This window comes from Mesoplasma grammopterae ATCC 49580, from assembly GCF_000701525.1.
Lineage (GTDB): Bacteria > Bacillota_I > Bacilli_A > Mycoplasmatales > Mycoplasmataceae > Mesoplasma > Mesoplasma grammopterae.
The window spans coordinates 1-57,671 of sequence record NZ_JNJC01000004.1 but is presented as its reverse complement, the minus strand read 5'-3'; the positions used below and the strand labels follow the sequence as shown (position 1 = coordinate 57,671).

The window sequence follows — 57,671 nt, the reverse complement described above, 5'->3', positions numbered from 1 at the left end:
AAAAATACTTTAAATGTTACTGGAAAAGATGCAGAAAAAATTCTTGAAAGTATTGGTATAGTTTCAAATAAAAACATGATTCCTTTTGACACAGAAAAACCTTTTGTGACAAGTGGGATTAGAGTTGGAACTGCAGCAATGACAACTAGAGGATTTAAAGAAGAGCAATTTGTTGAAGTTGCTAAAATAATTGCAAGTGCATTAAAAGATCAATCAGAAACAAATTTAAATACTCTTTCAAAAGAAGTTGCTAAATTATGTAAGCAATTCCCAATATATGAACATTTATCATATTAATACTTTATAATATTAATAATTTGGACAAATAGGGGGAAATAAGTTATGGCATTTACAGAATTGAAACATCCATTGATAATTGATAAATTATCAAGAATGCGTAAAAAAGAAACATCATCAAAAGATTTTAGAGAAAACCTTAATGAAATAGCACAATTAATGGTTTATGAAATTTTTAGAGATTTAGAACTTGAGGCAATTGAAATAGAAACACCAATGACAAAAACAGTTGGGTATACAATTGATAAACCAATTGTTTTAGTTCCTATTTTAAGAGCAGGTATAGGAATGCTGGATGGAATACAAAAATTAATTCCAACAGCAAGAATAGCTCATATTGGACTTTATCGTGATGAAGAAACTTTAGAAATTCATCAATACTTTGCAAAGAAGACTGAATCAATTGATGAAAGCTATGTAATAATAGTAGATCCTATGTTAGCAACAGGTGGTAGTGCTAACAAAGCAATTGATATAGTCAAAAGTTGAGGAGTTAAAAACATTAAATTCGTATGTTTAGTAGCTGTTGAACCAGGAATAAGCAATGTTCTTGAAAAACACCCTGATGTTGAGATATATGCTGCATCAAAAGATGAAAAGCTTTCTGATAAAGGATATATCATACCAGGTCTAGGGGACGCTGGAGATAGAATATTCGGTACAAAATAAAATAGAAATTTTCTTTTTTAAAAACTCCTATAATTGGAGTTTTTTTACTTTTACCACTTTTGTTATATTTTTTGTTTATAAGAGTAGAATATTAAAGAACGTAGTAGGCGAGGTGCTACTGAATGGAATTAAAAAGTATATATAAAAACTGGTTCAAAAATCTTACATGATCAATTATATTAATAATTAGCTTTTTAACAGGAATAACATTAATTTTGTTATTTGTGTTAAAAATTATTAATTATAGTTGATTAATAGGTTGGGTTTTAGGTTTAACTTCGTTTTTAGTTGGTATTTTTATTAGTAAAAAGTCTGTAGAACTTCTTTTGAAAAATGAAAATCATTTTTTATTTTACTTTTTCTTTTTATTAAGAATAGGTGCCTATGCCACTCCGTTATTTATTGCTTTTTTTAATGACAATATTATTTTTGATTATAGAGGTGTATTAATTGGTCTTAGTCCAATTCTGCTACTACCGTTTACAAATCATAAAGTCTTAAATATAAAAAGTTATTAAAAATTTAAGGAGGGTTCAAATTGGACAATATGTTTGAAGGTTTATGATTACTGACAACACAGTTTAGCGCAATCATTATAACCACAATTCTTATTTGTGCTATTTGTATTACTTATAACATTAAAGTGAGAGGACAAGATGAAGATAAGGAATTATCTGGATTAATTGTTATTATAGATATGTTTGTATCTTCAGTTGAAAACTTAGTTATTTCAATTATGGGTAGAAAATATCGTAAATTAACTCCATACTTTTTATACATTTGTTTGTATATTATAGTAGGATCAATGGTTTCGTTACTTGGTTTTGAATCACCATCTTCATCATACACTGTTACTTTATCAATGGCTTTCGTTACTTTTGTGATGATTTATTACTTTGCATTTAGATATCAAAAATGAGCTTATTTAAAAAGATATATAAATCCAATTGAAATATTCACACAATTCACGCCATTGCTTTCTATGTCATTCCGTCTTTTCGGTAACCTTTTAGGGGGTTCAATTATTTTAGGATTAGTGTACGCAATGTTCATTGGTTTCCAAAGTAGTTGAGCACATGGAACAATTAGCTTTGGAGATGAAGGTATGCATTGACCATCATTTGGAATTTGAAATGCTGGTGCACTAGGAGATGAAACTTGAAAAATGCAGTATACATACTGATGATCAGGGGTTAATATTTTCACTAGTGTGATGACACCATTCTTACATATGTATTTTGATATGTTTGATGCTGTTATCCAAGCTGTTGTATTTACAATGTTATCACTTTCATATTGAGCAGAAGGTATGGGAGAAGAACAAGAGTTAACTCATAAAGTTGAGGATAAAAATAGTTCAAAAAAAACTCAGAAATTAAAAAGAATAGAATTACAAAAATAAAAGGAGAATTATATTTATGTTATTTACAGATTACATGGCAAATTTTTTAGTAGGATACTTTAGTGTATTATCAAGTATTATGCCTTTATTAGCAGATGCAACATCAACTGGTGATGGTCTTAAATTATTAGGTGCCGGAGTTGCTATTGTCGGAGTTGCTGGAGCAGGAATCGGACAAGGTGCAGTTGGACAAGGTGCATGTATGGCAATCGGAAGAAACCCAGAAATGGCACCAAAAATTACTTCAACTATGATTATTGCAGCAGGGATTGCAGAATCAGGAGCTATTTACGCATTAGTTGTTGCTATTTTATTAATTTTCGTAGCTTAAGAAATAAAAAGAAAGAAGGGTGTGTTAGATGATATTTTTCGCAGAAACACAAACAGCTGGAGTTCCAGAAATCATAACATCTTTATTTCCTAACTTGCCAAACTTTATTGCGCACGTTATAGCTACAATTGTTTTAGTAGTTATACTATCAAAATTGATGTATAAACCATTTAGAAAAACTATTAAAGATAGAAGAAACAAAATAAATGAATTATTAAGCGAGGCTGTGCAAAAGCAAACAGAAGCAAATATTGGTGTTAGAAAAGCTGAAGCATTATTGCAAGACGCTAAAACAGAATCTTCATTAATCATTCAAACTTCAAAAGTTGATGCTGATATTCAAAAAACTCACATCATCTCTGAAGCTCATAAATACGCTGATATTATTAAGAATCAAGCAGAAAAAGACATTGCTCAAGAAAGATCAAAAATAGAAGCAGAAATTAAAGCAACAATAGTAAATGTTGCATTCGATGCTGCTGAACAAATCTTACAAACAGAAATCAATAAAACAAAAAACAAAAAAATTGTTGATGAATTTATTGAAAACCTAGATAAATAAAATTATGGTTTTAAAAGATAACGTTATTGATAATTGAGCAAATGCTTTAACAAAAATTGCTGTAAAAGAAAACAAAGTTAAAAAAATGTTAGAACAAGCACACGTGCTAATTGAAGTTCTAAAAAATAAAAATGAGTTTGTTGACATTCTTACTTTTAAATCAGCACATGATGAAGAAAAAAGAATAAAAATAATTGATGATACTTTTAGTCAATTTAATATTGATGAAGATATCATGAATGCTTTTAAAATATTAGTTCATATGCAAGCATTTGTAAATGCAAGAGATATTTTAAAAAAATTAAGAGGAAAACTTGTTGAATTAGACAACATGACTTATGGTGTTGTTTGATCTACTGAAGAAATATCAGCAGCTCAAATAAAAGAAATCGAAGAAAAAATGTCTAAAAAAATTAATAAAGAAGTTAAATTAGTTAATAAAATTGACACTAAGTTAATTGCAGGTATTCAAGTAGTTGTTCATAACAAAGTTTATGATGGCTCATTAAGAAGTAAACTTGATGAAATGAAATATCAAGTATTGAAAGAAAAATAGGAGGTTTAATATATGGCATTAAATATTAAAGAAATCTCTGAAGTAATTGAAAAACAAATAAAAAACTATGGTAAAGATATTATCGAAGCTGAGCAAGGTAGTGTTGTTACTATTGGGGATGGTGTTTCTTTAATTTACGGATTAGATAAAGCTTTAATGGGTGAATTGTTAATTTTCCCTAATGATGTTTATGGTATGGTTTTAAGTCTTGAAGAAGGAGCTGTTGGAGCTGTTATTCTTGGAGATTATAAACTTATCAAAGAAGGTGACATTGTTAAACGTACAGGTAAAGTTGTTGAAACACCTGTTGGTGATGCAATGATTGGTAGAGTTGTTAATGCATTGGGACAACCAATTGACAATAATGGACCAATCAAAACTAAAAAATCTAAATCAGTTGAAAGAATAGCAACAGGAGTTATGGCCCGTAAATCAGTTAGTCAGCCTCTAGAAACAGGTATTCTTGGAATTGATGCTTCTATTCCAATTGGAAAAGGGCAACGTGAGTTAATTATTGGAGATCGTCAAACTGGTAAAACAGCTGTAGCAATTGATACAATCATTAACCAAAAAGGTAAAAAAGTTAAATGTATCTATGTATCAATTGGACAAAAAGATTCAACAATTGCACAAGTTGTTGAAAAACTTAAAAAATTTGGTGCAATGGAATATACTACTGTTGTTAATGCAGGAGCTAGTGATTCAGCACCATTACAATATTTAGCACCATATACTGGTGTAACTATTGGTGAAGAATGAATGGAAAATGGAGAAGACGTTTTAATTGTTTATGATGACTTATCAAAACATGCGGTTGCTTATCGTGAAATGTCTCTTCTATTAAGAAGACCACCAGGTCGTGAAGCTTATCCTGGGGATGTATTCTACTTACACTCACGTCTTTTAGAAAGAGCAGCTAGAGTTAATGAAAAATTTGGTGGTGGTTCAATTACTGCTTTACCAATTATTGAAACTCAAGCAAGTGATATTTCAGCATATATTCCAACAAACGTAATTTCAATTACTGATGGTCAAATTTTCTTATCAAGTGATTTATTCATGGCAGGTATTAGACCAGCTATTAATATTGGTCCTTCAGTATCTAGAGTTGGTTCATCAGCACAAATTAAAGCTGTTAAACAAGTTTCAGGAACATTGAAATTGGAATTAGCTCAATACTATGAACTAGAAGCTTTCTCAAAATTTGGTTCAGATTTAGATGAATCAACAAAAGCAACTTTAGATCATGGGGCAAGAATTATCCAAATGTTAGTTCAACGTCAGTATTCACCTTTAAATCAAATTGATGAAGCAATTATTTTATTTGCTATTAAATCTCACTTAATTAAATGAATTCCTTTAGAAAACATTAGAGATTTCAAAACTGAAATAATTACATTCTTTAATAATGAAAAAGATGCAAAAGCTTTAAAAGCTGAATTAACTAAAAAACTTGAATGAAATGCTGATCTTGAAAATGGAATTCAAAAAGAAATTGAAAAATTAGTTGTTAAATTCACTTCTACTTTAAAAAACTACAACCCAACTATTTTTGGGGATGAAAAAGAATTTAAAAAATTAGGTAAGTAATGGCAAATTTAAGTAATTTAAAAACACAAATTTCTAATACACAAGATATCGGTAAAATTACTAACGCTATGCAATTAGTTGCTAGTGCAAAATTACGTCGTATTGGTAAAAAAGTTACAGAGACTCAAGAATATGTATCAGAAGTTTATGCTATTTTTAATGAAATAATTAAACATTCAAGTGAATCAATTTATTTAAAAAATTCTGCTAATGATATTAAAAAAACTTTATGAGTTGTTGTTAACTCAAATTTAGGTTTATGTGGTGGTTATAATGCCAACGTTAATAAATTAGTTATTAGTAATTTCAAAAAAGAAGATCAAATATATGCTATTGGTTCAAAAGCTGTTTCAGCTTACAATAGTAAAAAAATAAAAATTAAAAATGAATGTACTGATGTTGATATTGATTTTTCACCAGCACAAGCAAAACAAATAGGTAATGAATTGTTAAGTTATTACTCAAGTGGAGAATTTAATGAAATTCAAATTGTTTATACTAAGTTTATTAATAACGTAACATTTGAACCTACAAAATTAAGAGTTTTTCCAATTATCAAAGAAGAAACTCAAGAAACATCAAGCAGCTACTATAGCTTTGAGCCAAGTGCTGAAGAAGTTTTAAATAATGCCGTTACTTTATATTTAAGTACAATAATCTTTGGAACAATTGTAGAATCACAAGTCAGTGAACAAGCAAGTAGAAGATTAGCTATGGAAAATGCGACAAATAATGGTAAAGAATTAGAATACAATTTAAGTATTCAATATAATCGTGAAAGACAAGCATCAATTACACAAGAAATATCAGAAATTGTTTCTGGTGCTAATGCTTTAATGGGATAGGAGAAAAATATGGCAGCAAAAAAAACAACAAGTAAAAATACTGTTAATTCAGCAAATGGTTTTGTATTCCAAATTTTAGGACCAGTTGTTGATGTTAAATTTAGCGAAGATAATATTCCTATGATCTATGATGCTTTAGTTGTAGATAATAACGGAGTTGAATTAGTTTTAGAAGTTGAACAACACATGGGTGATGAAGTTGTTAGAACAATTGCGATGGGACCAACTGAAGGATTAGCAAAAGGTCTTCCAGTTATTAATACAAACACTCCAATATTAGCACCAGTTGGTGATGATGTTTTAGGACGTATGTTTAATGTTACAGGGCATGCAATTGATGAAAAACCAGAATTCACAGGTAAAAGAATGCCTATCCACCGTGATGCACCAGCTTATGAAGAATTAATTACTAATGCTGAAATTTTAGAAACAGGAATTAAAGTTATAGACTTAATGATTCCATTTGCTAAAGGTGGAAAAATTGGATTATTCGGTGGAGCCGGAGTTGGTAAAACAGTTTTAATTCAAGAATTAATTAACAATATTGCTAAAGCTCACAGTGGGGTTTCAGTTTTCGCTGGAGTTGGTGAAAGAACTCGTGAAGGGAATGACCTTTATCATGAATTCATTGAAGCTGGAGTTTTAGATAAAACAAGTTTAGTATTCGGACAAATGAATGAACCACCAGGTGCACGTATGCGTGTTGCATTAACAGGTTTAACAATTGCTGAGCACTTTAGAGATGAAAAAAACATGGACGTATTATTATTCATTGATAATATTTTCAGATTTACACAAGCAGGTAGTGAAGTTAGTGCCTTATTAGGACGTATGCCTTCAGCTGTTGGATATCAACCAACTTTATCTACAGAAATGGGTTCACTACAAGAACGTATTACTTCAACGAATAAAGGATCAATTACATCAGTTCAAGCAGTTTATGTTCCAGCTGATGACTTAACTGACCCAGCACCTGCAACAACATTTACACACTTAGATGCAAAAATTGTTCTTGACCGTTCAATTGCAAGTTTAGGAATCTATCCTGCAGTTGATCCACTTTCATCTTCATCAAGAATGTTAGATCCAGAAATTATTGGAGAAGAACATTACAATGTAGCTTTAGGCGTTCAAGGAACTCTACAAAAATACCAAGATTTACAATCAATCATTGCAATTTTAGGTATGGATGAATTAAGTACAGAAGATAAACTAATTGTGCAAAGAGCACGTAAAATAAGAAACTTCTTATCTCAATCATTCTTTGTAGGAGAAAAATTTACAGGTCGTCCTGGACAATATGTAAAAGTATCTGACACAGTAAGATCATTTAAAATGATTCTTGACGGTGAAATGGATGACATTCCAGAAATCTTGTTCTTATACAAAGGAACAGCTGAAAATGTTATTCAAGCATATAACGAAACAAAAGTTAAAAATAAAAAGTAGGTGAATTTAAATGGCAATTAATTTAATAATTACTACTCCAAATGGTAAATTTATAGATAATAAAAAAGTTGATATTATTAACTTGAAAACTATTGATGGAGATATTGGGGTATTAGGAAATATGTCGCCTTTGGTTACAGCTTTAAAAATTGGTAATATGAATTTTAAAGTTAATAATCAAACTCATTGAATTCACTTACATAGAGGCCTAGCAATAATTAACGCAACAGAATGTAAGATAATTACAGAAAGATTATATTTGGTAAACGAAAATGGTACTAAAATACCAACACCAGATAAATTAGATTAATTAAAAACTTTATCTCTTTTTAAGAAATAAAGTTTTTTTGTATTTTTAGGAACATAATTAAATAAAAGGAGAACACATTATGAGTAAAATATATGAAGCAATAGTAACTAATACAGGAGGAAGAGCTGGAGAAGTTATTTCATCTGATGGAAAATTTAATTTAAAGATTTCATCACCTACATTAAATTTAGAAGGTACAACAAACCCAGAGCAATTATTTGCAGCAGGATATAGTTCATGCTTTAATGGAGCATTACAAGCTGTAATGGCTAAAAATAAAGTTTCATTTAAAACAAATGTAACTGCTAAAGTAGCATTACACAATAATGGAGAATTAAACTTTAATATATCAGTTGAGTTACAAGTTGAAATTTTAGAAGCAGATAAAGAAGTTGCTGAAAAATTGATGCATGAGGCTGATTTGGTATGTCCTTATTCAAAAGCGTTAAAAAACAATGTAGAAGTTACATTAAGTTTAAAATAACAATAAAAATGAACACCCCACAAGGTGTTCATTTTTTATCTAATAATCTTTATAATGTTTTGTTGTTTTTCATTTTCAGTTGAAATAATAAAACTTTTTTTAGCTCTTTCAATTCAATCATTGTTAATGTCAAAGTTTGTGTAGAAAGTTAAAACAACATCACCAGTTTTTACAACATCACCAGTTTTTTTATTTAAATATATTCCAGCAGAGAAATCTATTAAGTCCTCTTTTGTTTTTCTACCAGCTCCAAGATCCATTGAAAGTAAACCTATAGTTTCAGCATCTTGTGAAATGATGTAACCATCTTTTTCAGCAATCACTTCAATTTTATTCTTAGTTGTAAAATTTTGATCATAGTTTTTTATTAATTCAAAATTTCCACCTTGAGCTTTAACAAACTCTTTCAAGAAATGTGCACATTCACCAGTTTCTAGTTTTTTATAACAATCAGTTATAGCATCTTCTAATTTATCAAAAATTCCTAAGTCAGTTAAAGTTAACGCAGCAGCTGTACAAACAACTTCTTTTAAATCTTCTGGACCATTGTTATTTAAAGTATCTCAAGCTTCCTTAACTTCAATCGCATTTCCTATAGCTTTTCCTAAAGGTTTTTGCATATCAGTAAGAAGAATTGAAACTTTTCTATTATACCCGTGCCCAATAGTAATCATTTCGTTTGCTAGTTTTTCAGCAATATCTACATTTTTCATAAATGCGCCAGCTCCAACTTTAACATCTAGAATTAAACTGTCACTATCGATCACTAATTTTTTACTCATAATAGAAGCAGCAATTAAAGGAATAGAATCAACAGTTCCAGTAACATCTCTTAGCGCATACATTTTTTTATCAGCAGGAACAATATCATCTGACTGACCTGTGATGCTCATTCCAACTTCATTAATTGTTTTAATGAATTTTTCTTTAGATAATTCACTTGTTCAGCCTTTACATGACTCTAATTTATCAATAGTTCCACCAGTTACTCCAAGTCCTCTACCAGAAAGTTTACAAACCTTTACTCCATAACTTGCAACTAATGGACTATATACTAAACTTGTTTTATCTCCAACTCCACCAGTTGAATGCTTATCAGCTTTTAAACCTGTAACCTCACTGACATCATAAACATATCCTGATTCAACATAAGATTGGGTTAATGCTAAAGTTTCTGCTTTGGTCATTCCATTAAAATAAACTGCCATAGCAAAAGCAGCCATTTGATAATCTGTTACATTATTTTTAACATAACTGTTTATCAATCATTTAATTTCTTCAGCTGATAATTCTATTGAATGTTTCTTTTTTTCTATAATTTCACTAAAACTGTAGTTCATAAGTCTCCTTTTGTAAGAGTGTACAATATTTACACCATTACTCTTTCTACTATATTATAATAGAATAGACATATAAAAAACATAAGGAGTACAAATGGTTTTTGATAAAAATAACAAAGTTTATGGTGAATGAATAAATAACCAAAAATTGGATGATGAGTTGAAAAGCCTTTTAGTAAATGCTACTGATGATGAATTGCATGCAGCATTTGAAGGAATAGAGTTAGAATTTGGAACAGCAGGGATAAGAGGTATTCTTGGAGCAGGACCTGGACGTTTTAATGTTTACACTGTTAAAAAAGTTACTATTGCATTTGCAGAATTATTAAAACAAAATTACCCAAACAGATTGAATGACGGAATAGTTGTTGGTCATGATAACCGTCATAATTCTAAACAGTTTGCAAAAGTTGTAGCCGAAGTTTTATCAAGCTTTGGGATTAAAGCATATTTATTTAAAGAAAATGAAATGATGCCTACACCTGTTGTTTCATATGCAACTAAATTTTTAAACTGTATTGGAGGTATTGTAATAACAGCATCACATAATCCTTCAGAATATAACGGTTATAAAATATATGATCCATACGGATGTCAATTGCAAGATGAACAAACAGCAATTATTGCAAAAAGAATGGATGAAATTACAGACATTTTAAATTGAGAATATAAAATAAATGATTCGCTAATAGAAACAGTTAACGAAAATGTTATTAAAGCATATGTAGATATGATTAAAAATCTTGAATTCTACAAAAAAGAGCAAGAAGCTAAAAAAGATTTAAAAATTATTTTTAGCGCAGTTAATGGAACAGGAACTAAATTTACCCCAAAAATATTACGTGAATCAGGATACAACGTTATTGAGGTTGAAGAGCATGCATTTGAAGATGAAACATTTAAAAATGTTGTAAATCCAAATCCAGAATTTGATCCTGCATGAAAAATACCTCTTGAATATGGTATTAAACATGATGCAGATATTATTATTATGAATGACCCAGATGCTGACAGATTTGGAATGGCAATAAGACATGATGGTCATTTTATAAGATTAGATGGAAACCAAACAGGACCAATTTTAATCGATTGAAAATTATCAAATTTAAAACGCTTAAATAGCATTCCAAAAAATCCGGCTTTATATTCAAGTTTTGTAACAAGTGATTTAGGTGATAGAATCGCTCATGAAAAATATGGAGTTAATATTGTAAAAACTTTAACTGGATTTAAATGAATGGGTAGAGAAATTGCTAAAGAAGTAGATAACGGATTAAATTTTGTTTTTGCTTATGAAGAAAGTTATGGATATGTAATTGATGACTCAGCTAGAGATAAAGATGGAATACAAGCTTCTATATTAATAGCAGAGGCTGCCTGATTTTATAAAAAACAAAATAAAACATTAGTAGACTATCTAGAAGATTTATTTAAAGAAATGGGTGCATATTACACTTTTACTTTAAACTTGAATTTCAAACCAGAAGAAAAGAAATTAAAAATTGAACCATTAATGAAATCATTGAGAGCAACACCCTTAACTCAAATTGCTGGACTTAAAGTTGTTAATGTTGAAGACTACATCGATGGAATGTATAATATGCCAGGACAAGATTTACTAAAATTTTATTTAGATGATAAGTCATGATTTGCTGTTCGCCCAAGTGGAACTGAACCTAAACTAAAAATTTATTTTATAGGTGTTGGTGAATCTGTTGAAAATGCTAAAGTTAAAGTAGACGAAATTATTAAAGAATTAAAATTAAAAATGAATATATAGGAGAATAAAATGAAACTAAATAAATATATAGATCACACATTATTAAAACAAGATGCTACAAAAGCTGAAATTAAACAATTATGTGATGAAGCAATTGAATTTGATTTTGCAACAGTTTGTGTAAATTCATATTGAACAAGTTATTGTAAAGAATTATTAAAAGGTACAAATGTAGGAATCACAAATGTTGTAGGTTTTCCTCTAGGTGCATGTACAACAGCTACAAAAGCATTCGAAGTTTCTGAAGCAATTAAAGATGGTGCAACAGAAATTGATATGGTATTAAATATTGGTGCATTAAAAGACAAAAATTATGAATTAGTTTTAGAAGACATGAAAGCTGTAAAAAAAGCTGCTGGATCACATGTTGTTAAATGTATTATGGAAAATTGTTTATTAACAAAAGAAGAAATCATTAAAGCTTGTGAAATAGCTGTTGAAGCTGGATTAGAATTTGTTAAAACATCAACAGGATTTTCAAAATCAGGTGCAACATTTGAAGATGTTAAACTAATGAAGTCAGTTGTTAAAGATAATGCTTTAGTTAAAGCCGCTGGTGGAGTTAGAACATTTGAAGATGCTCAAAAAATGATTGAAGCAGGAGCTGACCGCTTAGGAACAAGTGGTGGAGTAGCTATTATTAAAGGTGAAGAAAACAACGCGAGTTACTAAAACTAGCGTTTTTTTATTTTGTTCATTCTTATTAAAAGTTTGCAAAAAAGAACATAAAAATACTTATTATCGATACTAAAGTTATTAAAAAGAGGATTTTGGTTGATTTTATAAAGGTCATAGAATATAATATTTTAGCATGTGTATTTTGTGTGCTCATTTACAACACACCGGTAAGGGTTGTTGATGAATGAAAAAATTATTAAAAATGGAGGTTACAATGGCAGAACAAAAAATGAGAATAAAACTAAAAGGCTATGATCACGCAATTATCGATCAAAGTATTTTAAAAATTATTGAAGCTGCTGAAGGAACTGGGGCAAAGGTTAGAGGACCTATCCCATTACCAACAGATAAACAAGTGATTACCATCTTAAGAGCTGTTCACAAGTATAAAGACTCACGTGAACAATTCGAAATGAGAACACACAAAAGATTATTAGAGATTTTAAATCCAACACCAACTACAATGGACGTATTAAAAAGAGTTCAATTACCAAGTGGTGTAGATATCGAAATCAAGTTATAAAAAAATACAAATACAAAATTAAGTAACGAAATATACATGATTATCAATTAGGAGGATAAAAAGATGAAAGGAATCTTAGGACGTAAAGTTGAAATGACTCAAGTTTTTACAGCTAACGGGAAATTAGTACCAGTTACTGTAGTTGAAGTTCAACCAAACACTATCTTACAAGTTAAAACTCTTGACACAAATGGTTACGTTGCTACTCAATTAGGAGTATTCGACAAAAGAGAAAACTTAGTAAACAAACCTGAATTAGGACAATTCAAAAAAGCTAACTCAGTTCCTAAGCGCTTCGTAAAAGAGATCAGAAACATGGAAGGGTTTGAAGTTGGATCAGTAATTTCAGCATCAGACATTTTCGAAACTGGTCAATACGTTGACGTTACAGGAATTTCAAAAGGAAAAGGATTTGCGGGAGCAATCAAAAGACATAACTACTCAAGAGGACCAATGGCTCACGGGTCAGGTTACCACCGTGGTATAGGTTCAATGGGAGCTATTATCAACCGTATTTTCAAATCTAAAAAAATGGCAGGTCACATGGGACATGTTAAACGTACAGTTCAAAACTTAGAAGTAATTGCAATCGATAACAACATAATGTTAGTTAAAGGTTCAATTCCAGGACCAAACAAAGGATTTGTTACAATCAAAGCCAATGTTAAAGGTTTATCAAACACACAAGCAGCAGAATTATTAGTAAGAAACGCACCAGTAGCTACTGAAGCTCCAATCGAAGCACCAGTAGTTGAAGAAGTTGTTTCAACAGAAGAGTAATAGGAGACAAGTATGGAATTAAAAGTATTAAACGTCCAAGGACAAGAAGTTAAAACAATTTCATTAAACGATAGCGTTTGAAATGTGGCACCACATAAACAAGCTATTTATGACACTGTTATTTCACAACAAGCTGCTTTAAGACAAGGAACTAAAAAAACTAAAACTCGTGCTGAAGTACGTGGTGGTGGTAAAAAACCTTGAAGACAAAAAGGAACTGGACGTGCACGTCAAGGATCAATTAGAGCACCACACTGAAGAGGTGGAGGGGTTACTTTTGGTCCAACACCTGATATTAACTACAAGAAATCAGTAAACAAAAAAGTAAGAGCATTAGCATTTAAATCAGCATTATCAATTAAAGCTAGTGAACAAAATCTTGTAATCGTTGATAAATTTGATTTCGCTAAACCATCAACAAAAGAAATGATTAGCGTAATGAAAAATTTACAAATTGATGATCAAAAAACATTAATCATTACTAAAGAAAATGAAGAATTAGTAATTAAATCTTCAAGTAACATTAAAGGGGTAAAAACTTTACCATCAATCAAATTAAACGTATTTGATATCTTAAATGCAGCTAAATTAGTTATGACAGAAGAAGCTGCAATGGCTGTTGAGGGGGTATACGCATAATGCATTTAACAGAAGTAATTAAAAAACCTGTGTTAACTGAAAAATCATTTTTAGGTCACGCAAACGGTGTATATACTTTCTTAGTAGACAGAAGAGCTAATAAAGTTCAAATTAAAAAAACATTCGAAGAAATCTTTGAAGTAAAAGTTGAATCAGTAAGAACAATGAATTACGATGGAAAAGAAAAAAGAATGGGTAGATTTGTTGGAAAAACAAATAACTACAAAAAAGCAATCATCACTTTAAAAGATGGTGAAACATTAGACATTTTAAGCGATTTATAGAAAAAACCTAGCCCATAGGCGACAAATATTATAAATCAAAAATAAAAAAGCTATAGAAAGGGATATTATGGCAATTAAAAAATATAAACCTACGACAAACGGTCGTAGAAATATGACTAGTATTGATTACAAGGCAACTTTAACAACAAGTACTCCTGAAAAATCATTATTAGCTGCTAAAAACTCTAAAGCCGGACGTAACAACCGTGGTTTAATTACTACACGTCACAAAGGTGGAGGACATAAACAAAAATACAGAATTATTGACTTTAAACGTAATAAAAGAGATGTTGCTGGAACAATCGCTACAATCGAGTACGATCCAAACAGAAACGCATTTATTTGTTTAGTTAATTACTTAGATGGAGAAAAACGTTACATCTTATTTGCAAAAGGAATGACAGTTGGAATGAAAATTGTTGCTTCAGAACATGCAGATATTAAAGTTGGAAATGCAGCTCCATTAAAAAACATTCCTGAAGGGACATTAATTCACAATGTTGAATTAAAACCTGGAAAAGGTGGACAAATGGCTAGAAGTGCTGGAACATCAGTACAAATCTTAGGAAAAGATGATGACGGTAAATATGTAACTTTACGTTTAACATCTGGAGAAGTAAGAAAAGTTTTAGCTGATTGTTACGCAACAATTGGAGAAGTTGGAAACGAAGAATACAACTTAGTTAATTGAGGAAAAGCTGGACGTAACCGTTGAAGAGGTATTCGTCCAACAGTTCGTGGTTCAGTAATGAACCCTAACGATCACCCACATGGGGGAGGGGAAGGGCGTACTCCAATCGGACGTAAGAGCCCAGTTACTCCATGAGGTAAAAAAGCTCTTGGTGTTAAAACAAGAAACACTAAGAAACCATCAGAGAAACTTATTGTAAGAAAGCGTAATGCTAAGAAATAGGGAAGGAGAATAGAAGACATGGCAAGATCATTAAAAAAAGGACCATTTGTAGACGAAAACTTATTTAAAAAAGCTGAAGTTGCAAAAGATGGAGAAGTTATAAAAACTTGATCACGTAGATCAACTATTTTCCCTGAATTCATCGGTAAAACTTTCGGAGTATACAATGGTAAAGAATTTATTCCCGTGTACGTAACAGAAGATATGGTTGGGCACAAATTAGGAGAATTTGCCCCAACTCGTAAATTCGGTGGTCACGGAGACGACAAAGGTAAGAAATAGAAGAGGTAGGATGACAATATGGAAGCAAAAGCTTATTTAAATATGATTCGTATCTCTCCTAGAAAAGTTAGATTAGTAGCAGATACAATCAGAAACAAACCAGTTGCAGCCGCAATTGCAACATTATACAACTTAGATAAAAGATCAGCTGAGCCAGTATTAAAATTATTAAACTCAGCAATCGCAAACGCAGTTAACAACAATGGAATGGACGCAGATAAATTATTTGTTAAAACTATTTTTGTTAACGAAGGACCAACTTTAAAACGTTTTAGACCAAGAGCTCATGGTAGAGCATACGAAATTTTAAAAAGAACATCACACGTAACAATTATTGTTAGTGATGAAAGAATATAGGAAGGACGAGAAGAATATATGGGACAAAAAGTATCACCTAATGTTTTACGTTTAGGAATCGTTAGAGATTGAGAAGACACTTGATATGCTGAAAAAGATCAATACGTTAAATGATTAGATCAAGATATCAAAATCCGTGAAGGAGTTCTTAAATTATTAAAAGATGCAGCTGTATCAAAAATTAAAATTGAAAGAACAAACTCAAACATTACTTTAATCATTAGAACTGCTCGTCCAGCTATCGTGCTTGGTCAAGAAGGTAAAAATGTTTCAAATATCGCAACAGCAGTTCAAAAAATTGCTAAAGATAGAAACTTAAAAGTTGAAGTTAAAGTAATTGAAGTAAAAAACCCTGATGCAGATGCAACATTAGTTGCAAGATGAATCGGAGAACAAATTACAAACCGTGCTTCATTTAGAACAGTTCAAAAATTAGCTATTAGAAAAGCTTTAAAAGCAGGAGTTAAAGGAATCAAAACTTCTGTAAGTGGACGTTTAGGTGGAGTTGAAATGGCTCGTACAGAAGGGTACATCGAAGGATCAGTACCTCTATCTACATTAAGAGCAGACATTGATTATGCTTTATATGAAGCTCCAACTACATATGGACAAATTGGTGTTAAAGTTTGAATTAATCATGGTGAAGTTATCGGAGGTCAAAGCCAAAGAGTTTCTGAAAAAGCACCAATGAATAATGACAGAAGATTCAACAACAAAAACAACAACAGAGGGGGACGTAAATAATGTTATTACCAAAAAGAACCAAATATCGTAAACCTCATAAAGTTAGTTTTAAAGGAAAAGCAAAAGGAGCTAAAACAATCAACTTTGGTGAATATGGATTAATGTCTCTTGACGGAGCATGAATCGATAACCGTCAAATTGAAGCGGCTCGTATTGCTATGACACGTTATATGAGACGTGATGGAAAAGTTTGAATGAGAATTTTCCCACACATTTCAATGTCAAAAAAACCTGCTGAAGTTAGAATGGGATCTGGAAAAGGGAACCCTGAAAAATGAGTAGCAGTTGTAAAAGAAGGAACAGTTATGTTTGAAATTGCTGGAGTTAGTGAAGAAACTGCAAGAGAAGCTTTACGTCTTGCAATGCACAAATTACCAGTTCGTTGCAAATTCGTTAAAAGAGGTGAAGAATAATGGCAAATAAATTAATGGATGAAATTAGAGCGCTTTCAGTAGAACAATTATTAGAAAGAAACGAAGCTAAAAAAGCTGAGTTATTCGCATTAAAATTCCAAGCTGCTGTTGGAAGTTTAGAACAAACACACCGTATTAAAGAAATTAAAAAAGAAATTGCAAGAATTCAATTAGTAATAGCTGAAAAAGCTAAAGCTGGTGAAGAAGTAAACAAAACTGTTAAAACAAACTATAACCAAGCTGTAACTGAAGCTGAAAAAGCTGGTAAAGAAGTTAGAGCAAAACAACGTAAAATGATCGAAGAATTACAAGCACAATATGAAAACAACAGTGCAAGTAATGATGACGCTATTGCAGAAGCTATGGCTAATGCAATAGTTGAAGAACAAAATGATGTAAACGAAGGAGAAACTAAATAATGGAAAGAAATAGTAGAAGAATACTAGTTGGTAAAGTTGTATCTGACAAAATGGATAAAACAATTACTGTATTAGTTGAAACTTACAAAAACCACCCAATCTACAAAAAACGTGTTAAGTATTCTAAAAAATATAAAGCACACGACGAACAACAAGTTGCTAAAATAGGGGACAAAGTTCAAATTATGGAAACACGTCCTTTATCAAAAACAAAAAACTTCAGATTAGTAAAAGTAGTAGAAAAAGCTGTTTTATAGGAGATAAAGAGATATGATTCAAACATTATCAAAATTAAAAGTAGCAGATAACTCAGGTGCTAAAGAAGTTCGTGTTATTCGTAATTTAGGTGGATCAGTTAGAAAGTTTACAGGAATTGGAGACATCATCGTTTGTTCAGTTCAATCAGCAACTCCAGGAGGAGCTGTTAAAAAAGGTCAAGTTGTTAAAGCTGTTATTGTTAGAACTACTAGAGAATTAAAAAGAGAAGATGGTACATACATTCGTTTCTCAGAAAATGCTGTAGTAATTATTAAAGAAGATAAATCACCACGTGGAACTCGTATTTTCGGTCCAATTGCACGTGAAATTAAAGAAGCTGGATTTGCAAAAATCGCATCTCTAGCTCCAGAAGTATTATAGGAGGAACCAGAGAATGAGCAAATCAAAAATCTTAGTAGGTGACGTGGTTAAAGTTATCGCTGGTTCACACAAAGGTGAATTAGGACCAATCACTTGAATATCAAAAGACAAAAAATGAGTATCAGTACAAGGAATTAACTCTTTAAAACATGTTAAACCTTCACAAACTGACTCAGAAGGTGGAATTAAAGAAGTTCCATCAAAAATTAATTTATCAAACGTAGCATTACAAGATCCTAAAAACAAAGATGGTATTTCAAAAGTGGGATACCAAATTGAAGATGGTAAAAAAGTTAGAATTGCAAAAAAATCTAACTCACCATTAAAAAAGGCAAGTAAATAAGAAAGGGACATGAAGAAATGAAATCAAGATTAGAAACTAGATATACTGAACAAATTGCTCCTGAATTATTTAAAGAATTAGGATATAAATCAGTAATGCAAGTTCCAAAACTTACAAAAATCGTTATCAACATGGGAGTTGGAGAAGCTACAACTGATCCAAAAAAACTTGATGCAGCTGTTGTTGAATTAGAACAATTAACTGGTCAAAAACCATTAGTAACAAAAGCAAAAAAATCATTAGCTGTATTTAAATTAAGAGAAGGAATGCCAATTGGTACAAAAGTAACTTTAAGAGGGAAAAAGATGTATGACTTCTTAGACCGTCTTACAAATGTTGCTTTACCACGTGTGCGTGACTTCAGAGGGGTTCCAAAAACTTCATTTGATGGATTTGGAAACTACACAATGGGAATTAAAGAACAAATTATTTTCCCAGAAATTGATTATGATAAAGTTCAAAAACTACGCGGAATGGATATCACAATTGTAACTACTGCAAAAACAAACGAGGAAGCATACAAATTATTAGAAAAATTTGGAATGCCTTTCGCTAAATAATAAAGGGGATTAGGAATAAATGGCTAAAAAATCATTAAAAGTTAAACAAGCTAAACACCAAAAGTTTGGCGTAAGAAACTACACTAGATGTAATAACTGTGGTAGACCACATGCTGTGCTTAAAAAATTTGGAATTTGTCGTCTATGCTTTAGAAAATATGCATACGAAGGTCAAATCCCAGGGATTAGAAAAGCTTCTTGATAATAGGAAATAGAAAGAGTAAAGGAAATAAAAAATGACAACAGACGTAATCGCAGATATGTTAACTAGAATCCGTAATGCAAACCAAAGAATGTTAAAAACTGTTAACATTCCTTCATCAAAAATGAAATTGGAAATTGCAAACATCTTAAAAGAAGAAGGATTCATTTCAAGCTTCACTGTTGAAGGTGAAGTTAAAAAAACTATTACTATTGAATTAAAATATCAAGGAAAACAAAGAGTAATCTCAGGACTTAAAAAGATCTCTAAACCAGGTCTTAGAGTATATGCACCAGCAAACGAAATCCCACAAGTATTAAACGGTTTAGGAATTGCAATAGTTTCAACATCACAAGGAATCATGACAGGAAAACAAGCTCGTCTATCAAACATTGGTGGAGAAGTATTGGCTTTCGTCTGATAATAGGAGGTAGAGGTAAAATATGTCACGTATAGGAAACAGAATTTTAACTATCCCTGCAGGTGTTGAAGTTAGTGTTGCATCAGACAACACAGTTACAGTAAAAGGGTCAAAGGGAACTTTAACTCAAAAATTCGCAGAAGTTATCACAATCAAAGTTGAAGGAACAGATCTTTCAACAACAAGAGCTAATGAAATTAAACATACAAAACAATTACACGGAACAACAAACTCATTATTACAAGGTATGTTAATCGGTGTAAGTGAAGGGTTCAAAAAAACTCTTGACATTAACGGGGTTGGATATAGAGCAGCTTTAGCTGGAAGTAAATTAAATCTTTCACTAGGATACTCACATCCAATTGAATACACAATTCCTCAAGGAATTACAGTAGAATGTCCAAAACCAACTCAAATCATTATTTCAGGTATTGATAAACAAGTTGTAGGACAAGTTGCAGCAGAAATTAGATCATACAGAAGACCAGAACCTTATAAAGGTAAAGGAATTAAGTACTCAGATGAAATCATTATTAGAAAAGAAGGGAAAGCAGCTGGTAAATAATATCAGAGCTTAAGGTTATAGAATTATGAAACATACTAAACAAGAAGCAAGAAAAAGAAGACATTACCGTGTTAGAAGTAAAATTTCTGGAACTCCTGCTAAACCAAGATTAAATGTTTTCAAATCAAACACTAATTTCTACGCACAAATAATCGACGACACAACTGGAACAACTTTAGTTTCAGCATCATCATTAAACTTGGGATTAAAATCAGGAAACATTGAAGCAGCTAAAAAAGTTGCTGAAGAAATCGCTAAATTAGCAATTGCAAAAAGCATTGTTGATGTAGTATTTGACCGTGGTGGATACTTATACCATGGTAAAGTAAAAGCTTTTGCTGAAGCAGCAAGAGAAAACGGATTGAAATTCTAGAAAGGTAAAGAGTGAGAAATATGGAAAATAAAACAGAAGTAGTAGTAGCTGAAAACGCTAACAATCAAACTCAACCTGAAAGAAAAAAGTTTGATAGAAAACCAAACCGTCGTCCTCAGGGACCAAGACAATTCCAAAAAGATGATTTTGAAGAAAAAGTAGTAACAATTAGACGTGTTACTAAAGTTACAAAAGGTGGACGTCACTTTAGATTCGCAGCAGTTGTTGTTGTTGGAGATAAAAAAGGTCAAGTTGGTTTAGGAACAGGAAAAGCAAACGAAGTTCCTGAAGCAATTAAAAAAGCTGTTAAAGAAGCTAAAAAGAATTTAATTAGAGTTTCTTTAAGAGGAACAACTGTTCCTCATGAAGTGATCGGTCACTTTGGTGCAGGTCAAGTTCTAATTAAACCAGCTAAACCTGGTACTGGAGTTATTGCCGGTGGACCAGCTCGTGCTGTTATTGAATTAGCAGGTATTGCAGACGTTTATGCTAAATCATTAGGTAGAAACAATCCAATCAATATGATTAGAGCTACAATCGATGGTTTATCATCAATGCATACAGCTAAAAAAGTAAATGACTTAAGATTTGGAAAACCAGTTGTTAAAACTGAAAAACCAAAAGTAGAAGAAACTAAATAGGAAAGGAGCATACAAATTATGAAATTACATGAATTAAAATATACTGAAGGTAGCAAAAAAGACGTTACTAGAGTAGGTAGAGGTATGGCTTCTGGAAAAGGGAAAACTTCTACAAGAGGTCATAAAGGACAAAACTCACGTTCAGGTGGTGGAGTTCGTGTAGGATTCGAAGGGGGACAAACTCCTTTATACAGAAGACTACCAAAAATTGGATTCACTTCTCCAAACCAAAAAGAATACGTTATTCTTAATCTTTCAGATTTAGAAAGATTAAATTTAGCATTAATTGATCATAAAGTTTTAGTTGAACAAAAAATTATCAAAAACGAAAAACAATTAGTAAAAGTTTTAGGTAAAGGTTCAATTACTTCAGCAATTAATGTAAAATTAAACAAAGTTTCAAAATCAGCTCAAGCTGAAATTGAAAAACTTGGAGGAAAAGTAGAGGTGATTTAATATGGCAAAGAAGTTCGCTAAAAAAAGCAAACAATATTCAGCCAAAAAATCACAAAGTAATAATAGCGATTTAAAAACTGGCAACTTCTTTATTAAAAATAAAGATATTCTAGGTAGAATCGCTTTTACTTTATTATTATTAGTGATTATTAGAATTGGAGTATATATAACAGTACCTGGTATCAGATTAACTTCTGATTATCAAAATGCTATTAACAATTCACAGTTCTTTCAATTACTTTCAACTTTAGGGGGAGGTACTATTGGAAGATTCTCGATTCTAGCATTAGGGGTATCTCCTTATATTACTGCTTCCATTATTGTTCAGTTGCTTTCAACTGATGTTGTTCCTATCTTAACTAGATGAAATAAATCTGGTGAAAGAGGGAGAAAGAAATTAGATAAATTAACAAAAGTATTAATGATTCCATTTGCTTTAATGCAAGGAATTGCAACGATATTTACACTTCAACAACAAGGTGTTATTGAACCTGGTTGATCAAGTGATAATGTATTAGCATCTCCAGCATTTTACTATGTATTAGTACCACTTGTTATGTTAGCTGGTTCATACTTTATGTTATGAATTGCTGATCAAATTACAATCAAAGGTGTTGGTAATGGTATTTCAATAGTTATTTTTATTGGTATTATTGTTCAATTACCTAACCAAATAAAAGCTACATATGATTTCTGAATACCTTCAAATGAAAGTATTAACGTTTTCTTTGACGGGATAATTAAGTTTTCTATTTATATGTTAGTTTTCTTTGTTGTTATATTCTCTGTTGTACTTATGAATGAAGCGGAACGTAAAGTACCTATTCAGCAGACCGGTAGTGGTTTAATTGATTCAAAAGATCATACACCATATCTACCATTAAAACTGAATAATGCCGGGGTTATACCAGTTATCTTTGCATCTGCATTGATATCAACCCCGATTACAATTGCACAAATTATTGACCCAACAGCTAGCACGTCTACCGTTGATTCGGCAAATGCATTTGTAAGGTTTACACAACATTATCTTTCATTTAATACGTGATGAGGAATTGGAATATTTGCTGTAATGATTGTATTATTTACATTCTTATATGCCCAAGTTCAAATTAATCCTGAAAAAATAAGTGAGAACTTTCAAAAATCAGGAACTTTCATACCTGGGATTAAACCTGGAAAAGATACAACAAATTTCTTAAAAGGAACTATTAATAGATTGTCATTATTTGGTGCTATATTCTTAGCTGCAATTGCTGCATTGCCATATGTTATATCTAAATTGACTAATTTACCAAGTCAGTTAGCTATTGGGGGAACCGGTTTAATTATTTGTATATCGGTTGCCATTCAAACAACACAACAATTACAAGGAAGAATTACACAACACAAATTTATTGAAAGCAAAAAACAAAATTTTACTGAAGAAGCCTCAACAAATTCTTCAAGTCATATTTGATAAAAGACTATCAGTAGTCTTTTTTCTTTTGGTTTAAACCTATTTTTAGATATAATATAATTGTTATGAAAGAGGTAAAGATGACTGAAAAACAAAATGTATTTAAGGAATTATTAAAACTTAAAGATAATTCTTATAGCCCTTATTCAAATTTTAAAGTGGCTTGTTTAATCTATTTAAACAACAATGAAATCATTAAAGGTGTAAATGTTGAAAATGCAGCATATCCTGCAACTATATGTGCAGAAAGAACCGCATTGTCTCAAGTTTATTCTTTGGGTTATAAAAAAGAAGATATAAAATCTTTAGAGTTATATACTGATTCTGAAAGTTTGGGATCACCTTGTGGAGTTTGCCGTCAAGTTATTTCTGAATTAGTGAATTGAACTACACCAATTTCAATTTACAACAAAAATGGGTTTCAATTAGAAACAAATATAAATGAATTATTACCGCATGCTTTTGAGCCTGCACAACTTATTAAATAAAAGGAGAGAAAATATGAATATTATGTTATTAGGAGCACCTGGTTCAGGTAAAGGAACTTTGGCAGAAAAATTAATCAAGAACCAAGGATTTAATCAAATGTCAACAGGAGATTTGATGCGTAAAGAAATCAATGATAAAACACCTTTAGGAATCGAATGTGCAAGATATATGAATGAAGGTAGATTAGTACCTGATGAAGTTACAATGGGTATTGTAAAAAACTTTTTACAAGATAATCATAATCAATTAATTTTTGATGGAATTCCAAGAACATTAAACCAAGCTAAAATTTTAGAAGAAAACTTAATTGAACTAAATGCAAAAATAGATAAAGTTATATATATTGATGTTCCAAGTGAAATTTTATTAAACAGAATAAGTGGAAGATTAGTTTGTCCAAAATGTAAAGTTAGTTACCACATAATTAGCAGAAAACCAAAATTAGAAGGAATTTGTGATAATGATGGAACTGAACTAGTTCGTAGACCAGATGATGCTCCAGAAAAAGTTAAAGTTAGACTTGAAGCATATGCAAATGAAACAGCACCACTAGTAGATTACTATAAAAATAAACCTGGATTTATTCATATTGTAGATAATGCAAACACAACTGCTGAAGAAGTTTATGCAGAAGTTTTAGGAGCTTTATAGATGGCTGTTACAATAAAATCACCTCAAGAAATTGAAAAAATGCGTGTTGCTGGCCAAGTTTTGGCACAAGCTATTGACATGTTAAAATCAATGATAAAAGTAGGTGTAAATTGTTTAGATTTGGATAAAGAATTTGAAAAATTTATTACTGAAAAAGGATGTAAATCTAATTTTAAAAATTATCATGGATACCCAAAAACTATTTGTGTATCAATCAATGAGCAATTAGTCCACGGAATTCCTCAAGATAGAATTTTAGAAGAAGGAGATATAGTTTCTGTTGATACAGGGTGTATTTTCGAAGGATATCATGCTGATAGTGCATTTAGTATGATAGTTGGCATTGCAAAAGATACAAAACATGATATACTATTAAAAGTCACTGAAGAATGTCTGGATTTAGCTATTGAAGCTTTAGCCCCAGGGGTTCGTATTGGTACTATTGGAAGCATAATTCAAAACCATGCAGAAAGTTTTGGTTTTGGAGTTCCAAGAGACTATACTGGACACGGAATTGGAACAGAAATGCATGAAGATCCTTTTATACCAAATTATGGTAAAAAAGATACAGGAATGCGTTTGCAAGCGGGAATGGTAATTTGCATTGAACCTATGATTCAAATGGGTACTTTCAAAACTAAACTTGCAGCAGATAATTGAACAGTTCTTTCAGCTGACAAGAGTATGACTGCTCACTTTGAACACACTATCTTAATTACTGATAGTGGTTATGAAGTATTAACTAAATCAAAAAGATAGGAGTTGTAGTTTATGGCAAAAGAAGCAGAAATGGAATTTGAAGGTACGGTTGTAGAAGTATTGCCTAATGCAAAATTCAAAGTACAACTGGAAAACGACATTGTTATTGATGCACACGTGTCAGGTAAAATCCGAATGCATTACATTCGCATCTTACCTGGAGATAAAGTAACAGTCGTGATATCACCTTATGATATGACACGTGGAAGAATTACATATAGAAAAATTGCTAAAAAAGCAGAAGTGTAATTATAAAAAAATCGACTTAAGTCGATTTAAATTGTTTAAATACAAAAGAACAAATACGGAGGTTACAGATGAAAGTAAGATCATCAGTCAAAAAAATTTGCGACAAATGTCGTGTTATTAGACGTAAAGGCCGCGTAATGATTATTTGTGCACAACCAAAGCACAAACAAAGACAAGGTTAATTAGTCTAAATATAAAATTATTAAAAATAAATTTTATTTAAGAAAGGAATTAGAGATATGGCTCGTATTAGTGGAGTAGAAATCCCAAACGAAAAAAGAGTTGTAATTTCATTAACATACATTTATGGTATTGGATTATCAACATCTCAAAAAGTTTTATCTAAATTAAACATCAGTGAAGATGTTCGTACAAGAGATTTAACTGAAGAACAAATTAAAGCAATTTCTACAGAAATTTCAAACTTCAAAGTTGAAGGGGAATTACGTAGAGAAGTATCATTAAACATCAAACGTTTAATGGAAATAGGATGTTACAGAGGATTAAGACACCGTAAAGGATTACCTGTAAGAGGGCAATCTTCAAAAACAAACGCAAGAACTGTTAAAGGTCCAAGAAAAACTGTAGCTAACAAGAAAAAATAGAAGGTAGAAGGAGATTACAAAAATGGCAAAACCAAAAACAAATAATACAAAAAAACGTATTAAGAAAAATATCCCAAAAGGTATCGCTCATATTCACTCTACTTTTAACAATACAATTGTTACTATTAGTGATGAAAAAGGAAACGTACTTTCTTGATCAAGTGCTGGAGCAATCGGGTTCAAAGGTTCTAAAAAATCTACACCTTATGCTGCACAAATGATTTCAGAAGCAGCTGCTAAGGGTGCAATGGATCAAGGTGTTAAATCAGTTCAAGTTGAAGTAAAAGGTCCAGGTCCAGGTCGTGATGCTGCTGTTAGAGCATTAACAATCGTTGGAATGGAAGTAACTTCAATTAAGGATTGTACACCAATCCCTCATAATGGAGTTCGTCCTAAAAAACGTCCAAGAAAATAATTATAGAACAAAGGAGTTTTAGCGAATGAAACAATTTAATAAACCAGAATTCGGAATTGTAAAAGAATCACCAAATAAATTTTACGGTAAGTTTGAAGCAGCTCCTCTTGAAAGAGGATTTGCTGTAACTTTAGGTAATGCATTAAGAAGAACATTATTATCATCAACACCTGGAGCAAGTGTTTTCGCAATTAAAATTGCAGGAGCACAACACGAATTTACTTCAATCTCAGGTATTGAAGAAAATGTAACTCGTATAGTTCTTAACATTAAAAAATTAATTTTAAGAATTGATAGCGCGATTTACAATGACGATGAAACTGTTGAACTAAAAGTAGGTACATCTACAATTGGTCCAGTTACTGCAGGAAGCTTAGTTTTACCAGCAGGAGTAGAGGTTTTAAATAAAGACCTAGTTATTGCAAACGTTGCTGAAGGTGGTAATTTAGATTTAGTATTATATGCTAAAAACTCAAGAGGTTACAAAACTTTCAAAGAAAACAAAGAATTAAAAGATGTAGTACCAGGAATGATTACAATCGATTCAAACTACTCACCAATTATCAAAGTTGCTTATGGATCAACTCCAATCAACTTAGGTAAAGCGCAAGATTTTGAAAAATTAATCTTAGAAGTAGAAACAGATGGATCAATCTTAGCATCAGATGCTGTTTCATTAGCATCAAAAATTCTAATTTCACACTTTGATGTATTCACTACTTTAGCTGAAGAAGCAGAAGAAGTTGCAATTATGGGTGTTGAAACTGTTGAAGAAAAAGAGTTAGACAAACCTGTTGAAGAATTAGAGTTTACTCAAAGAAGTTTAAACTGCTTAAAACGTGCTGGAATCAGTACATTAAGAGAATTAGTTTCTAAAACTGAAGATGAAATTCAAGATATTAGAAATTTAGGACGTAAGTCATTAAAAGAAATTAAAGATAAAGTTGCGGCTTTAGAATTAACATTCAAACAAAATTAAGATTATAAGGAGGTAAATATATGTCATATATTCAAAAACAAGGTAAGAATACTGCATGAAGAGTAGCTTTAATGCGTAACTTAACTAGTGAATTAATTGTTTCAGAACGTTTAGAAATTACTGAAACAAGAGCTAAAGAATTAAGAAAACATTTAGATAAAATGGTTACTTTAGCAAAGCGTGGCGATTTACACGCTAGACGTCAAGCTGCTTCATGATTAAGAAACATTGAAGTAAGTTCAAAAGAAGATGTTTTACAAAAATTATTTACAACTATCGCTAAAAAATATAAAGATAGAGACGGTGGTTACACACGTATCTTAAAATTAGATAACCGTAAAGGTGATAATGCACCAATGGTAATTATTGAATTAGTTTAGTAATAAAAAAATTAAGGTTAATATGCCTTATTTTTTTTATCTATTTCATCTATTTTAATTTATAATTATTATAAACAAATTTTAAACAGGGGGATATCACCATGGATTCATTGAAAAAATTCAAAACTACAAAATTGACTAGTCAAGATCTTAATGACTTTAAGATTAAATTGCATGCCAAATATATTGAAATGTTAGAAGCTAATAATAATTTCTTTAAATTTAAAGATGCTGAAAAGCAAGGCAAAATTTCAAAGGCAGAATTAGTTGAGTACAAAAACAAATCAATAGAAGCAAAAAAAGCTTTTAAAACAATTTGCCAAGATAAGTCTTTTTCAGAAAATTTAAAGAATATTACAAAAATTTATAATTCAACAACAAGAAAAAATAGTTCTGTTATTTTAGAACAAGCTAAAGAAGAATTAATTGAAGCTAAAAACTTAAAAAGAGAAGCCAGAGATTCTGTTAAAGATCATGGTAGAGGTGCTCAATTAACTAAACTTGATAAGGTTGCAATTAAAGTAGAAAACTTAAAATTTAAATATGCTCCTGATTTTCCTTATGCTTTAAATGACGTTAGTTTTGAAATTAATGATGGCGAATATGTTGCTGTTATTGGGCACAATGGAAGTGGTAAGTCAACTCTTTCAAAAATGCTTATTGGTGTGTTGTCTGCTCAAGAAGGACACGTAAGTATATATGGTAATGTAGTTACTCAAGATAATTTAGATCAAGCACGTAAATTTTTAGGTATTGTTTTCCAAAACCCTGATAATCAATTTATAGGTTCTAGTGTAGAAGCTGATATTGCTTTTGGACTAGAGAATAAACGTGTTAATCCAAAAGAAATGCAAAAAATAATTTATGATTCAGCTAAAAAAGTTGGAATGGAAAATTTCTTAGATAAAGAACCATTAAACTTATCTGGTGGTCAAAAACAACGTGTAGCTATTGCCAGTGCACTTGCTCTAAATCCAGATATCTTAATTTTTGACGAAGCAACAAGTATGCTTGACCCAAAAGGAAATAGAGAAATTAAAGAAATAATGGTTGAACTTAGAGATAAAATGAAAAAAACAATTATTTCTATTACTCACGACATGGATGAAATTCTTAACGCAGATAAAGTTATAGTTATGAATGGTGGTCGTATGGTTAAGATTGGTAAGCCAGAAGAAGTTCTTAAAGAAAAAGAATTTTTAAGATCAATTAAATTAGAAATACCATTTTTATCTTTAGTTGAAGAAGCCTTAGGCAATGAAGGAATTAAAGTAAAACATAGTCAAAATATGGATGAGTTGGTGAAACAGTTATGCAAATAAATAAAAAAGAAATCAAACAAAATCTAAAAAAATGAAATGAAGAAAAAAAATCTATTAAATCATTTTCATTTACTGGTGATATTGTTTTAGATAATGTAAGCTATACATACTCAAAAAAGACTCCTTTTGAATTTAGAGCACTTGATAACGCAGATTTATCAATCTCTGATAAAAAGATAACTTGTGTTATTGGTACAACTGGTTCTGGGAAATCAACAATGATTCAATTAACTAATGGATTATTAATTTCTGAAACAGGTCAAACAATTGTTGGAGATTATAAAATCCCAGCAGGGCTTAAAAAAATTAAGGAAGTTAAAGATTTAAGAAGAGAAGTTGGACTTGTATTTCAATTTCCAGAATACCAATTATTCCAAGATACAATTGAAAAAGATATTGCTTTTGGTCCTATTCATTTAGGAGCTGACAAAGAAGAAGTTTATAAAAAAATACCTGAACTATTAGATTTAGTTTCTTTACCAAGAGAATATGCAAAAAGATCACCTTTTGAATTATCAGGGGGACAAAAAAGAAGAACTGCTATTGCTGGAATTATTGCAATGAATGGTAAAACATTAGTTCTTGATGAACCAACAGGTGGATTAGACCCAAAAGGTGAAGAAGACTTCATGAACTTATTTTTAAGATTAAATAAAAATCAAGGAAAAAGAATTATTATGGTTACTCATAATATGGATCAAGTTTTAAAAGTTGCTGACGAAGTAATAGTTATGCATGAAGGAAAAGTTATTTCAAAAGGTTCACCATTTGAAATATTCTCTAACCAAGAATTATTATCAAAAATACAAATTGAACCACCAAAATTATACAAACTTATGTATAAATTAAAAGATCAAGGAATAGATTTATTAAACAAAAATATTAGAACAATTGATGAATTTGCAAAAACATTTAAAGAAGTAAGAAAGGGGAAATAATATGAGAGTAACATTCGGTAGATATTTACCAAAAAATTCTATTATTCATGCAATGGATCCTAGATTTAAATTAGTAATGATCATTTTATTGATGATAAGTATTTTCTTACCTATTGGTTTTACAGGTTACATTATATGTGCAGTTGTTATACTTACAATTTTTGCACTGTCTAAACTAAGCTTTAGAATGTTACTTGGATTATTACCACCTGTATTATTTGTCTTCTTTGTAATATTTTTAATGAACGCTTTTCTAACACACCCAGATTCAAGTACTTTAGATTTCTTTTTAGATAAGAATAACCAAGTTAGTGGAGTATGAGCAAACAAACTTTCTGGAGGAGCTATTTCTGGTCAATTTTTAGTTAGTTCAAGCAATTTATCATCAATGCCTGATGGATATCAAAATATAGGTTTATTTTATAAAATAGGACCTGTTTGATTCAGTGAGAAAGCTTTATATAATGCATTAATAATGACATTTAGAATTTACTTAATGATTTCATTAACTTGTATACTTACAGCATCAACTTCACCATTACAATTAACATTGGCAATAGAAGATTTATTATACCCATTAAAATGAATTGGAATACCAGTTTACATTTTATCAATGATTATTTCTATTGCATTACGTATGATACCTACTTTAATTGATGAAGCAGGAAGAATTATGAAAGCTCAATCTTCAAGAGGAATTGATGTTAAGAATGGTAAATTAAAAGATAAAGTTAAAGGTTTAACATCATTAATTATTCCATTATTAGTATCAGCGTTCCAAAAAGCAGAAGACTTGTCTTATGCAATGGAAGCAAGAGGATATGATCCTTACTCAAAAAGAACAAGATACATACAATTTAAATTTAGAACAATGGATTTAGTTTTATTATTATTTGCTTTTGCATTAATGTTATTTTTAATTTTGTATTCAGTTAATGTTTTAGGATTATGACACATTAGTTTCCCAAGACTTGACACAATTATAGGAATTAGAAAATAAAATATAATATAATAATGTTTAAATTTTTATTAACTTTAGAATATGATGGTTCAGATTTTCATGGATGAATAGAACAACCAAAAACTTCTACAATTCAAGGAGAACTTAATAAAGCTATTAATAGAGTAACTAAAAATGCATCTTTTAAAACAATAGGTGCTAGTAAAACTGACACGGGAGTGCATGCAATTGATCAAAAAGTTTTATTAGACTTAGCTTTTAATCCAAAACTTGATTTATTCAAAAAAGCCATAAACAAGGCTTTGCCTGAAACTATTAAAGTTCGTTCAATAACAGAGGTTGAACAAGACTTCAATATAAGAGATGTTTTACATAAAGAATATTCTTATACTATAAATGATAAGGAATATAATATACTATCAAATAGGTTTGAACTTAATTGAGATTTTGGAGAAATAGATATTGATAAGCTACAAAACATATTTAATTTATTTATAGGTGAACATGAATTTAAATTATTTTCTGGATTAAATCATAAAGAGTTAGATAGTAACAAAATTGCAACAATTAGAGAAATTGAATCCATTAATGTAAAAAGGGTACTTGATAAAGTTGTTATAACTTTTAAAGGTAAAGGATTCATTAGATATCAAATAAGAATGATTGTACAGTCAGCTCTTAATTGTTATTTAAATAAAAAAATAAGTGCTGATGAAATAAAAGAAAAACTACAAGGAAAGGGTAACAAACCGCCTTTCAATGCTCCTGCAAAGGGCCTTAAATTAAATAAAATAGTTTTTAAATCATAAAATAGTGTATTATTATATTAAGGGTGTTGTTAAAACAATATCACACAAGTAATGCACTGATAAAATAATCGTATGTTTTTGAATAAGCTTAGGCAAAGAAGGAAAACGATTTATTTATGAGTTCATCACAACTGCACCCTTTAAAAAAGACACAATTGTGTCTTTTTTTTTATTAATTTGATAAAATTATATAAATACATTTTAATTCTAAAGGGAAGGTCTTAATTATGCATTTTAAAAAAATTTATTTGATGTTAAAAAACTCATTTAAAAATGCGACTAAAAGTAAAACACAATTAATAGGTGTTACTGTTTTAGCTTTTTTACTGTCTTTAGTTTTAACATTAGTTGTTTCAATGAACGTTCGTGTTATTGAAAAATATAAAGAAATGAATGAAAACTCAAGAGTTCATGATGCTGTTATTGATTTAAATCCATATGATAAAGTAGCAACTGGGGAAAGTGAAGAAACTGAAGAAGCACCAAAAAACCTTGTTGCAGCTCAACAATATTGAATATACAAATTACAAGAGAAATATTTTGAAGAATCAAGTGACTTACAGTTTGAGTGATCTAGAACAGAAGCAAGAGAATTTTCTCAAGTAAAACAAAATCGTAATGACTTAACAATTAAAGCAATTACTAAAACTTCTCAAGAAAATAATTTTAATAACCAAGAAGTAGACAAATTAGTTATTTTTGAAGGTCAAGATATACAAACTCATCACCAAGTTGTAATTGATCCAAACTATGCAAAAAATAATGGTATTGAATTAGGAGATGTTATTAGAATACAAGCTGATAACTTAGGAAATTCTTTATTAGTTAGAGATTCAGACAATAAACAAGTAGCTAATGATGTAAAAGAAATTGAATCTACAGTAACTGAAATTGATGCTGTTGGTGGTAAATATAACACTTACTATTCAAACTATCAGTGATTTCAAGTTGTAGGATTTGGTAGCTCAGCTGATTTTATGTCGCCAATCTTTAATGCTTCAACGACATTGCCAAGCCGTAGCAAAGAAGTAATGATTTATGTTAATCCAACAGCGTTCGGATTAAAATACAATCAAGAATCAAATTTATACGAATATAACGTAAACCAAAATGGTAATTTAACAGTTTCTTCAAATGTCGAAATTGAATCATTTTATTCAATTAAATTTAAAGATGCTAAAAAAGCTAAAAGCACAGGTTTAGAACAATTTGAAAGTGACTTAAAAGAATTAATTAGAAGAAATTCAAATAATAAAATAGTTTATGGAAAAGAAGACTCAAGTTACAGATTTAGTAAAAGAATTCTTTTAATTCAAAAAACTATTCAAACTTACAATATAGCAGCCTTTGTAATATTTATTTTAATTTTATTTGTATGTTTATATACAATATCACTTGTTACAAAAAAACAAATTGAAAAAGCCTCAAAACAATTAGGTACATTAAAAGCATTAGGATATAGAAAACGTATACTTGTTTATAATTTTGTTATGTTGCCTGTAATTGCATCAACAATTGGTGGATTATTGGGATATATTGTTTCAATAAGCGTTTCAAATACTCTAACTAATGAATTTGCCAGTTATTTTTCACTTAATTATTCAAAATTTGATTTTGATTGAATTACATTAGTGTTAATGATTGGAGTTATGTGATTTATTTTATCAGCAATATCATTTGTCATAGCTACACTGTTAATGCGTAAATCATCATTAAGTTTAATTACTGCAACCTTTAATCAAAAAGCTAGTGCATTTAAAGCTAAATTAAGAAGTATTCATTTTAGAAAATCATTTGGTTCAAAATTAAGAAAAGCTTTATTAGTAGATGCTTTTGGAAAAATGATGGCAATTGGTTTTGTAGTATTACTTTCATCAATGTTATTTACAGTTTCATTTGCTGCTCCAGATATCTTAAAAAGAAATGAAAAAGCAACATATACTGGTGTTAAATATAAACAAATAGTTGAATATGCTCAGCCAAGTTATAATAACCCCTTAACTTTTGCTAAAACATTTAACCCTTCAACTAAACAAGATGAAATGGTTTACTCAAAAACAGCTGGTGGATGAACAAGCTTAGCTTTAAGAGACAATGGTGACTTTGATTATGATCAAATCATGACTGATTACTTTAATAATGAAATAAGTGAAAAATACTATTCAATTTTTATTCAAAACTTATTTACTGCATCAAGTGATGATGAATATGCAATTCCAAACCTTATCGAATTATCATTAGCAAATATGAAGCTTTTAAATTTAGAAGGTTCAATATTTGATAGTAACTATTTCAGACAATTATCTAAATATGGTGTACCTGCTGCAAGTAATTCAGATGTATTAGGAAAAATGATTTCCCCTATCATTTTAAAACAATGATTTGATTACCAAAATTTATTTAGTGAAATAAATTCAGCAAAAACAATGTATGAAGCAGGAGCTGCAATGCAAACTTTCTATGCTAAATATTCTGAATCAATTGGTTTATCTATAAGTAATGATTTTAGAAGTGATCATGGAACAGAAATTATGAGTGATAAAGATTGAATCAATGCGACTGAAGATGAGAAAATTAATTTATTTAATTCATCAAATGGTAACTTAGCAAATATGTACCTATTAAATAATGAGAATATGTTAAAAACATTATTAAAAGCTGAAACAGGTAAAATTGAATATGAAAATCAAACAAATCAAAATAATAAATTTAAATTAACTAATGGGAATTACACAGGAATAGGTTCATTTAGAATTGCATCAGAAGACAATACTGAAGAATCAACTAATGATTATTACTTAGGTTTAAACTTTGATAAAATGGCTGAAGAAAATGACAAAGAAACTGCAACAAAAGCTATTACAGATATGTGAGAATGATTTACATTCTTATTTAATAATCGTGTTGATCAAGCAATCATTCAGTCAGCTTTCTCAAGACCTCCTTATTCTGTGAAACAAACATTGATTAATGCATTTAAATCAGATGATAAAAATTACTCAATGGCATTTAATTTAGTTTCATACGATCCAAGTCAAGAAGCTTTAGGAACAAAAATTCAAGCTGAAAAAGATGGTAAAAACTTTAAAATTTATGGAATCGATAATGATGATAGATTTTTAGATTTAAGAGATTCTAGAAATAATGATTTAATGGAAAAATTATTTAATTCTAAAGAAACAAATGGAATCGTTATTAATGAAACACTAGCAAAAACTTTAAATCTTAAAGAAGGTCAAGAAGTAGATTTAAATGTTATTCAAAATGAATTACAAGATGCTTCAAAAGGTGAAATAGTTCCTTACAAATTAAATGATTGAGATACTAGCACTTTATGAAATGGAACTGGTGGATTTAAACAAAATTCAAGAACAAATAGTTTAGGTTCAAATATATTAGTAACAAGACCTGATTTAGATGATAAAAATGCAATTAACTTTATGACAAGTATTTCTAAACCAACTGAATATTACAATTCTGTATTAAACGGTGACACAATCATTGGTAATAAAATAACAAATACAAAATTTAAAATTGTTGGAATTCATGAAGGATACGGATCAGCTCAAGCATGAATAAAAAATGATGATGCAAAATCTATTCTTAAATATGATGAAGTTGAAAACTACTTGTGAAAAAATTTCTTTACAAAACAATGAAATACACAGTTTGGATATTCAACACTTAATCAATTTAACAATAAAATAATTATTGAAGATAAAGATCAAGAAGAGTTAAAAATTTACAATAAAATTAAAGGTTTAGATTTAACAAAGAATGGTCTAGATGATTTAGATTTATTTAAAAACAAATTTATTGAGCATCCACAAAATAATGATGAAAAAGAGTTAGGCGAATTGATTCTTAAAATATTTGAAAATCAATATCCAGTTTTCAATTACAAGTATTCTAACAAAACTGATGTTGCTGATTACAATACAGTTATGAGTGTTTCAACAGCATTTGGAGATTATTCTCCAACAGCATTAAATGGAATGGAAGCTAAATTCAGTGCTACTCACGCAGCATTTGATGGTAGTGGTATTGGAACTGTAGAATGAATATTACCTATTGATTTATCAAAAGATATGTTAGAAGAAATATCACAGTTGATTTTATTATTAATTGCAATAGCGATTGTCTTAATCTTATCTTTAACATTTGTAATTATTTTACTAACAACATCAATTATTATTACTGACAACATAAGGTTTATATCAACAATGAGAGTCTTAGGGTATCATGATGCTTATGTTGTTAAAACAGTAATGGGAATGTATCTAATTGTTATATCAACAATGTTTGCTGTGGGATTTGCAGCAGGATGATTTATTTTTGCAAAAGCTGTAAACATTATGTTATTAAGCGGAGTTGCTTTACCAATAGCATTCCCTATATGATTACCAATTGTGGTTTTCCTAGGAATTGTTGGTATTTATGGAATAGCAATTTTCGCAGGTTACAAACGAATAACAAAAACTAACTCTGTGCAAATTTTACAAAACGCAGATCTCTAAGTAGAAAGGGTATTTAGATTATGAAAAAAATATTATTAAGTTTAAGTGCTCTGACTATTGGAGCAACTCCAGCAGTATCATTGTTAAATGTTGGTCAAAAACAAGTAATAACTCAAGTAACTTCAGAAATTCAAAAGAAAATTGATGAGACTTCTGTTTTATTTAAAGCACCAATTATAACTAATGCTCAAAAACAAAATTCAGATGTTACAACAAATTGATTAAATGATCAAAAAGTAAGTGACATTAGCAATATTGATACTGCTTTAAGTTATGCAAATTTTAACGCTGAGAAATATGATATGAAATCAGCTGAAAAAACTTTAAATAAAATTTATAAAGACAAAAATTATAAATATAAAAATGAAGATGCAACATCAGAACTTATATTTGGTGCAGCTGATAAAGGTGTAAGCTTATTAGAAAATTCAATTGATGACGATGGATTAAAAGTTGATGGTGTTAATGAATTTTTAAATTGAATTTCTTATGTTTCATTTGCAAGCGGCGGAAGTTTAAAAGCTGATAAATTTGACTCAAGCATATTAAAATTTGCTGATAAAATATCTTTTGTTAAAATGTTCAAACATTATCCAGCTCCAACTTACAGCCAACTATGAGGTGAAGGCGTTCGAACTTACAGAGGTTTAAAATTTTATACTTTATCAAATTTCAATAGTTTCATGAGTATTAACTATGGATTGACAAGCGAAACTGGAGCATGAAATTTTAAAATTCAAGATGAAGATTCAAGTAATATAGCTAGAAATTTCTTTAATGCATCTTCTGCTATGTACAAAGAAATATTTTCTAAAGATGATCAAAAAGTATCAAAACATGAGTTTAAATTTACTTCAGATAGTATAGTTTATTTATTAAACTTTATATATTCATTATCTTATTATATAGATGCATTTAATCAACCAGAATATATGCTTGATCCTTCGATGGTAATAGACCAAAATCATTTATTTAGCCCTTACAAAACTAATCTTCAAATAATGAATGAAGTTTATGATAAAAATATTTCAAAAGAAAATATTGATAAAAGAAGCTTGAATGGAATATTATCTATTTTCTATGACATTATGTATAAAGGCAGTGATCCCAATGGGTATAGATCTTCAAGAGTTTTAAAAATTCTATTTCAAGTGGATGACGACATAACTGATGGTAATACAAAAATGGATTTAAATCAAAAAGTTTTAAAAGCTAATAAAAGCTTTCTTGTATCAGTTAATGTAGGTGAATGAAAAAATAACACTACTGGACCGAATGGTATCTTTAATATTTTATTTGCCTCACTTGCTAAGGGTTTTCTAGATAACCAAGTTTCTGGAAGTATAGGTGCATTACTTTCTTTACTAGATTTATCAACTGAAAATTTAGGAAGTATAGTTGCTGGAGTTATTAGTTCTATTTTATCTGGTATAGACATGACCAACTTTTTTGAAACATTATCTAGTCAATTAAATACAACATTGAAAAATATGTATTCATGAGGGCCTTTTGGTTGAATTGGAAAACAAATAAAAGGACCCCTTGAAGAACAATTGACTAATATGGGTTTTGGTACTGATAATTCACCAAATAAGCCAACAGGAAATTTTAAAAATAAACCAACGGATGACTTTATTGATTATTTAGATAAAACAATTAGAAAATTAAGTAATATAAAAGTTAGTGAAAATTTACCAGAAACATGAAGTCTATTTAATAATCTCTTCAGCCAAATAATTAATGAAAAAGGTAGATTGCAATCAATTTTAAAATTATTTAATGTGAATTTACCAATAGATATGTCTAATAAATCAGTTAAAGATATTTTTAGAATAAATGTTTTAGGAATATCAATAGGAGATGTTTTAACATTAATTCTAAAAGGATTTGATTCAAGTCTTCCATTGTTTTACAAAATTTTAGGTTTATTGGCTACTGTAACAGGCAGTGATATATCTAATGAATATGATTTCTTTATCAAAGGTCAAGAAAATCCGGTATCTATCGACAAGGTTCTTGGTTACACTCCAACAGATGGTAGAACTTCTGATTTAGCAGTTATATGATCAATGATGAAATTTGTAAAAGATGATAATGGAAAAAATAAGGTTTTAGGTATTAGACCTAAAAATTCTAATAATACAGAAGAAGAAAAAATTTGAGGACATAAAGCTTGAAAATATCTTTTAGGTTTAAACTATGATGATAAGAGCTACAATCAAGATTCAATCTTGTTTTATGTAAATGAATTATTGACAAATGGATTAACAGCTAAAATAATTCAATGACCTGTGAAAATGACTAGAAAGTATATTGATTACAATTTAAGCGATATAACTTTTAATAGAAATAAAAAAATGAATTACTGATCAAATAAAGATTTATTCTCAACACAATTTGTAAGTTATCAAGAAGATTCTAAACAAGAAGTTTTAAATTACAAGATAATGTATAAAGTTAAGAAAGATGTTTATTACACATATAATGTGTCAGTTTATAAAGAGAACACAAGTTCAAAATATAAAATAAATTCATTTAACAGAATATAAAAAATGCGAGTTATTAATTCGCATTTTTATTTTTTATAAAAGGCTTCAATTTTGTATTTAACATTTACTTCTTCTTGATCACTACTTGGAAGTAATAATTTAACAACGTATGTATTATTAACTATTCCATTTTTATAATTAATTTCATATGTTACGTGACTATCTTTTTTACTATCTCTGAAGTTTTCATAGCTAATCATTTTAGTTTTATAATGAATGTAATTTAAATCTTCTAAGTAAGATTGATTTTGTTTGTTATCAAAGATATCTGCTATAGTTTTTAAAATATCATTTATTCCTGACATTATTCCAGTAATCAAATTACCAGTTTCATCGTTTCATAATGTTCCAATAGAATAAAGTATTGTTCCTGGTCTAAATTGATTATAGTCAATTACACCATTATCAAGTTCAACTCCAAGACCCATTATTCATTTAAGACCATCTTTATTTGTAAAAGTTTTTGTGGTTTTTAAACCAAACTTATTGCCACCTGGTATTGTAATACTGATACCAGTATTATCTTTACTAGAAAGCGCTGTAGCTAATGCTAAGATGTAAGTGTATTCCTTACCATCTTCATTTTTAAAAATCAAATCTTGAGATATTTTGATGTCACCTAAAGTTTGAAGAGTGCTTTGGCTATTTACAATTTTAAATTCAGGATCTAAGAAAAGAGAAGTATCATTGAAAGCATCTGCAATGTTAACTATTTTCGGAGCAACACCTTTACCTAATAATGCAATTAAATAACTTGTCCCTTTTGCACCTAGTCTTAATAAATCACTAAGTTTTAAAGTTTTAGTTAATTGAATATCGATTATTTGTTTTAATGAAATTTTAGGTAATTGAACAGGTAAACTATTTTCTAATCCAAAAATTTCCATTAATTTTCTTATGTCTGTATTAACTAAATATCCTAAAAATTTATTTGTAAAAGGAGCTTCAGAATTTAATAAACTATCAATTATTGGTTTAACTTTAGTATCAATAGATTTTTGAATAGATTTTATTTGTTCTTCTAAAGATTTACCCTTTATGAAAGATCAATTTAATAAATTTTCTAATGAAGTATTTATTTGTTCTACAAATGTTTCAAAGAAATGATCCATATCAATACCCGTTAAAACAGAACTAATTAAACCTGAAACTACTCCGCCTATTTGTTCAGAACCCATTCCGATAGAATTTAAGAAATCCATTATTCCACCATCAGGATCAAAAGAAGCGGTATATCCTTTCACAAAACCATCTAGTGAAGAACTTAAAAATGTATTTAATGCTCCATTTTCTGTTTTACCATTTGAACCTCATTCACCAATTTTAAAATCTAATGTTTTACTTCCAAATTTAATTATTTTAGTATTGAAATCAAGTTTTTGATTTTTAACAGTTATATCATCATCAACTTGGAAAAGTATTTTAAAAGTTCTAAGTAGTTTAAAAGATTCTTTATCTTTTTCACCAGAAAATAAATCATAGATAAATTGCATTAAACCATCTACATTAGTTGAGTTAATAATTTCTTTGTCAATTTTTGAAGAGTTTACTTCATGAATTACTTCTAAGTTAGTTTTATCAGTAGAAAATATGTGATTATCATCCAGCATTTCATCAGAATGTAAATTGTATTCATCAGCTGTAAAATTTTGAATATATCAGTTTATTCCAAATAAGGCATTCATAAGTAGAGCTAAGCTTTGACTTGTAAAATTAATTTCAGGTTTCTCAGCATCCTTACTGTTCATTTTTTTAATTATTAATTTTCAAACACTAGAATTATGTGCATAGTATTTTTCATTTATATTATCTTTATTTTCACTAATGACAAAAGGTTTTTCTATTTCAACGCTAAACAAGTTAGCAACAAAAGAAGTCAATTCATTTGAGAAATAAATTTTTAAGTCTAAATTAGTTTCAACACCTAATTTAATTAATTCATTGTAATTAGGAACTTTAACGTCTTTCATTATTTGTAAACTACTTGAAATTTTAGGCATAACTTTTTGAATTGAAGAAATATTATCAGCTTTTAATGAATCTAATAATAAAGGCAATGCAGTATTTCATAAAGTTGGATCGAAAGTCACGCCAATTAATTTATAAATCTCATTGTAAGCTTTTTGGATAGTGCTTATTAATTCACTAGCACCATTTCCAGTAGCTGGTCTATCGAACTCTTCTTTGCTATATACTTCATTTTTCATATATTCACTTGATTGTTTTGTATCTAAGAAAGTGTCAAATATTTTAGCCATAGATGTTGTATCTTTTGAATTACTTGTTAAATCCCCAACTTTTAACTTAGAAATATATTTATCAACTGATTGACCATTGTAATCTTCGGAATTGGCTAAAATAGCACCTTTAAAATAATTAGACGTTGAAGAGATTACTTCTGCTAATTTATTATCTATACTTTTTTGAATTGTATCTATATATTTACAAGATACTACCGCCATTGCTGGTGTTGTTGCTAATGAAGCTGCACCAATCAAAGAAATTAATTTTTTCATTCCTACCATAATAAAATAATTTTACACTTTTTGAAGCTTTTTTACACTAAACATACATGATTAATATAAAATATTAATATGTGAAAACACTTATAGTTGGGGAAAACGCTATGAAAATAACATGACTTTTATTTAAGCAAGGGATAAGAAGTATGTTCAAATTTAAGATTCAATTCATTGTGGTTGTACTGCTTTCTTTTTTTGCGTCTTTTTATTTGGCTTCAACAACAAGCTTAAATTCTAGAATGAATAAGTCATATGATGACATTGTAAGAAATTATGAAAAATTTGATTATTCATATTCTACTAAAGCTAGTGAATCAAATTTATCAACATCAAATAAAACATTATTACCAATCCTAGACTTGATGCCTACTTCAACAAATTATTTTGTTCAAGATAATAAATCAATTCATGATTCTTTTAATGTTGTTTTAAATAACCATGGAATTAAAACAGAGGGTTATGAAGAAAACTTAATAACAAAAACATTTTTTGATCAAAACACTGGTAAACCAACACAAGCTATGCAAAATGTTTGAAATGGTATTCCATGATATAATTCTTGAAGAAATTTTTCACTTTTGAAGTCAAATCCTAATAAAGGTGAATTCTTATATTACCCACAAAGTTTTAAAACAAACTTTGGTTCTAATTTAGAAAATTTTGGTGGTGGTGACTACTTTCATGTTTATGCTTCAATGACTTATTTAATAGTTAAAGAAATCTCAGATACTCTTTATAATGAATTATTACTTGATGAACCTAATGAGTCATTTGCTCAATCATTAATTTATAAATATTGAAAAGCAAATGATTTAAAAGTAGAAAAAGATTTTAAAAAAATTGAAGTTCCAATTAATCTTAATCAAACAAATAATTTTGATTGAATTTCAGAATATAAAAAACATGTATCTAGTTTAGGAGAATTTCAACTTTATGTTTATAATGCACTAGAATCAGTAGGGTATTTTATAACATATCAAATCAATCAGTTTTTAAGTAATTCTTATGCAAGAACTGCAAAATCAATTAATTTTAATTGAAATATTCCAGGAAGCGACGAAGAAAAATCAAAATTTTATGTAACAGAATTTAATGAAATGGCAGAACAAACACATGAAATGAAAATATTCATGGAATTACACACATCTTATGGTACTAGTGAAATTACTGGCAAATCTAATGAAACTGTTGAATCAATTTCAAATTATAATAATGAACTAACTTTTGAATATATTTTTGGAAGAAACTTGGCTGAAAAAACTTTAAATCCTAAGTTTATTGTTGAATATGGGAATGCAGAAAACACTTATCAAATAAAAGGTATGGATAATCAAATAATTGGGAATAATTTAGACGCTAAAAAAGATGGATTAAGAGGTTTAGCAAACCCAACAACAATTAAAAAAGATGAGGAATATAATGAATATTCTATTTCTACAATGAATTTACTAAATCCTTGAGAAAAAAATGATTTAAGTCAAAAATGAGAAAATCAAAATACAGGTAAAAAATATGACTATGAGTATGATGCATCAAAATACGCAACAATGTATGATTGATCAAATATTTATTCAAATAATATTTTTCATCAAAAAATGGCTGCTGAAATAAATGATTTGGAGTTATATTTAAGAGAAGAAGCATTTATGTATGACAGAAATACAAAAACTAATTTTAGATTTGTTGTAACAGATGATAATTACGATTATAACTTCAAAGTTACTGCTGGCTTACCGGTTATGCATTCAAGTGAAATTGTAATTTCACAGCAATATGCATTTAAAAATGGCTATTCTGTTGGAGACAAAATAAAAATAGGAAACTCAAACTTTATTATTTCTGGTTTTGGTAGTGATGCACTTACATACTATCCACTTGTTGATCCTGAAGTACCTTTAAGTGACGTTGCAAACTCAGTTATTGTTTATGCACCAAAATATGTAATTAACGAAATAATGAAGAATGGTAATGAAAAAGACGTAACATTCACAACTTATTATTTCATTAGAGATAATTTAAAAGATAAAAAAACTATTGGCAAAAGAATGTCTAATTTTGATTCATCTCTTTTATCAAATAAATCAAAATTATCTGAAAGTTTTATAGACTCAAAGAATGAAAGTTTAAGTTTTGGAGATAAAAAATCAGCTAATGAAATCAAATTATTTGAAAAAACATATTTTAATTTAAATTGAACACTACAACCCAAAATGTTAGAAATTGTAACAATTATTTCAATTGTTACTTCTATTCTTGTATTAATCATGTCTTTTGTTTCAATTATTTTTGGAATTAAAAAAACAATCGATCATAACTCAAGCCAAATTGGTTTCTTAAAAGCTAAAGGTGTAGATTCATACAGACTGTCATTATCATATATTGGATATTCAATAATTTTATTATTTATAATAGTTCCGTTAGCATGATTGGCAGCAGGATTCTTTCAAGAAATAATTACCAAAGTTTTTGCTACCTATTTTTCAACAACGCTATATGAATTTGTGTTTGATTATAAAATTTTACTAATTCTATTAGTTGTTTTTGGAATTGGATCATTAATATTGAGTTATTTCATTGCGTTCTTATTAGTTTCAAAAGATGTTATGCAAATTATCAATAAAGAAAGCCAACAAAGAAAAGTTAGAAATTGATTGCCAAGAAAATTAAATGTTATTAATATAATGGATTTCAAATTTAGATTCCCACTTAAAATATCATTAAGAGGTTCTAAACAAATAGCTATGATAAGTTTTACAGCTTTAATTACAACATTTGTTATAACTTTCTCAGTGCTTACTCCTTCTATGCTTAACGTGTATATAAGAGATGCTGGAAAATACTATCAATATAATAATCAATATGTAATGCAAGACCAACTGACTGGATTACCAACAGCTAAAGCTTCATTAACAGCTTCAAGAGGTTTACCTACAACAGAAGAACTTTATCAAGAACCAAAAACTCTTTTAGGAACTTCAACAAAAGATCAAATATCTGATATTTACTTTGATAACAATAAGTATTACACAGATTCAAGTTGAGATAGTAGTATATTCCCTCCTATTTTATTAGGTGAAGGATGAACAAATGGACAATGAACAAAAGATGAATTAAATTGAACTGAAAAATGAATATTTGATGAAAATTCTTTGACAAGAGATGATACGTCAAAATTATTAAAAATGGCAATGCCTGTAATTGGACAATTAGGTAACTTAAATGGAATAACAATTTCAGCAGGAGAATTTGAAAAAATATCAAGTTATATCTGAAATGCTGAAATAAATCCAAATACAGGAAAATCATATTTTGATGGTCAACAAATAAACCCAAATACATTACAAAATATTTGAGAAATGAAGAAAAACTCTGCAAAAGGAAGTATTGAATTCATTCAAATGGCTTTACAAGTAGCTATGGAAGCTTTAGCAAATTCAAATGATCAAGGTCTGCCTACTATTGAAAGACCAACAAACACAACTTGAAAAGAGGATTTAATTTTATTAGCACTAGCATTTTTACCAAATGTAGGACAACAATACTTAAAAGATTCACCTAATAGAGCTTCTCAATTTGGGATTTCTATTAATGCAGAAAATTATACTCCTGGAATTGAAACATTATCTACAGACGTATATACACAAATGAATAACAATTTTGTAAATGTAAATGGATTAAAAGATAACCAAACTGTTTATAATTTAGATTCAATTGATGATGATAAAGTGTTTATTAAAGACCAAGAAACAATTGATAAATTAAATGTATTATTTAATGACAAAGAAAATTATACAGGTGGAGATATTTATTTAAATGATGGTTTCAAAATATATGATTCAAATGCAAAAGTATTGAATATACCTGTTGTAACAAATCTAAAAAGTTATAAACAACAAAACTTAAACAAATCAGTTCCAATTCAAGGAATGAGTTATAAAACTCTTTCAATTGGAGGTAAAGAAGTTCCTAAAAATGCTTGAATATATGACAATAGAGAAATAACAAATAATCAAAACTTATTTAGTAGTGATTTAAATATGAAAAATGAAGAAGATTGAATTAATCCTTCAAAAATAGATCCAAATAAACTAACATATACTAAACAATTTAGATATGATGACAATGGAAACATAACATCACTAAATGACCAATCAAAATGATTTATTAATAGTATTGTTAATGATCAATATAATATTGATGGTCTTGATTTTGAAATAAGACCATACTATCACTATAATAACTTAAAATTATTTGTACCTAGAAACTTAACTGATATAGATTCTCTTTTAAACGGAAAAAACGCTAACACAAGTAAAACATCAAAAAATGAATCACATGATTGAAGATCTAATATTGATATATGACATGGTTCTGTGTCAAACGCTTATGTTCCAGAAGAAGTAAAAAAAGCTTGAGGTTCTGAATATGCAAATCAAACTGAATGAGAATGAATTTCACCATTTAGTTTAAATTACAGTAGAAAAATTACTGATCCTAACAGAAAAGGTTGAATTCAAAATATTGATACTGATTTACAACAAATTTACACTTGAGCAAGTGACAAAATTGTTGCTAGTGGATCAAGTTCAGATGCAGTTGTTACTGTTTCAAACAAACTTCCATCATTTTTAAGTGATGTTAGAATGCAATCTGTTGATACTATTCAAACATACAATGGAAATATTGTTATTGCTGATCAAGATATTCTAAATTTATTAACAAATAAATCTACAGAGAAATACTTGCCAGTAGACTATGATTTTTATGGTGATCCAGTTAAACAAATACCAAATGGGCAAATCACAAGTGGTGATCATACAATAACAGTTAATTCAATGAGAAATCCAATAGAACAATTAAACATGATGAGAGAAAATAAAACTTTCTTCATGAAAGATGATTTAATGAATAAATATGAAATCACTGACCAAGAAGCTTATAGAAAAGTTCTACAGAATAGAGATTTCAATTCAAAATTCTCTTCATTTGATGAAGCTTATGGAATAACTGGTGGAGTTAAAGGGATTATGGTTGATTCTCCAGGTGTATTCGCTCTTCAAGGAAGCACAGATAGAATTGAAGAAACTTTAGGTATGACTTACAATAAAATTGATTTAGTAAGTACTCAATTGGGTATGATAATAAGCATTAGTGAATCTATCTTACTTGTAGCATTGTTCTTAATTACAGGAATTATAATAATTTCAGTGTTAATCATAACAATTATTTCAGATGTCTACATTATGAAATATCACCGATTCATGGTAACGATGAAAGCATTAGGATACTCAAATAAAGAAACAATTTTAAATACCATACTTATACCAGCTGTTATATCAACAATATTTGTATTGATTGGTTATCTTGTTGGTAAATGATTGTTAGGTTCATTGATGATTCAAGCTCAAAAATTCGGAATATTTATTCCATTGATAACTAATTGATGAGCAACACCATTAATCTTATTAAGTATTATAATTATGTTTGTACTAGCCTTTACTTTCTCTTTAAGAAAACCAATTAAAGATGAGTTAAAAACATTAACTTAGTTAATAAAAAATTTTAAAACAGACTTTGTTCTGTTTTTTTGTTGTTTAACTCTTGAAACCATAAACCAAAAACATATAAAAAAGTTTATAATATTATAGATATAAAGGAGCATCATGACAAAAGAACAAGCAAGCAAGTTAATTAATGATTTACGTGAAAAACTTAATGAATGAGCAAAACAGTATTATGTTTTAGATAATCCAAGTGTTGATGATGCTGAATATGACAAAACCATTCATCAACTTATTGATCTTGAAAATCAATTTCCTGAATTAATAACATCTGATTCTATAACTCAAAAAGTTGGTGGAATAATAAGTGATAAATTTGAAAAACACACACATAAATATCCAATGTTAAGTCTTGGTGATATTTTTTCTTGAGATGAGTTCATTAACTTCAATAAACAAGTTGCAAAAGTTACAGACACAGAAAACAATGAATATACTGCAGAACTAAAAATTGATGGTTTATCAATATCTTTAATTTATAAAGGTGGTGTATTACAAAAAGGTATAACTCGTGGTGATGGTAAAGTCGGTGAGAATGTTACAACAAATGTAAAAACAATTAAATCAATACCATTATCAATACCTTCAAAAGATGAAATTGAAATTAGAGGAGAAGTTTTTTTAGGTAAAAAAGAATTTGCAAAAATTAATGAAGAAAGATTATTGAATGGTGAACAACTTTTTGCTAACCCAAGAAATGCAGCAGCTGGAACTTTAAGACAATTAGATTCTAAAATAGTTGCTGAAAGAAATCTTGATGCGTATCTTTATTATTATTTTAATGAAAATAACCCAATTAATACACAGTATGAGTCTATTAATCAAATAAAGAATTTAGGTTTAAAAATCAATAAAGAAACTAAGATTTGTAAGACATTAGAAGAAGTAAAATCATACATTGAATATTACACTAAAAAAAGAAACGAATTAGATTATGAAATAGATGGTATTGTATTTAAACTAAACGATAAAAAATTACAAGAAGAAGTTGGATACACAGCAAAAACACCAAAATGAGCAATTGCTTATAAATTCCCAGCTGAAGTTAAACAAACTAAATTATTAGACATATTCCCCACTGTTGGAAGAACTGGTAAAATTACATACAACGCTAAGTTAGAACCTGTACAAATTGCTGGTACAACAGTTTCTGCAGCATCATTAAACAATGCTGAGTATATAATGGCAAAAGACCTTAGAATAAACTCAATTGTTAAAGTAAAAAAAGCAGGAGATATTATTCCTGAAGTTATTAGTGCTATTAAAGATGAAAATTTTGATTTATTACCAATTTGAGAAAAAGATGTTCAATGTCCTGCATGTAATGAACTTTTAGAAAAAACTTCAACAGAGGTTGATCAATTTTGTGTTAACTTTAACTGTCCAGCGCAAATATTAAGAAGTTTAGAACATTTTGCAAGTAGAGGTGCTGCAAATATAGTTGGTCTTGGTGGTCAAACAATTAAAAAATTATTTGAAGAAAAATTAATAACAAATATTGCAGATATTTTTAAAGTTGAAGAACATAAAGAAAATATAATTAATTTTGAAAAATTTGGAGAAAAAAGTTTTGAAAACTTAATTGCTTCGATTAAAGAATCTAAAAATAATTCATTTGAAAAAACTTTATTTGGTTTAGGTATTAGACACGTTGGTTCTAAGACTGCTCTAACTTTAGCTCAAATATATAAAAATATTGATAATCTAAAAAATGCTACATATGAAGAATTAAGTTCAATAGAATCAGTTGGAGAAGTGTTGGCTATGTCGATTGTAGATTGATTTAAAATTGAGTCTAATTTACAATTAATTAATGAATTAAAATCATTTGATGTTAATTTTGAATATTTGGGTCAAGCTAAAAATACCGAATCAACAATTAGTGAAAAATCTTTTGTAATAACAGGTACACTATCAGAATCTAGAGATTATTTTAAAGATATAATTGAATTAAACAATGGTAAAGTTATAGGTTCTGTTTCAAAAAAAACTGATTATGTTTTAGCAGGAGAAAATGCTGGAAGTAAATTAACAAAAGCTGAAGAATTAAACGTTAAAGTTATTAATGAAGAAGAGTTCTTTGCAATTCTAAAAGGAGAATAAAATGAAAGATAAAAAGTACTATGAAGAGTTAGCTCAAGATTCAATGTTAAGATTTTCAGATGCAGAAATTGAAGAGATTGTAGCTAAACAAGAAGATTTAAAAAAAGAATTTGCAAAAGTATTAAAAATCGATACAACAAATGTTAAACCATTATTTTATCCTTATGATGATATTCATTCATATTTAAGAGAAGATGAAGAAACAACAACTATAGATCAAAAAAAAATATTGTCAAACGCACCAACTTCAGAGGGTGATTTTGTCACAATTAAAAAGGTGGTTAAATAATGAATTACAAAAATTTATCAATTATAGAATTACATAATAAAATTATTAATAAAGAAATAACTATTTTAGAGTTAACTAATGCAGTAATATCTGAAGCTAATAAAGTTAAATCGTCTAATGCTATAAACAAAATGAATGAAGAAAATGCTATTGCTTTTTCTAAAGAAATGGAAAAAGTATCAAACGTAGATTCTTTATTGTATGGAATTCCTTACTTTGCAAAAGATAACTTTGCAACAAAAGGACTTGAAACAACTTCTTCATCTAATATTTTAAAAGGGTATATTCCACCATTTAATGCAACTTCTATTTCAAAATTAGAAGATAAAGGAGCTGTTCTAATTGGTAAAGCTGCTCTTGATGAATTAGGAATGGGTGGGGTTGGACTTTATTCATGTAATGGAATAATAACAAATCCTGCAGATAGCAATAGAATTATTGGTGGAAGTAGTAGTGGTAGTGCTTATTTAGTAGCAAAAGGTATTGTTCCATTTGCAACAGGTAGTGATACTGGGGATTCAATCAGAAAGCCGGCTTCTTTTAACAACATAGTTGGTTTTAAACCATCATATGGAGCAATTAGTAGATATGGTTTATTACCTTATTCTCCAAGTTTAGATACTGTTGGTTTCTTTACTAGAAATGTAGAAGATATGGCAGTAGTTTGTGACGCTACTTTTGGTTATGATGTTAAAGATGCAACAAGTCATGAAAATAAATCTATAGATATGTTAGATAATATTTCTAATATTAATAAATCAGTTAAATTCGGATATATTAAAAAAGTCATTGATGATTTAAATGAACAACTAAAAAATTCATATTACCAGTTATTTGAAACTTTAAAATCAAAAGGGTATGAAGTAATTGAAGTTCAGTTTAACCAAGAATTACTAGATTCATTATCAGCTATTTATAAAATGATTTCATTTAGTGAATCTGTATCAACTAATGCAAACTTAGATGGTATTAAATTTGGACAAAGAGCTGCTGGTTCTGATTATGTTGAAATAATCACTAATTCAAGAACTGAAGGTTTTGGTAATGAAGTTAAACAAAGATTCCTTGTTGGAGCATTAAATTTAAACAAAGAAAATCAAACAATTTACTTAAACAAAGCTAAACAAGTAAGAAGATTAATTGTAGAAGAATTAAATAGAGTATTTAGTAAAACTGATATTTTAATTATTCCCCCAACTGATAATGTAGCCCCATTAATTGATGAAAGAAAAATTAATGTAAGTCCTGAAAAAGAATACTTAAGTGATATATTAACTTTAGCAAACTTCAATGGTTCACCATCAATCACAATTCCTTTTGTAAAAGAAGGAAAACTTGGTATAGGAATTAATATAAATACAAAACCAAAAGAAGATCTATTATGTTTACAAGCAGCTAAATTACTTGAAGATATAATTGGTATTAAAAACGAAATAGTGGAGGATTAAGATGAGAAATTTTGAAATAGTTATTGGTATTGAAAATCATGTTGAATTAAAAACTACATCTAAGATGTTTTCATCTGCTCCAGTAAGTTATGGAGAAACTCCAAACACAAATGTTAATGAAACTGATATGGCTTACCCTGGAAGTTTACCAACAATTAACAAAAAGGGAATTGAATTAGCAATTAGAACTTGTAATGCTTTAAATATGGAAATAGATACTTTAGTTAAATTTGATCGTAAGAATTATTTTTACCCTGATTTAACAAAAGGATACCAAATTACACAACAATATAATCCAATTGGTAAAAATGGAAAATTAAATATTAATGTTAATGGTCTAACAAAAGAAGTTGATATTGAAAGACTTCACATGGAAGAAGATACAGCAAAACAAATTCATAAAAATGACTTAACATATATTGACTATAATAGAGCTGGAACAGGTTTAGTTGAAATTGTTACAAGACCAGTTTTAAGAAGTGCTGATGAAGCTTGTGCTTATGTAGAGAAATTGAGAGAAGTTTTACTATTTTTAAAAGTAAGTGATGTAAAAATGAATGAAGGTAGTTTAAGAACTGATGTTAACATTTCTATTAGACCTTTTGGAACTCAAGAATTTTCTAATAAAGTAGAAGTTAAAAACCTAAATTCAATTTCAAATATTAAAAAAGCAATTGAATTCGAAGTTGAGCGTCAAACAAAATTAATGTTAAGTAATGAAATTATTATTCAAGAAACTCGTAGATTTGATGACACAACAAACTCAACAGTTTCAATGCGTAGTAAATCTGATGCTTTAGATTATAAATATTTTAGAGAACCAAACATTATGCCAATTCAGTTAAAAAAAGAATGAGTTGAAGATTGTATTAAGAATTCACCTGAGTTAGCTGATATTAAGAGAATTAAATATGCTAATGATTATAAAATATCAATTAATGATGCAAACATTATTTTAACAAGTATTGAAATGACTGAATTTTTTGAAGAAACTATTAAATTTACAAACAACTATACAAAAGTTGTGAATATTTTAATAAGTGACATCCAAGCGCAATTAAATAATGAAAATACAACAATTGATAAATTAGCATTATTGCCATCTCATTTGGCTGAAATGATTAATTTAGTTGATCAATCAGTTATATCATCAAAACATACAAAAACAATTTTGCCAATCATTATGAAAGACTCATCAAAATCAGTTATTGAAATAGTTGAAGAGTTAAACATAAAAATGATTAGTGATGAAATTGAAATAGCTGCTTTAGTTAATCCGATTATTGATGCCAATTTAGAATTACTTGAACAATATTCTGAAAGACCAGAAAGAGTTACAAAAACAATAATGGGTCAATTAATGAAAGTAACTGGTGGTAATGTAAATCCAGAAGCTGGTATGAATATTATTATTAAATTAGCTGAAAATAAAATAAAGTAAAAATAAAGTAAAAAAAATGAAGCGTGCGCTTCATTTTTCTTTTATAATTATTTTCTAACTATTGGCCCAGTTAAAACTAAGAAACCTAAGATTATAACAACATAGAAACCTATGATTGATCCAACTGCAACTTTTACTCCTTCAGCATTTAATAATGTGATGTTACCAACAATTAATAAAATAACTGAAACAAGCGCAAGTCCAACTGAAGCTGAGTTAAATAATCTAGCAAAAGCATCAATACCTAAGATTCCTAAAATTAATCTAATAACTACAGGAACTATTGCTATACATGCTAATGCTAAAGCTGCTGAAATCATACTGTTAACACTTTTGTGTAATTCTTCTAATCCAACAGCTCCATATTTAATAACTGATCCGCCTTGTTTAGCACCTAATCCAATCCCAAAGATTGTGATAATTACTAAAACAGCAAAAGCTACAGCTGCAACAACTGAAACTAAAGATCATAAATTCTTTTTAGCTCATTCTTTCATAAAACTTCCTCCTTGTTTAAGATTATAAAGAAATTTTAGTAATTTTTAATAAAAAAAGTAGTTAATTAATAACTACTTCTATTTATTTTTTAAAGCCTTTTTATTTTTTTCTTCATTTGTAACATCAATTGTTTCATTAATATTGTCATCAAAAATAATTGAATCAAATAAATCATCTGCAGCTGTTGAATCAAATAAATCATCATCCTTATTTTTGTCATTAGATGTTTTATTATTTTTGTTATTGTCATTTTCAAGTTCTTCGAAGATTATAAGTTCTTCATTATTTTCTTTTTTATCTTTAGAACCACCTTGAATTTTTTCAGCCAGCTCATTAATTACTGTTGTTCTTGCAAAAACCACAACATCATCGTTTTCTTTTAATTCAGTGTAATCATCTGGTAATAATATTTTACCCTTACGTCTTATTTGAATAATATTAAAATCTTTTGAAGTTGAAAGCCCAGCTGCTAAAATTGTTTTATTAAAGATATTGTGATTTGCAACACTTAAAGTTGTTGATACAAAATCTTCATCAATAGATTGAACGTCTACATCTAGATCAATATTAAACATTGATCTAGCAGCAACTATGTTTCCAGCTAAAGCATCAGGAAGAATAATTTGGTTTTCACTTAAACCTAAAGCTGTAAGTATTCTTTTGTGTTTTTCATCTCGTGCTCTTGCTATAACATTTTCACATTCTAAGTCAATTAAATTTAAAACTGTCATTAATCCCGCTTCAATATTAGTTCCAACCCCAACAATAACAACATCATATGCCTTAATTCCATTTTTAGCTAATGCCATTTTATTAGTTGAATCTAAAACAATTACATCAACACCATATTCATATTCTGATAAATGCAAGTTAAGTTTATCCTCATCATAATCAAAAACTGTAACTTGCTGTTTTTTATCAACAAGTGTTTTAATTACTGATAAACTGAAGTTCGATACTCCAATAATTGCAATACTTTTTTTCTTTGCCATTTAATATACACCTTCTTTGATACTTTAATAATTATACATTTGTAATAATTAAATTGTATAATAATTACTATGAATGGGGGTAATCAAATGTCTACCAACACAAATAAGTCCAATAAATCTAAATGACTACACTTTAAAAAAAATAAAGAACAAAAAAATAAATTTGATCCCCATAAAGCTTTTTTAAAATTAAAAACTTGATGACCATTGTCTAAAGTATCAGGAAGAATATTTTTAATTTATTTATTTATAGTTTTATTTGGTGGTTTCTTATTATGTATACCAGGAATTGTTGTCAATAATGATTTAAATGGATATGATTTCAGATGAGATTATTTAACAGGTATTTTCACAGCATCAAGTGCTTTTAGTGATACTGGTATTAATATTATTGATCCTTCACATGACTATACTTTTTGAGGACAATTAATCTTACTTATTCTAATTGAAATGGGTGGGATTGGTGTTTTAACTTTAAAAATTATTTTATTTATTTCTATTAATAAAAAAATATCACTTAATGATACTGTTGTTGCTCAATCTGAGCGTGGAAATGATGTTAAATCTTCAACAATTGAATTAATCAAAGATGGATTTATATTTTTAACTTTTATTCAATTGATTGCAGCAGGGGTTTTATTCTTTTTATTTTTCTTTTCTGAACCAGGAACTCAGTCATTAAATGGAAATGAATTAAATGTTGTATCACCATATCATAACTTTATAAAATCAATCTGATTTGCTATTTTTCACTCAACAAGTGCTATTAATAATGCTGGTTTTGATTTACTCTCTACAAATTCATTGCAGCCATATAATGTTGAAGGGCATCAAGCTTATGCTATTCAAATAGTTTTTTTACTTGAATGAGTTATTGGGGGATTAGGATATCCAACGTTCCATGATATTAAGAAAAAAATGAGAGCTAGAAGAGTTGGTCAAAAAGTAAAATTTAGTTTATTTACAAAATTAAATTTCTGAGTTTACTCAACACTATTTGTCGTTGGACCTTTATTAATTTTTCTTAGTGAATATTCAAATCAAACAAACTCATTAATTTTTAATTACTATACATATAATGTTGATCCGTTAACTCAAATGCCAATTAATGTAATTGTAACTGAAGCAAAACCAACCTTTGCTGTTGCTATGGATATAATATTTAATACAACAGCTTGTAGAAACGCAGGTTTCTCAACAGTACCAATAAATGATTTTAATGCATCTTCTAAAACGATATTATCTTCATTAATGTTTATTGGTTCTGCCCCTTCTTCAACCGCAGGGGGTATTAGAACAACAACATTTGCTATCATTTTACTTTCAACATGAGCAATTATTAGAAATAAAAGTTATACAAGTGCTTTTAAAAAAGTAATTCCTGCAGAAACTGTAAGAAGAAGCTTTTCAGTATTCTTTATTTCAGTATTTATTTTAACTATTGTTATTATTTTAATTTATTTTGATTCAAATGGATTCTTAACACCAGGAATTGAAAACGGAGTTGCTGGAGAACTTGTGCAAAATCAAGGTGATGCAAGTATTGTTCAAATTTTAACTTTAATAACTAGTGCATATGGAACGGTAGGAATGAATCCATTTACACAACATCAGATGTATAATTTTGGTGTATTAACTAAATTGTTAATTATTTTATGTATGTTCTTAGGACAATTAGGAATATCAAATACGTTATTAGCATTTATTAAACCATCAAGAAAAACAAACTTTAAATATTTAGAAGAAAACGTAACTATAGGGTAGGTGATATTATGATTATTTTAGACGGAAAAAAAGTAGCATCAAAAAGAAAAAAAGAGTTAACTGCTAAGATTTCAAAATATCACAATAAAGGTTTAAGAAAACCTAAATTAGTTGTTATTATGGTTGGTAATGATCATGCAAGTGAAGTTTATGTTTCTCATAAAATTAAAGTAGCTAATGAAGTTGGGATTTATTCAGAGCTTTTAAGATTTGATAAAGATATTAAAAAGGAAGAGTTGTACAATAAAATAAATGAATTAAATAATGATCAAAATATAGATGGTATTTTGCTTCAATTGCCATTACCTATTGATTTTATTGAAGAAGATTATTTACAAGCAATTACGCCATCAAAAGATGTTGATGGATTCCACTATATTAACCAAGGCAAAATGTTACAAGGTTATGATACAGTTTACCCATGTACACCTTTAGGAATAATTAACTTATTAGAAGAGTACAATATAAATGTTAAGAATAAAGATATAACTTTAATTGGAACAAGTAATATAGTTGGTAAACCTTTAGGTATGATGTTATTGAATAATCAAGCAACTATAACAATGTGTAATAAGAATACTAAAAATATTAAAGATCATACAATTAATGCAGATATTATTATTAGTGCTACAGGAAAACAATTTATTATTACAAAAGATATGATAAAAAAAGATGCAGTAATTATTGATGTTGGAATCATTAGAGATCCAGTTACAAATAAACTTGTTGGTGATGTTGATTTTGAAAGTGTTAAACTAAAATCTAGTTATATAACTCCTGTTCCAGGTGGTGTTGGTCCAATGACAGTTATTACATTAATGGAAAATACATTTATGTTATATGAAAAACATATTAATAAATCAAAATAAAAACGCTTAATTGGCGTTTTTTTATACAAAAATTAAAAAATAATAAAAATTATTAAATTTTATTTACAACTTATTTTTTATATGATAAGATTTTTATTGTCCTTTGATGGATAACAAAATTAAATATATAACCAATAAATTTGTATTTGGCTTTTTAGCTCAGTTGGTAGAGCAACCGGCTGTTAACCGGTTTGTCACAGGTTCAAGTCCTGTAAAAGCCGCCATTACATTTGGCCTGTTGGTGAAGCGGTTAACACACACGGTTTTCATCCGTGGACACACGGGTTCGAACCCCGTACAGGCTACCATTTATTATTGGAGTGCTAGCTCAGTTGGGAGAGCTCCTGCCTTACAAGCAGGCGGTCAGCGGTTCGAGCCCGTTGCACTCCACCATTTTTTATGCTGACTTAGCTCAGTTGGTAGAGCAACTGACTTGTAATCAGTAGGTCGGGGGTTCAAATCCTCTAGTCAGCACCATTATCAACATTTAAATGGCACCATTGGTGCTTTTATTTTTGATTAAATTATTATTTTATTTATTACATTGATTAATTAAAAAATAAATGATATTATTTTTATTGTCCAAAGTTAATGACTCGCTAGCTCAGTCGGTAGAGCAACTGGCTTTTAACCAGTGGGTCCGGAGTTCGAGCCTCCGGCGAGTCACCATCCTGCGGGATTGGCGGAATTGGCAGACGCACTAGACTTAGGATCTAGCGTCTTCGACGTAAGGGTTCGAGTCCCTTATCCCGCACCATAAGAAAACAAAACTAGTATACAAAAATTGCTAGTTTTTTTATTTGCAAATATCACTAAAACTTCTATAAAAAAATATTCTAAAAAAATGTAAAAAAAAGATTGCATTGAAAAACAAAATAGTGTATATTAATTATTGTGCCCTTAAAAGGCAACAAATGATCTTTGAAAACTAAATAGAACAACAATTGTACAATCCTGTAACAATTTCAAATTGAGTACAGAATAATATACAAAAAAATATAATAGTCAGAATCAAAACAGTAATTTAAAATGAGAGTTTGATCCTGGCTCAGGATAAACGCTGGCGGCATGCCTAATACATGCAAGTCGAACGGAGGTGCTTGCACCTCAGTGGCGAACGGGTGAGTAACACGTATCTAATCTACCTTCTAGCGGGGGATAACTTTTGGAAACGAAAGGTAATACCGCATGTGGATGTTATTATCGCATGAGAAAACATTCAAAGATCCGTTTGGATCACTAGAAGATGAGGATG

Annotated in this window: 61 protein-coding genes, 6 tRNA genes and 1 rRNA gene (1 of these 68 running past the window's edge); 64 read left to right on the top strand and 4 right to left on the bottom strand. The window is 29.0% G+C overall.

What is annotated here, in order from left to right; all coding sequences use genetic code 4:
• The 12 genes from T314_RS0101850 to T314_RS0101795 form a co-directional block, all read left to right on the top strand.
• Nucleotides 1-297 carry the end of a serine hydroxymethyltransferase gene (locus tag T314_RS0101850; RefSeq protein WP_029511934.1) on the top strand. 942 nt of this gene lie to the left of the window's left edge, so 297 of the gene's 1,239 nt are visible here — the last part of the coding sequence; its start codon lies beyond the left edge, outside the window; it ends in the stop codon at nucleotides 295-297.
• A gap of 45 nt (nucleotides 298-342) precedes the next feature.
• Complete coding sequence (upp, locus tag T314_RS0101845) at nucleotides 343-966, top strand: uracil phosphoribosyltransferase (protein WP_029511933.1); 624 nt, start codon at nucleotides 343-345, stop codon at nucleotides 964-966.
• A 122-nt stretch (nucleotides 967-1,088) separates the two neighbouring features.
• Nucleotides 1,089-1,484, top strand: coding sequence for an MG406 family protein (locus tag T314_RS0101840; protein WP_051612882.1), 396 nt, complete (start codon nucleotides 1,089-1,091; stop codon nucleotides 1,482-1,484).
• A 29-nt stretch (nucleotides 1,485-1,513) separates the two neighbouring features.
• Nucleotides 1,514-2,368, top strand: coding sequence for a F0F1 ATP synthase subunit A (locus T314_RS0101835; RefSeq protein WP_029511931.1), 855 nt, complete (start codon nucleotides 1,514-1,516; stop codon nucleotides 2,366-2,368).
• Between the two features lie 79 nt (nucleotides 2,369-2,447).
• Complete coding sequence (atpE, locus tag T314_RS0101830) at nucleotides 2,448-2,699, top strand: ATP synthase F0 subunit C (RefSeq protein WP_411710702.1); 252 nt, start codon at nucleotides 2,448-2,450, stop codon at nucleotides 2,697-2,699.
• 28 nt (nucleotides 2,700-2,727) lie between these two features.
• Nucleotides 2,728-3,261, top strand: coding sequence for a F0F1 ATP synthase subunit B (gene atpF, locus T314_RS0101825; protein ID WP_029511929.1), 534 nt, complete (start codon nucleotides 2,728-2,730; stop codon nucleotides 3,259-3,261).
• 4 nt (nucleotides 3,262-3,265) lie between these two features.
• Complete coding sequence (locus T314_RS0101820) at nucleotides 3,266-3,817, top strand: F0F1 ATP synthase subunit delta (protein ID WP_011183009.1); 552 nt, start codon at nucleotides 3,266-3,268, stop codon at nucleotides 3,815-3,817.
• Between the two features lie 12 nt (nucleotides 3,818-3,829).
• Entirely contained in the window at nucleotides 3,830-5,407 is a 1,578-nt protein-coding gene (atpA, locus tag T314_RS0101815; protein WP_029511928.1) for a F0F1 ATP synthase subunit alpha, read from the top strand.
• A complete protein-coding gene (atpG, locus tag T314_RS0101810) occupies nucleotides 5,407-6,252 on the top strand; it encodes an ATP synthase F1 subunit gamma (protein WP_029511927.1) in 846 nt (281 codons plus the stop codon). Before atpA ends, atpG begins: the two co-directional genes overlap by 1 nt.
• Before the next feature lie 9 nt (nucleotides 6,253-6,261).
• Nucleotides 6,262-7,701, top strand: a complete 1,440-nt coding sequence (atpD, locus tag T314_RS0101805; protein WP_029511926.1) for a F0F1 ATP synthase subunit beta — start codon at nucleotides 6,262-6,264, stop codon at nucleotides 7,699-7,701.
• A gap of 10 nt (nucleotides 7,702-7,711) precedes the next feature.
• Complete coding sequence (locus tag T314_RS0101800; protein ID WP_011183013.1) at nucleotides 7,712-8,011, top strand: hypothetical protein; 300 nt, start codon at nucleotides 7,712-7,714, stop codon at nucleotides 8,009-8,011.
• 79 nt (nucleotides 8,012-8,090) lie between these two features.
• Nucleotides 8,091-8,495 (top strand): organic hydroperoxide resistance protein, encoded by a 405-nt coding sequence (locus tag T314_RS0101795; protein ID WP_029511925.1) that lies wholly within the window; start codon nucleotides 8,091-8,093, stop codon nucleotides 8,493-8,495.
• 35 nt (nucleotides 8,496-8,530) lie between these two features.
• On the opposite strand, the gene T314_RS0101790 is transcribed toward T314_RS0101795, so the two are convergent.
• The gene (locus T314_RS0101790) at nucleotides 8,531-9,835 is read right to left on the bottom strand and encodes a thymidine phosphorylase (RefSeq protein WP_029511924.1); all 1,305 of its coding nucleotides are present in this window, start codon (nucleotides 9,833-9,835) and stop codon (nucleotides 8,531-8,533) included.
• A 94-nt stretch (nucleotides 9,836-9,929) separates the two neighbouring features.
• On the opposite strand from T314_RS0101790, the gene T314_RS0101785 reads away from it, so the two are divergent.
• The 38 genes from T314_RS0101785 to T314_RS0101605 all read left to right on the top strand — a co-directional run bounded on the left by T314_RS0101785 (nucleotide 9,930) and on the right by T314_RS0101605 (nucleotide 38,929).
• Entirely contained in the window at nucleotides 9,930-11,615 is a 1,686-nt protein-coding gene (locus tag T314_RS0101785; RefSeq protein WP_029511923.1) for a phospho-sugar mutase, read from the top strand.
• A gap of 9 nt (nucleotides 11,616-11,624) precedes the next feature.
• Nucleotides 11,625-12,287: a deoxyribose-phosphate aldolase gene (deoC, locus tag T314_RS0101780; protein WP_029511922.1), complete on the top strand. Its 663-nt coding sequence runs from the start codon at nucleotides 11,625-11,627 to the stop codon at nucleotides 12,285-12,287.
• Between the two features lie 220 nt (nucleotides 12,288-12,507).
• On the top strand, nucleotides 12,508-12,816 hold the full coding sequence (rpsJ, locus tag T314_RS0101775; RefSeq protein WP_011183019.1) for a 30S ribosomal protein S10: 309 nt from the start codon (nucleotides 12,508-12,510) through the stop codon (nucleotides 12,814-12,816).
• Between the two features lie 63 nt (nucleotides 12,817-12,879).
• A complete protein-coding gene (gene rplC, locus T314_RS0101770) occupies nucleotides 12,880-13,596 on the top strand; it encodes a 50S ribosomal protein L3 (RefSeq protein ID WP_029511921.1) in 717 nt (238 codons plus the stop codon).
• Nucleotides 13,597-13,608: 12 nt separating this feature from the next.
• A complete protein-coding gene (gene rplD, locus T314_RS0101765) occupies nucleotides 13,609-14,235 on the top strand; it encodes a 50S ribosomal protein L4 (protein ID WP_029511920.1) in 627 nt (208 codons plus the stop codon).
• A complete protein-coding gene (rplW, locus tag T314_RS0101760) occupies nucleotides 14,235-14,519 on the top strand; it encodes a 50S ribosomal protein L23 (protein ID WP_011183022.1) in 285 nt (94 codons plus the stop codon). The genes rplD and rplW overlap by 1 nt, the downstream gene beginning before the upstream one ends.
• Before the next feature lie 67 nt (nucleotides 14,520-14,586).
• Nucleotides 14,587-15,432 carry a 50S ribosomal protein L2 gene (gene rplB, locus T314_RS0101755; protein ID WP_029511919.1) on the top strand — a complete coding sequence of 282 codons (846 nt, stop codon included), beginning with the start codon at nucleotides 14,587-14,589 and terminating at the stop codon, nucleotides 15,430-15,432.
• Nucleotides 15,433-15,450: 18 nt separating this feature from the next.
• On the top strand, nucleotides 15,451-15,714 hold the full coding sequence (gene rpsS, locus T314_RS0101750; protein ID WP_011183024.1) for a 30S ribosomal protein S19: 264 nt from the start codon (nucleotides 15,451-15,453) through the stop codon (nucleotides 15,712-15,714).
• Nucleotides 15,715-15,732: 18 nt separating this feature from the next.
• Nucleotides 15,733-16,071 carry a 50S ribosomal protein L22 gene (rplV, locus tag T314_RS0101745; protein WP_011183025.1) on the top strand — a complete coding sequence of 113 codons (339 nt, stop codon included), beginning with the start codon at nucleotides 15,733-15,735 and terminating at the stop codon, nucleotides 16,069-16,071.
• Nucleotides 16,072-16,089: 18 nt separating this feature from the next.
• Nucleotides 16,090-16,815 carry a 30S ribosomal protein S3 gene (gene rpsC, locus T314_RS0101740; protein ID WP_011183026.1) on the top strand — a complete coding sequence of 242 codons (726 nt, stop codon included), beginning with the start codon at nucleotides 16,090-16,092 and terminating at the stop codon, nucleotides 16,813-16,815.
• Entirely contained in the window at nucleotides 16,815-17,228 is a 414-nt protein-coding gene (gene rplP / locus T314_RS0101735) for a 50S ribosomal protein L16 (protein ID WP_011183027.1), read from the top strand. Before rpsC ends, rplP begins: the two co-directional genes overlap by 1 nt.
• Nucleotides 17,228-17,647 (top strand): 50S ribosomal protein L29, encoded by a 420-nt coding sequence (gene rpmC / locus T314_RS04165; RefSeq protein WP_029511918.1) that lies wholly within the window; start codon nucleotides 17,228-17,230, stop codon nucleotides 17,645-17,647. The genes rplP and rpmC overlap by 1 nt, the downstream gene beginning before the upstream one ends.
• Complete coding sequence (rpsQ, locus tag T314_RS0101725; RefSeq protein ID WP_029511917.1) at nucleotides 17,644-17,904, top strand: 30S ribosomal protein S17; 261 nt, start codon at nucleotides 17,644-17,646, stop codon at nucleotides 17,902-17,904. Before rpmC ends, rpsQ begins: the two co-directional genes overlap by 4 nt.
• A gap of 13 nt (nucleotides 17,905-17,917) precedes the next feature.
• Entirely contained in the window at nucleotides 17,918-18,286 is a 369-nt protein-coding gene (gene rplN, locus T314_RS0101720; RefSeq protein WP_011183030.1) for a 50S ribosomal protein L14, read from the top strand.
• Between the two features lie 13 nt (nucleotides 18,287-18,299).
• Nucleotides 18,300-18,629: a 50S ribosomal protein L24 gene (gene rplX, locus T314_RS0101715; RefSeq protein WP_011183031.1), complete on the top strand. Its 330-nt coding sequence runs from the start codon at nucleotides 18,300-18,302 to the stop codon at nucleotides 18,627-18,629.
• Between the two features lie 17 nt (nucleotides 18,630-18,646).
• Nucleotides 18,647-19,189 (top strand): 50S ribosomal protein L5, encoded by a 543-nt coding sequence (gene rplE, locus T314_RS0101710; RefSeq protein WP_011183032.1) that lies wholly within the window; start codon nucleotides 18,647-18,649, stop codon nucleotides 19,187-19,189.
• Nucleotides 19,190-19,208: 19 nt separating this feature from the next.
• The gene (locus T314_RS0101705) at nucleotides 19,209-19,394 is read left to right on the top strand and encodes a type Z 30S ribosomal protein S14 (RefSeq protein ID WP_011183033.1); all 186 of its coding nucleotides are present in this window, start codon (nucleotides 19,209-19,211) and stop codon (nucleotides 19,392-19,394) included.
• A gap of 31 nt (nucleotides 19,395-19,425) precedes the next feature.
• Nucleotides 19,426-19,815 (top strand): 30S ribosomal protein S8, encoded by a 390-nt coding sequence (rpsH, locus tag T314_RS0101700; protein WP_011183034.1) that lies wholly within the window; start codon nucleotides 19,426-19,428, stop codon nucleotides 19,813-19,815.
• A gap of 19 nt (nucleotides 19,816-19,834) precedes the next feature.
• Nucleotides 19,835-20,377 (top strand): 50S ribosomal protein L6, encoded by a 543-nt coding sequence (gene rplF / locus T314_RS0101695; RefSeq protein WP_029511916.1) that lies wholly within the window; start codon nucleotides 19,835-19,837, stop codon nucleotides 20,375-20,377.
• Between the two features lie 25 nt (nucleotides 20,378-20,402).
• Nucleotides 20,403-20,750 carry a 50S ribosomal protein L18 gene (rplR, locus tag T314_RS0101690; RefSeq protein ID WP_029511915.1) on the top strand — a complete coding sequence of 116 codons (348 nt, stop codon included), beginning with the start codon at nucleotides 20,403-20,405 and terminating at the stop codon, nucleotides 20,748-20,750.
• Between the two features lie 20 nt (nucleotides 20,751-20,770).
• A complete protein-coding gene (gene rpsE, locus T314_RS0101685) occupies nucleotides 20,771-21,391 on the top strand; it encodes a 30S ribosomal protein S5 (RefSeq protein WP_029511914.1) in 621 nt (206 codons plus the stop codon).
• Nucleotides 21,392-21,409: 18 nt separating this feature from the next.
• Nucleotides 21,410-21,847, top strand: a complete 438-nt coding sequence (rplO, locus tag T314_RS0101680) for a 50S ribosomal protein L15 (protein WP_011183038.1) — start codon at nucleotides 21,410-21,412, stop codon at nucleotides 21,845-21,847.
• 1 nt (nucleotide 21,848) lies between these two features.
• Complete coding sequence (gene secY / locus T314_RS0101675) at nucleotides 21,849-23,309, top strand: preprotein translocase subunit SecY (RefSeq protein ID WP_029511913.1); 1,461 nt, start codon at nucleotides 21,849-21,851, stop codon at nucleotides 23,307-23,309.
• Nucleotides 23,310-23,386: 77 nt separating this feature from the next.
• On the top strand, nucleotides 23,387-23,794 hold the full coding sequence (gene cdd / locus T314_RS0101670) for a cytidine deaminase (RefSeq protein ID WP_011183040.1): 408 nt from the start codon (nucleotides 23,387-23,389) through the stop codon (nucleotides 23,792-23,794).
• A gap of 13 nt (nucleotides 23,795-23,807) precedes the next feature.
• Nucleotides 23,808-24,446: an adenylate kinase family protein gene (locus T314_RS0101665; RefSeq protein WP_029511912.1), complete on the top strand. Its 639-nt coding sequence runs from the start codon at nucleotides 23,808-23,810 to the stop codon at nucleotides 24,444-24,446.
• Nucleotides 24,447-25,205 carry a type I methionyl aminopeptidase gene (gene map / locus T314_RS0101660; RefSeq protein ID WP_029511911.1) on the top strand — a complete coding sequence of 253 codons (759 nt, stop codon included), beginning with the start codon at nucleotides 24,447-24,449 and terminating at the stop codon, nucleotides 25,203-25,205.
• 12 nt (nucleotides 25,206-25,217) lie between these two features.
• Complete coding sequence (gene infA / locus T314_RS0101655; RefSeq protein WP_011183043.1) at nucleotides 25,218-25,454, top strand: translation initiation factor IF-1; 237 nt, start codon at nucleotides 25,218-25,220, stop codon at nucleotides 25,452-25,454.
• A 68-nt stretch (nucleotides 25,455-25,522) separates the two neighbouring features.
• Nucleotides 25,523-25,636, top strand: a complete 114-nt coding sequence (gene rpmJ, locus T314_RS03825) for a 50S ribosomal protein L36 (RefSeq protein WP_011183044.1) — start codon at nucleotides 25,523-25,525, stop codon at nucleotides 25,634-25,636.
• 57 nt (nucleotides 25,637-25,693) lie between these two features.
• The gene (gene rpsM / locus T314_RS0101650) at nucleotides 25,694-26,059 is read left to right on the top strand and encodes a 30S ribosomal protein S13 (RefSeq protein WP_011183045.1); all 366 of its coding nucleotides are present in this window, start codon (nucleotides 25,694-25,696) and stop codon (nucleotides 26,057-26,059) included.
• A gap of 22 nt (nucleotides 26,060-26,081) precedes the next feature.
• Entirely contained in the window at nucleotides 26,082-26,474 is a 393-nt protein-coding gene (gene rpsK / locus T314_RS0101645; protein WP_011183046.1) for a 30S ribosomal protein S11, read from the top strand.
• Between the two features lie 25 nt (nucleotides 26,475-26,499).
• On the top strand, nucleotides 26,500-27,453 hold the full coding sequence (locus tag T314_RS0101640; RefSeq protein WP_029511910.1) for a DNA-directed RNA polymerase subunit alpha: 954 nt from the start codon (nucleotides 26,500-26,502) through the stop codon (nucleotides 27,451-27,453).
• Between the two features lie 20 nt (nucleotides 27,454-27,473).
• A complete protein-coding gene (rplQ, locus tag T314_RS0101635; RefSeq protein WP_029511909.1) occupies nucleotides 27,474-27,833 on the top strand; it encodes a 50S ribosomal protein L17 in 360 nt (119 codons plus the stop codon).
• Between the two features lie 491 nt (nucleotides 27,834-28,324).
• Nucleotides 28,325-29,155: an energy-coupling factor transporter ATPase gene (locus T314_RS0101630; RefSeq protein WP_407635197.1), complete on the top strand. Its 831-nt coding sequence runs from the start codon at nucleotides 28,325-28,327 to the stop codon at nucleotides 29,153-29,155.
• Complete coding sequence (locus T314_RS0101625) at nucleotides 29,146-30,093, top strand: energy-coupling factor transporter ATPase (RefSeq protein ID WP_029511907.1); 948 nt, start codon at nucleotides 29,146-29,148, stop codon at nucleotides 30,091-30,093. The genes T314_RS0101630 and T314_RS0101625 overlap by 10 nt, the downstream gene beginning before the upstream one ends.
• Nucleotide 30,094: 1 nt before the next feature.
• Entirely contained in the window at nucleotides 30,095-31,093 is a 999-nt protein-coding gene (locus T314_RS0101620; RefSeq protein ID WP_029511906.1) for an energy-coupling factor transporter transmembrane component T family protein, read from the top strand.
• A gap of 14 nt (nucleotides 31,094-31,107) precedes the next feature.
• On the top strand, nucleotides 31,108-31,863 hold the full coding sequence (truA, locus tag T314_RS0101615; protein ID WP_029511905.1) for a tRNA pseudouridine(38-40) synthase TruA: 756 nt from the start codon (nucleotides 31,108-31,110) through the stop codon (nucleotides 31,861-31,863).
• 227 nt (nucleotides 31,864-32,090) lie between these two features.
• Complete coding sequence (locus tag T314_RS0101610; RefSeq protein ID WP_029511904.1) at nucleotides 32,091-36,380, top strand: ABC transporter permease; 4,290 nt, start codon at nucleotides 32,091-32,093, stop codon at nucleotides 36,378-36,380.
• A gap of 20 nt (nucleotides 36,381-36,400) precedes the next feature.
• On the top strand, nucleotides 36,401-38,929 hold the full coding sequence (locus T314_RS0101605; protein ID WP_029511903.1) for a hypothetical protein: 2,529 nt from the start codon (nucleotides 36,401-36,403) through the stop codon (nucleotides 38,927-38,929).
• A 26-nt stretch (nucleotides 38,930-38,955) separates the two neighbouring features.
• Here the strand turns inward: T314_RS0101605 and T314_RS0101600 are convergent, their stop codons facing one another.
• Nucleotides 38,956-41,445, bottom strand: a complete 2,490-nt coding sequence (locus tag T314_RS0101600) for a lipoprotein (RefSeq protein ID WP_084322454.1) — start codon at nucleotides 41,443-41,445, stop codon at nucleotides 38,956-38,958.
• 152 nt (nucleotides 41,446-41,597) lie between these two features.
• Here T314_RS0101600 and T314_RS0101595 point away from each other — a divergent pair, with 152 nt between their 5' ends.
• The 5 genes from T314_RS0101595 to gatB all read left to right on the top strand — a co-directional run bounded on the left by T314_RS0101595 (nucleotide 41,598) and on the right by gatB (nucleotide 52,293).
• On the top strand, nucleotides 41,598-47,000 hold the full coding sequence (locus T314_RS0101595; RefSeq protein ID WP_029511901.1) for an ABC transporter permease: 5,403 nt from the start codon (nucleotides 41,598-41,600) through the stop codon (nucleotides 46,998-47,000).
• 114 nt (nucleotides 47,001-47,114) lie between these two features.
• Nucleotides 47,115-49,115 (top strand): NAD-dependent DNA ligase LigA, encoded by a 2,001-nt coding sequence (gene ligA, locus T314_RS0101590; protein ID WP_029511900.1) that lies wholly within the window; start codon nucleotides 47,115-47,117, stop codon nucleotides 49,113-49,115.
• A gap of 1 nt (nucleotide 49,116) precedes the next feature.
• A complete protein-coding gene (locus T314_RS0101585; RefSeq protein ID WP_029511899.1) occupies nucleotides 49,117-49,404 on the top strand; it encodes an Asp-tRNA(Asn)/Glu-tRNA(Gln) amidotransferase subunit GatC in 288 nt (95 codons plus the stop codon).
• On the top strand, nucleotides 49,404-50,852 hold the full coding sequence (locus T314_RS0101580; RefSeq protein WP_029511898.1) for an amidase family protein: 1,449 nt from the start codon (nucleotides 49,404-49,406) through the stop codon (nucleotides 50,850-50,852). The genes T314_RS0101585 and T314_RS0101580 overlap by 1 nt, the downstream gene beginning before the upstream one ends.
• Nucleotide 50,853: 1 nt before the next feature.
• On the top strand, nucleotides 50,854-52,293 hold the full coding sequence (gatB, locus tag T314_RS0101575; RefSeq protein WP_029511897.1) for an Asp-tRNA(Asn)/Glu-tRNA(Gln) amidotransferase subunit GatB: 1,440 nt from the start codon (nucleotides 50,854-50,856) through the stop codon (nucleotides 52,291-52,293).
• 47 nt (nucleotides 52,294-52,340) lie between these two features.
• Here the strand turns inward: gatB and T314_RS0101570 are convergent, their stop codons facing one another.
• Together T314_RS0101570 and T314_RS0101565 are read right to left on the bottom strand one after the other, a co-directional pair.
• Nucleotides 52,341-52,790, bottom strand: coding sequence for a hypothetical protein (locus T314_RS0101570; RefSeq protein ID WP_029511896.1), 450 nt, complete (start codon nucleotides 52,788-52,790; stop codon nucleotides 52,341-52,343).
• A gap of 78 nt (nucleotides 52,791-52,868) precedes the next feature.
• Nucleotides 52,869-53,783: a potassium channel family protein gene (locus T314_RS0101565; RefSeq protein ID WP_029511895.1), complete on the bottom strand. Its 915-nt coding sequence runs from the start codon at nucleotides 53,781-53,783 to the stop codon at nucleotides 52,869-52,871.
• Between the two features lie 87 nt (nucleotides 53,784-53,870).
• Between T314_RS0101565 and T314_RS0101560 the strand changes: the two genes are divergently transcribed.
• The 9 genes from T314_RS0101560 to T314_RS0101520 form a co-directional block, all read left to right on the top strand.
• Nucleotides 53,871-55,547 (top strand): TrkH family potassium uptake protein, encoded by a 1,677-nt coding sequence (locus T314_RS0101560; RefSeq protein WP_244147236.1) that lies wholly within the window; start codon nucleotides 53,871-53,873, stop codon nucleotides 55,545-55,547.
• Between the two features lie 8 nt (nucleotides 55,548-55,555).
• The gene (locus tag T314_RS0101555; RefSeq protein WP_029511893.1) at nucleotides 55,556-56,416 is read left to right on the top strand and encodes a bifunctional 5,10-methylenetetrahydrofolate dehydrogenase/5,10-methenyltetrahydrofolate cyclohydrolase; all 861 of its coding nucleotides are present in this window, start codon (nucleotides 55,556-55,558) and stop codon (nucleotides 56,414-56,416) included.
• A gap of 148 nt (nucleotides 56,417-56,564) precedes the next feature.
• Nucleotides 56,565-56,640 (top strand) — tRNA-Asn (locus T314_RS0101550).
• Between the two features lie 8 nt (nucleotides 56,641-56,648).
• Nucleotides 56,649-56,724: transfer RNA gene (locus T314_RS0101545), tRNA-Glu, on the top strand.
• A gap of 9 nt (nucleotides 56,725-56,733) precedes the next feature.
• Nucleotides 56,734-56,809, top strand: a tRNA-Val gene (locus tag T314_RS0101540).
• 8 nt (nucleotides 56,810-56,817) lie between these two features.
• Nucleotides 56,818-56,893, top strand: a tRNA-Thr gene (locus T314_RS0101535).
• A gap of 116 nt (nucleotides 56,894-57,009) precedes the next feature.
• A tRNA-Lys gene (locus T314_RS0101530) sits at nucleotides 57,010-57,085 on the top strand.
• 4 nt (nucleotides 57,086-57,089) lie between these two features.
• Nucleotides 57,090-57,173, top strand: a tRNA-Leu gene (locus T314_RS0101525).
• A gap of 268 nt (nucleotides 57,174-57,441) precedes the next feature.
• Nucleotides 57,442-57,671, top strand: a 16S ribosomal RNA gene (locus T314_RS0101520); the annotation flags it as partial.